General features: G+C 64.8%; 49 protein-coding genes and 1 pseudogene (1 of these 50 running past the window's edge). 18 read left to right on the top strand and 32 right to left on the bottom strand.

Annotated features, from left to right (window positions below; translation table 11 throughout):
* From VK92_RS17400 to VK92_RS17385, 4 genes are all read left to right on the top strand, one after another.
* On the top strand, positions 1-888 hold the 3' portion of the coding sequence (locus VK92_RS17400) for an MFS transporter (RefSeq protein WP_042976429.1). The gene continues 333 nt to the left of window position 1, outside the view; 888 of the gene's 1221 nt are visible here — the last part of the coding sequence; the start codon falls outside the window, past its left edge; its stop codon occupies positions 886-888.
* A 215-nt stretch (positions 889-1103) separates the two neighbouring features.
* Positions 1104-1925 carry a TetR/AcrR family transcriptional regulator gene (locus VK92_RS17395; RefSeq protein ID WP_021161544.1) on the top strand — a complete coding sequence of 274 codons (822 nt, stop codon included), beginning with the start codon at positions 1104-1106 and terminating at the stop codon, positions 1923-1925.
* Between the two features lie 156 nt (positions 1926-2081).
* Positions 2082-3836 carry a long-chain-fatty-acid--CoA ligase gene (locus VK92_RS17390; protein WP_021161543.1) on the top strand — a complete coding sequence of 585 codons (1755 nt, stop codon included), beginning with the start codon at positions 2082-2084 and terminating at the stop codon, positions 3834-3836.
* A gap of 29 nt (positions 3837-3865) precedes the next feature.
* Positions 3866-4783 (top strand): DUF1571 domain-containing protein, encoded by a 918-nt coding sequence (locus VK92_RS17385; protein WP_048020806.1) that lies wholly within the window; start codon positions 3866-3868, stop codon positions 4781-4783.
* Positions 4784-4810: 27 nt separating this feature from the next.
* On the opposite strand, the gene VK92_RS17380 is transcribed toward VK92_RS17385, so the two are convergent.
* Entirely contained in the window at positions 4811-5095 is a 285-nt protein-coding gene (locus VK92_RS17380) for a PXPV repeat protein (protein ID WP_048020708.1), read from the bottom strand.
* 295 nt (positions 5096-5390) lie between these two features.
* Between VK92_RS17380 and hfq the strand changes: the two genes are divergently transcribed.
* A complete protein-coding gene (hfq, locus tag VK92_RS17375) occupies positions 5391-5972 on the top strand; it encodes an RNA chaperone Hfq (protein WP_048020710.1) in 582 nt (193 codons plus the stop codon).
* Positions 5973-6049: 77 nt separating this feature from the next.
* On the opposite strand, the gene VK92_RS17370 is transcribed toward hfq, so the two are convergent.
* From VK92_RS17370 to VK92_RS17305, 14 genes are all read right to left on the bottom strand, one after another.
* Complete coding sequence (locus tag VK92_RS17370; RefSeq protein ID WP_048020712.1) at positions 6050-6757, bottom strand: DUF2968 domain-containing protein; 708 nt, start codon at positions 6755-6757, stop codon at positions 6050-6052.
* Positions 6758-6811: 54 nt separating this feature from the next.
* Positions 6812-8203, bottom strand: a complete 1392-nt coding sequence (locus VK92_RS17365) for a sigma 54-interacting transcriptional regulator (RefSeq protein WP_048020714.1) — start codon at positions 8201-8203, stop codon at positions 6812-6814.
* Positions 8204-8220: 17 nt separating this feature from the next.
* Positions 8221-10065 carry a TadG family pilus assembly protein gene (locus VK92_RS17360; RefSeq protein ID WP_230956643.1) on the bottom strand — a complete coding sequence of 615 codons (1845 nt, stop codon included), beginning with the start codon at positions 10063-10065 and terminating at the stop codon, positions 8221-8223.
* 41 nt (positions 10066-10106) lie between these two features.
* Positions 10107-10469 (bottom strand): DUF3613 domain-containing protein, encoded by a 363-nt coding sequence (locus VK92_RS17355; RefSeq protein ID WP_419761805.1) that lies wholly within the window; start codon positions 10467-10469, stop codon positions 10107-10109.
* Complete coding sequence (locus VK92_RS17350; RefSeq protein ID WP_048020721.1) at positions 10459-11346, bottom strand: tetratricopeptide repeat protein; 888 nt, start codon at positions 11344-11346, stop codon at positions 10459-10461. Before VK92_RS17350 ends, VK92_RS17355 begins: the two co-directional genes overlap by 11 nt.
* 23 nt (positions 11347-11369) lie before the next feature.
* Positions 11370-12380: a type II secretion system F family protein gene (locus VK92_RS17345; protein ID WP_048020723.1), complete on the bottom strand. Its 1011-nt coding sequence runs from the start codon at positions 12378-12380 to the stop codon at positions 11370-11372.
* 4 nt (positions 12381-12384) lie between these two features.
* The gene (locus tag VK92_RS17340) at positions 12385-13380 is read right to left on the bottom strand and encodes a type II secretion system F family protein (protein WP_048020724.1); all 996 of its coding nucleotides are present in this window, start codon (positions 13378-13380) and stop codon (positions 12385-12387) included.
* Entirely contained in the window at positions 13373-14737 is a 1365-nt protein-coding gene (locus VK92_RS17335) for a CpaF family protein (RefSeq protein WP_027787667.1), read from the bottom strand. Before VK92_RS17335 ends, VK92_RS17340 begins: the two co-directional genes overlap by 8 nt.
* 3 nt (positions 14738-14740) lie before the next feature.
* The gene (locus tag VK92_RS17330; protein ID WP_048020726.1) at positions 14741-16021 is read right to left on the bottom strand and encodes a fimbrial protein; all 1281 of its coding nucleotides are present in this window, start codon (positions 16019-16021) and stop codon (positions 14741-14743) included.
* A gap of 45 nt (positions 16022-16066) precedes the next feature.
* Complete coding sequence (locus tag VK92_RS17325) at positions 16067-17401, bottom strand: type II and III secretion system protein family protein (protein WP_048020728.1); 1335 nt, start codon at positions 17399-17401, stop codon at positions 16067-16069.
* A 66-nt stretch (positions 17402-17467) separates the two neighbouring features.
* A complete protein-coding gene (gene cpaB, locus VK92_RS17320) occupies positions 17468-18379 on the bottom strand; it encodes a Flp pilus assembly protein CpaB (protein WP_048020731.1) in 912 nt (303 codons plus the stop codon).
* A gap of 85 nt (positions 18380-18464) precedes the next feature.
* On the bottom strand, positions 18465-18935 hold the full coding sequence (locus VK92_RS17315) for a TadE/TadG family type IV pilus assembly protein (RefSeq protein ID WP_048020734.1): 471 nt from the start codon (positions 18933-18935) through the stop codon (positions 18465-18467).
* Positions 18932-19432: an A24 family peptidase gene (locus VK92_RS17310; protein ID WP_048020736.1), complete on the bottom strand. Its 501-nt coding sequence runs from the start codon at positions 19430-19432 to the stop codon at positions 18932-18934. Before VK92_RS17310 ends, VK92_RS17315 begins: the two co-directional genes overlap by 4 nt.
* Before the next feature lie 82 nt (positions 19433-19514).
* A complete protein-coding gene (locus VK92_RS17305) occupies positions 19515-19685 on the bottom strand; it encodes a Flp family type IVb pilin (RefSeq protein WP_027787673.1) in 171 nt (56 codons plus the stop codon).
* Between the two features lie 678 nt (positions 19686-20363).
* On the opposite strand from VK92_RS17305, the gene VK92_RS17300 reads away from it, so the two are divergent.
* The 4 genes from VK92_RS17300 to VK92_RS17285 all read left to right on the top strand — a co-directional run bounded on the left by VK92_RS17300 (position 20364) and on the right by VK92_RS17285 (position 25960).
* Entirely contained in the window at positions 20364-22037 is a 1674-nt protein-coding gene (locus VK92_RS17300) for a collagen-like triple helix repeat-containing protein (protein ID WP_048020737.1), read from the top strand.
* A 40-nt stretch (positions 22038-22077) separates the two neighbouring features.
* A complete protein-coding gene (locus VK92_RS17295) occupies positions 22078-23499 on the top strand; it encodes a collagen-like triple helix repeat-containing protein (RefSeq protein ID WP_048020739.1) in 1422 nt (473 codons plus the stop codon).
* A 144-nt stretch (positions 23500-23643) separates the two neighbouring features.
* A complete protein-coding gene (locus VK92_RS17290; protein WP_048020741.1) occupies positions 23644-25332 on the top strand; it encodes a ShlB/FhaC/HecB family hemolysin secretion/activation protein in 1689 nt (562 codons plus the stop codon).
* A 166-nt stretch (positions 25333-25498) separates the two neighbouring features.
* Positions 25499-25960 carry a DUF2147 domain-containing protein gene (locus tag VK92_RS17285; RefSeq protein ID WP_021162390.1) on the top strand — a complete coding sequence of 154 codons (462 nt, stop codon included), beginning with the start codon at positions 25499-25501 and terminating at the stop codon, positions 25958-25960.
* Between the two features lie 119 nt (positions 25961-26079).
* Here the strand turns inward: VK92_RS17285 and VK92_RS17280 are convergent, their stop codons facing one another.
* The 6 genes from VK92_RS17280 to typA all read right to left on the bottom strand — a co-directional run bounded on the left by VK92_RS17280 (position 26080) and on the right by typA (position 35762).
* Positions 26080-26490, bottom strand: coding sequence for a transposase (locus VK92_RS17280; RefSeq protein ID WP_021162392.1), 411 nt, complete (start codon positions 26488-26490; stop codon positions 26080-26082).
* A 144-nt stretch (positions 26491-26634) separates the two neighbouring features.
* Positions 26635-27732: a cell division protein ZapE gene (zapE, locus tag VK92_RS17275; RefSeq protein WP_048020745.1), complete on the bottom strand. Its 1098-nt coding sequence runs from the start codon at positions 27730-27732 to the stop codon at positions 26635-26637.
* A gap of 98 nt (positions 27733-27830) precedes the next feature.
* The gene (gene lpdA, locus VK92_RS17270) at positions 27831-29261 is read right to left on the bottom strand and encodes a dihydrolipoyl dehydrogenase (RefSeq protein WP_048020748.1); all 1431 of its coding nucleotides are present in this window, start codon (positions 29259-29261) and stop codon (positions 27831-27833) included.
* Between the two features lie 81 nt (positions 29262-29342).
* Positions 29343-30617 (bottom strand): 2-oxoglutarate dehydrogenase complex dihydrolipoyllysine-residue succinyltransferase, encoded by a 1275-nt coding sequence (odhB, locus tag VK92_RS17265; protein ID WP_042977010.1) that lies wholly within the window; start codon positions 30615-30617, stop codon positions 29343-29345.
* Positions 30618-30752: 135 nt separating this feature from the next.
* Positions 30753-33617 (bottom strand): 2-oxoglutarate dehydrogenase E1 component, encoded by a 2865-nt coding sequence (locus VK92_RS17260; RefSeq protein WP_021162396.1) that lies wholly within the window; start codon positions 33615-33617, stop codon positions 30753-30755.
* A 318-nt stretch (positions 33618-33935) separates the two neighbouring features.
* Positions 33936-35762, bottom strand: coding sequence for a translational GTPase TypA (typA, locus tag VK92_RS17255; RefSeq protein WP_021162397.1), 1827 nt, complete (start codon positions 35760-35762; stop codon positions 33936-33938).
* A 326-nt stretch (positions 35763-36088) separates the two neighbouring features.
* Between typA and VK92_RS17250 the strand changes: the two genes are divergently transcribed.
* The 4 genes from VK92_RS17250 (at position 36089) to VK92_RS17235 (ending at position 41019) form a co-directional block, all read left to right on the top strand.
* Positions 36089-36580, top strand: coding sequence for a MarR family winged helix-turn-helix transcriptional regulator (locus VK92_RS17250; RefSeq protein WP_048020750.1), 492 nt, complete (start codon positions 36089-36091; stop codon positions 36578-36580).
* An 87-nt stretch (positions 36581-36667) separates the two neighbouring features.
* Positions 36668-38164, top strand: coding sequence for an efflux transporter outer membrane subunit (locus VK92_RS17245; RefSeq protein ID WP_048020751.1), 1497 nt, complete (start codon positions 36668-36670; stop codon positions 38162-38164).
* Positions 38165-38216: 52 nt separating this feature from the next.
* Positions 38217-39431, top strand: a complete 1215-nt coding sequence (locus tag VK92_RS17240) for an HlyD family secretion protein (RefSeq protein ID WP_021162399.1) — start codon at positions 38217-38219, stop codon at positions 39429-39431.
* Between the two features lie 28 nt (positions 39432-39459).
* The gene (locus tag VK92_RS17235) at positions 39460-41019 is read left to right on the top strand and encodes a DHA2 family efflux MFS transporter permease subunit (protein ID WP_021162400.1); all 1560 of its coding nucleotides are present in this window, start codon (positions 39460-39462) and stop codon (positions 41017-41019) included.
* 85 nt (positions 41020-41104) lie between these two features.
* Here the strand turns inward: VK92_RS17235 and truB are convergent, their stop codons facing one another.
* The 9 genes from truB to VK92_RS17190 all read right to left on the bottom strand — a co-directional run bounded on the left by truB (position 41105) and on the right by VK92_RS17190 (position 53276).
* Positions 41105-42037, bottom strand: a complete 933-nt coding sequence (gene truB, locus VK92_RS17230; RefSeq protein WP_021162401.1) for a tRNA pseudouridine(55) synthase TruB — start codon at positions 42035-42037, stop codon at positions 41105-41107.
* Between the two features lie 13 nt (positions 42038-42050).
* The gene (gene rbfA, locus VK92_RS17225) at positions 42051-42449 is read right to left on the bottom strand and encodes a 30S ribosome-binding factor RbfA (protein WP_048020754.1); all 399 of its coding nucleotides are present in this window, start codon (positions 42447-42449) and stop codon (positions 42051-42053) included.
* Between the two features lie 114 nt (positions 42450-42563).
* Positions 42564-45491 carry a translation initiation factor IF-2 gene (gene infB / locus VK92_RS17220; RefSeq protein WP_021162403.1) on the bottom strand — a complete coding sequence of 976 codons (2928 nt, stop codon included), beginning with the start codon at positions 45489-45491 and terminating at the stop codon, positions 42564-42566.
* A gap of 91 nt (positions 45492-45582) precedes the next feature.
* Entirely contained in the window at positions 45583-47058 is a 1476-nt protein-coding gene (nusA, locus tag VK92_RS17215; RefSeq protein ID WP_048020756.1) for a transcription termination factor NusA, read from the bottom strand.
* Positions 47058-47516, bottom strand: a complete 459-nt coding sequence (gene rimP, locus VK92_RS17210) for a ribosome maturation factor RimP (RefSeq protein WP_014897219.1) — start codon at positions 47514-47516, stop codon at positions 47058-47060. The genes nusA and rimP overlap by 1 nt, the downstream gene beginning before the upstream one ends.
* A 458-nt stretch (positions 47517-47974) precedes the next feature.
* Positions 47975-49732 carry a 23S rRNA pseudouridine(2605) synthase RluB gene (gene rluB / locus VK92_RS17205; RefSeq protein WP_048020759.1) on the bottom strand — a complete coding sequence of 586 codons (1758 nt, stop codon included), beginning with the start codon at positions 49730-49732 and terminating at the stop codon, positions 47975-47977.
* Between the two features lie 60 nt (positions 49733-49792).
* The gene (scpB, locus tag VK92_RS17200; protein ID WP_048020761.1) at positions 49793-50824 is read right to left on the bottom strand and encodes an SMC-Scp complex subunit ScpB; all 1032 of its coding nucleotides are present in this window, start codon (positions 50822-50824) and stop codon (positions 49793-49795) included.
* A gap of 272 nt (positions 50825-51096) precedes the next feature.
* Positions 51097-52299, bottom strand: a complete 1203-nt coding sequence (locus VK92_RS17195; protein ID WP_048020762.1) for a pyridoxal phosphate-dependent aminotransferase — start codon at positions 52297-52299, stop codon at positions 51097-51099.
* A gap of 74 nt (positions 52300-52373) precedes the next feature.
* Positions 52374-53276 (bottom strand): LysR family transcriptional regulator, encoded by a 903-nt coding sequence (locus tag VK92_RS17190; protein ID WP_021162406.1) that lies wholly within the window; start codon positions 53274-53276, stop codon positions 52374-52376.
* 430 nt (positions 53277-53706) lie between these two features.
* On the opposite strand from VK92_RS17190, the pseudogene VK92_RS17185 reads away from it, so the two are divergent.
* Together VK92_RS17185 and VK92_RS42965 are read left to right on the top strand one after the other, a co-directional pair.
* Positions 53707-54102, top strand: a pseudogene (locus VK92_RS17185) (transposase); the annotation flags it as partial.
* A gap of 197 nt (positions 54103-54299) precedes the next feature.
* Positions 54300-54551 (top strand): hypothetical protein, encoded by a 252-nt coding sequence (locus VK92_RS42965; protein ID WP_060050496.1) that lies wholly within the window; start codon positions 54300-54302, stop codon positions 54549-54551.
* A gap of 190 nt (positions 54552-54741) precedes the next feature.
* Here the strand turns inward: VK92_RS42965 and VK92_RS17175 are convergent, their stop codons facing one another.
* A complete protein-coding gene (locus VK92_RS17175; protein ID WP_048020764.1) occupies positions 54742-55059 on the bottom strand; it encodes a hypothetical protein in 318 nt (105 codons plus the stop codon).
* A 157-nt stretch (positions 55060-55216) separates the two neighbouring features.
* Between VK92_RS17175 and VK92_RS17170 the strand changes: the two genes are divergently transcribed.
* From VK92_RS17170 to VK92_RS17160, 3 genes are all read left to right on the top strand, one after another.
* Positions 55217-55933 carry a YdcF family protein gene (locus VK92_RS17170; RefSeq protein WP_021162408.1) on the top strand — a complete coding sequence of 239 codons (717 nt, stop codon included), beginning with the start codon at positions 55217-55219 and terminating at the stop codon, positions 55931-55933.
* Positions 55934-56157: 224 nt separating this feature from the next.
* On the top strand, positions 56158-56436 hold the full coding sequence (locus VK92_RS17165; protein ID WP_011351789.1) for a hypothetical protein: 279 nt from the start codon (positions 56158-56160) through the stop codon (positions 56434-56436).
* Between the two features lie 135 nt (positions 56437-56571).
* Entirely contained in the window at positions 56572-56829 is a 258-nt protein-coding gene (locus VK92_RS17160) for a hypothetical protein (RefSeq protein ID WP_021162409.1), read from the top strand.
* 40 nt (positions 56830-56869) lie between these two features.
* Here the strand turns inward: VK92_RS17160 and VK92_RS17155 are convergent, their stop codons facing one another.
* Complete coding sequence (locus tag VK92_RS17155) at positions 56870-57160, bottom strand: putative quinol monooxygenase (RefSeq protein ID WP_048020766.1); 291 nt, start codon at positions 57158-57160, stop codon at positions 56870-56872.
* Between the last annotated feature and the right edge of the window lie 511 nt (positions 57161-57671).

Here is a 57671-nt window from a genome sequence, read left to right as displayed (position 1 = left end):
GGCGGCGAATGGGGCGTCGGCTCCGCGCTGACGATGGAAACCGTGCCGACCCATGCACGCGGCTTCGTGTCGGGGCTGCTGCAGGCCGGCTATCCGAGCGGCTATCTGCTCGCGTCCGTCGTGTTCGGCCTGTTCTACCAGTACATCGGCTGGCGCGGGATGTTCATGGTCGGCGTGCTGCCCGCGCTGCTCGTGCTGTACGTGCGCGCCCACGTGCCCGAATCGCCGGCGTGGAAGCAGATGGAGAAGCGCCCGCGCCCGAGCCTCGGGGCCACGCTGCAGCAGAACTGGAAGCTCACGATCTACGCGATCGTGCTGATGACCGCGTTCAACTTCTTCTCGCACGGCACGCAGGATCTCTATCCGACGTTCCTGCGCGAACAGCATCATTTCGATCCCCATACCGTGTCGTGGATCACGATCGTGCTGAACATCGGTGCCATCGTCGGCGGCCTGTCGTTCGGCTCGATCTCGGAGCGGATCGGCCGGCGTCGCGCCATCTTCATCGCTGCGTTGATCGCCCTGCCCGTGCTGCCACTGTGGGCATTCTCGAGCGGCCCGGTTGCCCTCGCCGCGGGGGCGTTCCTGATGCAGATCTCGGTGCAGGGTGCGTGGGGCGTGATCCCGGTTCACCTGAACGAGATCTCGCCCGACGAGATCCGCGCGACCTTCCCCGGCGTCGTCTACCAGCTCGGCAACCTGCTCGCGTCGGGCAACGCGACGATGCAGGCCTCGCTCGCCGTTTCGCACAACAACAACTACGGCTTCGCGCTCGCGCTCGTGGCCGGCATCGTCGCCGTCGTGATCGCCGTGCTGATCCTGTTCAGCCGCGAGCGTCGCGGTATCGACATGACGCAATCGGTCAATACGCGTAGCACGGTCGCCTGATCCCGCGCATTGCCGCATTGCACCATCGCGCGTGCCCCGCCCTGTCGAAGGCGCGCGCGATACTTTCCGCATTCGCACATCGAACTAGAGGAATTTGTCCAGATTCCCCGCTTGCCCGCTCCGCTCGCCCTTTTTTATCTTAATAAAAACGACTGTTTGAATCAGATAATCAAATCACCAGTTCGCGGCCGGGCGACCGGCATGGGAGGCGGGACATGGCAGTAAGTCAGGAGGGGCGGCCATCCGCGGGACGGCCGTCCGGGGCACGGTCATCCGGCACTCGGCAGACCGGCGGGACGAAGGCGCGCATCCTCGATGCGGCCGAGGACCTGTTCATCGAGCATGGCTTCGAGGCGATGTCGATGCGCCAGATCACCTCGCGCGCGGCGGTCAACCTCGCCGCGGTCAACTACCACTTCGGCAGCAAGGAAGCGTTGATCCACGCGATGCTGTCGCGCCGGCTCGACCAGCTCAACCAGGAACGCCTCGGTATCCTCGACCGCTTCGACGCGCAACTCGGCACGCACATCACCTGCGAGCACGTGCTCGGCGCGATGTTCATTCCCGCGCTGAAGGCATCGCGCAATCCCGAACGCGGCGGGCCCGGGTTCCTGCGGCTGATCGGCCGCGCGTACACCGATCCGTCGCCGTTCGTGCGCAACTTCCTGACCGCGCACTACGCAAGCGTCGCGGGCCGCTTCTTCGACGCGTTCCAGCGCGCGTTGCCGCACCTGCCGCGCACGGAGCTCGGCTGGCGGCTGCACTTCGCGATCGGCGCACTGTCCGGCGCGCTCGCAGGCGCCGAAACGGAAAGCCTGATCGACGAGTTCTCGCAAGGCCGCACGATGAACGACGTGCAGATGATCGCGCGGCTGTCGTCGCTGATCGTCGCCGCGCTGAAAGCGCCGATGCCCGACAGCGCGCAACTGTCGATCTTCGCGGCCGTGCTCGACGATGCAGGCGCAAGCGAAGCGTTCGGGCTGCCGTCGTCGGGCGCGGCCGCCGCCGATACGGCGACGCTGCATTCCACGAACTGAGCGCGCGAGGCCACGCGCGGCTTCCTGTTCACGATTTGATTGATACGCGCGGTCATGCGGAGCGCCGAGGCGCCCCGTCGATCGACCGTGCGGCACGGGGCACGGGCCGGCGCTGAAGCGCCGGCCTTCGCCGAGAGCAAAGACCGGAGACATGTCATGTCATCTTCCGCAGCAACCGCAGCGGCCCAGGTTCCGCCGAACACCGACGGCATCTGGTACGCGTCATATCCGCCCGGCGTCCCGCACGACATCGACGTCACGCAATACGCATCGCTCGTACAGTTCTTCGACGAATGCACGAGCCGCTTCGCCGAGCGCGTCGCCTATGTGAGCGCGGGCGCATCGATGACCTATCGCACGCTCGCGCAGAAAGTCGACGCGTTCGCGTCGTATCTGCAAAGCCTCGGCGTCAAACCCGGCGACCGCGTCGCGATCATGCTGCCGAACACGTTCCAGTACCCGGTCGCGCTGTTCGGCACGCTGAAAGCCGGTGCGATCGTCGTCAACGTCAATCCGCTCTATACCGTGCGCGAACTCGCGCATCAGCTGAAGGACAGCGGCGCGCAGACGATCGTCGTGTTCGAGAATTTCGCGCGCACGCTGCAGGATGCGCTGCCGGAAACGCAGGTGAAGAACATCGTCGTCACCGCGCTCGGCGACCTCCTCGCCGACGGCTTCAATGCGAAAGGACGCCTGATCAATTTCGTGCTGAAGCACGTGAAGAAACTCGTGCCGGCCTACCACCTGCCGCAGGCCATCCGGTTGCGCTCCGCCCTCGCGCTCGGTGCGCGAAGCAAGCCGCAGCCCGTGCAGACGACACGCGACGACCTCGCATTCCTGCAATACACGGGCGGCACGACGGGCGTCGCGAAAGGCGCGATGCTCACGCACGGCAACCTGATCGCGAACCTGCTGCAGGCGAAGGCCTGGATCGCCGACCAGGTATCGGGCGACGTCGAAACCGTGCTCACACCGCTGCCGCTGTATCACATCTATTCGCTGACGGTGAACGCATTCATCTTCATGGGGCTCGGCGGGCGCAACATCCTGATCGCGAACCCGCGCGACATGACGATGGTGATGAAGATCATCCGCAACGAGACGTTCACCGGGATCACCGGCATCAACACGCTGTACAACGCGTTCCTCGACAACGAGGAATTCCGCAAGCGCGATTTCTCGAAGCTGAAGCTCGCGATGGCCGGCGGGATGGCGATGCAGCGGGCGGTCGCCGAGCGCTTCCAGCAGGTGACGGGCCGGCCGGTGGTCGAAGGCTACGGCCTGACCGAATGCTCGCCGATCGTCACGATGAACCCCGTCGACCTGAACGACATGGCCGCGTTCAGCGGTTCGATCGGCCTGCCCGCGCCGTCCACCGTCGTGCGCTTTCGCCGTGAGGACGGCACCTGGGCGCCCGTCGGCGAGCCGGGCGAGCTGTGCGTGCACGGCCCGCAGGTGATGCGCGGCTACTGGCAGCGCCCCGACGAGACGGCCAAGGTGATCGACGCCGACGGATGGCTCAGCACCGGCGACATCGGCGTGATGGACGAACGCGGCTTCATCCGCCTGATCGACCGCAAGAAGGACATGATCCTCGTGTCGGGCTTCAACGTGTATCCGAACGAGATCGAGGAAGTGCTGGTGATGCATCCGGGCATCAGCGAAGCCGCGGCGATCGGCATTCCGGACGAGGTACAGGGCGAACGGATCAAGGTGTTCGTCGTGCGCCGCGACCCGTCGCTGACGACCGACGATGTGCTCGCGCACTGCCGCAAGAACCTCACCGGCTACAAGATGCCGAAATTCGTCGAGTTCCGCGACGCGCTGCCGCAGACGAACGTCGGCAAGATCCTGCGCCGCGCGCTGCGCGACGAGGAACTCGCCAAAATCAAGGCCGCGAAGCAAGGTTGAACGATCCGTCGCTCAGGGAGACGCCGTCGATGAACGAAGGAAAGAAGCACCACGCGCGGCATGCCGCCGCCGTGGCAGTCGCCTGCCTGCTGTCGCTCGGACAGGCGGGCCTGCGTGCACAGGAAACGGCCGACGCCGCAAGCGCGGCCGCGGGCGTCGCGCTGCCGGCGGACCTCGCGAAGGTCGCGCGCGAGCCGGTCGCGCAGCAGGCGCGCTGGCTGCGCACGGCCGCGCAGCGCGGCACGCTCGCGCAACTCGACGACGCGACGCTCACGGCACTCTTCAAGGCACTCGATCCGCTCGCCGTGCCGCTCTATATCCGTAACGGCCCCAACGGCTATCCGTCGTACCAGTTCACGATGGTGCGCCAGGAGCGCATCAGCGGAAAGTGGTCCGATACGCCCGACCGCATGCTCGTGAAGACCACCCGCGAGCCGCTGCGCGTCTATGCGAAATGGCTGCCGGGCGGTGCACATGCCGGACAGGAGACCATCTACGACACGACGCAGCGCAAGGACGAGATGTACGGGCACCTCGGCGGCCTGCTCGGCAAGATTCCGCTGTGGACGGCACTCGACGGCGCACTCGCACGCGCGCAGTCGAATCACCAGGTGAAGGATCTCGGTACCGAGTTCATCACGAACCTGTACCTGACCGAAGGGAAGAAATACGTGGAAGCCGGCGTGCAGCGGCCGACCGATGTGGAAGCCAGGACGATCGGCGGCGTGCGCGTGGTCGCGCTCACCTACGAAACACCGACCGGCCGGCCGCAGTTCTACGCGAAGAAGGAAGTCCTCGGGCTCGATCTGCACGCGCCCTATTTCCGGACCGTCGAGTCCTATGACAACGACGGCAAGATCTTCGAGCGGATCGTCATCGAGAAAATCGCGCCGGCGACGCTCGACGACACCGCATTCGACCCGAAAAACCCCGACTACGCGTTCTGATGCGCGCCGGCGGGGCTGGCCTCGGGCTCAATCGTCATCGTCGTCGCCATGGTGCCGGTGCCAATGCTTGTAATAGTGCTTGCGCCACTTGCGATAGCGATCGTCGTCCTCGTCGCCGTAGTAGCCGTATCCATAGCCCGGATAGGCGACCACGGCCGGCTGCGGCGCCACATAGACCGGCGCCGGCTCGACATAGACCGGCGCGACCGGTACGCCGATGCCGACCGACAGGTCGACATGCCCCGCCATCGCACTGCCGGAAGCCAGCAACGCCACGCCCCCGACCCACCCTGCCCATCGTCCCTTGCTCATGTTCTGAATCCCTGATATGCCGGCCTGCCCGGCTCGCGCAGCCAATGTACGCGTCGCGCGGAGACCAAGGTGCTACGGCGCTGCGAGAGTCGTAACGCGGCGTAACGAAATGGCATTGGCCGTTCGGCCGAATCGCGAAAATGCGCTGGAACGTCTATAGTGGGTTACGGTTCGACACAATCACGACTGCGCGTTTCCCGATTGAACAGGGTAGAATCCCGCCAAACACCTTGTGGACGAACACGCCACACACACGCACAACATATTCTCTGACGCAGGCTCCTGCCGCACCTCAATGGCCAATCCCGCAGAATCCCATCCGCAAAACGACTTCATCAATTCGGCGCGCAAGGAACGTAAGCGCGTTGAAATCTATCTCGTCAACGGCATTCGTCTGACGGGGTGTATCGAGTCGTTCGACCAGTACCTGGTGATGCTGCGCACCCCCGTGGGTCTGCAAGGCATCTACAAGCGCGCGATTTCCACGATCCAGCTCGACACGGGCGGCTCGCGCCCGGGCGGCAGCGGCGGCCCCCGCGGGCCGCGCACCGGCGGGCGCCCGGGCGGCCGTGAAGGCGGCGGTCACAGCCCGTACGGCTCGCACGGCGGCCCGCGTGAATCGCGCGGCGACGGCGGCTACGGCTCCCGCGAACCGCGTGAAGGTTATGGCTCGCGCGAACCGCGCGAGGGTTACGGCTCGCGTGAGCCGCGTGAAGGCTACGGCGCTCCGCGCGAACCCCGTGAACCGCGCGAAAGCTACGGCGCACCGCGCGATGCCGGCGATGCATCCGGCAACGCTTCGCCGTCGGATTCCCGCGGCGGCAACGGGCCGGTGATCGTGACGCGCCGCCGGCGAATCGTGCCGGACGGCCAGTAAAACAAAAGGGCAAGCCAACCGGCTTGCCCTTTTTACTTGTGCGGCCGGCGCGGCATGTCGCCGCACCGCTGCCGCGTTCAGCGCGCCGTCGTCGGCAAACCGGCGTCGGCCTCCCGCTGCAACGAACGCACCTGCTGCTGCAACGCCCGCAGTTGCGACTGAAGCTCGGCCTGCTGCGCCTGCAATGCGGCCGTCTCGTTACGTACGCTCTTCTGACGATCCGCGACTGCCGCCTGCTGCTGGCGTGCGATCGAGATATCCGCCTGCAGACGCCGCGCGCGATCCTGCGTGACTTCGATCTGCTTGTCCATCTGCGCCTTCTGCGATTCCAGCTTCGCTGCCCGCAGTTCGTTTACTGCCAGCCGCTCCGCCTGGCGCGAGAAATCGCGGTAGATCGCTTCCGCACGCGATTCGTCGTAAGTCTTGATCACGCGCCAGAACGCCTTCTGCTGGAACAGCGCGACGAAATACGCGCCGTCCTTTACGTTGAACAGCAGGCTCGCACCGTAGCTGCCGTTGTAGCTCGTGCGCATTTCCGTCAGCGAGTGCGCCTGAATCTGGCGCTGCAGGTCGTCGACCGTGCTCGGCCCCGTCGACTCACCTGCCTGCGGCTGCACCGACGTCTGGACCTGCGGATCGACCACCGGAATCGCAGCCACCGGCGCCGACGCCTGCTGTACTGCCGGCGACCCGCTGTCCGCCAGGCTCTGCGCATAAGCGCCCTGCATGCCTCCCACCACGGCGAGCAACACGCACGCCTTTCCCAACCCCGTCATATGGCTCATGAAGTTCTATTCCCGCCCGTGTCGTTGTAATTCAGCGCGATTTTATCTCATTAATTACTCACTTTCGCGGGTCTCGGGCTCCTCGTCAAAGATCTGATATTTGCGCATTTTTTCCCACAATACCTTGCGGCTGATACCGAGCTGCTGCGCCGTATCCTGACGCCGCCAGCCGTTGGCGTCGAGCGCCGCAATCACGCGGTTGCGCTCGTTCATGTCCCACTTGCTGCGATCGACGAAGACCTCGGCCGCGCTCTCCGCCGGTACCGGCTGCGCCGAACTGCGCGCATGCGCGATCAACCGCTGCAACCGCGCGGCATCCCACCCGCCCGTCTGCCGCACCGTCACGCCGACGCGCTCGGCGAGGTTGCGCAGTTCGCGCACGTTGCCGGGGAAATAGCTGTCCGCGACAGAATCCGTCAGCCAGTACGGCAGATCGGACAACTGGGCGAGCCGTGCCTCGCCGACCACCTGTGCGACGAACGACTTGAACAGCGCGATCTTGTCGACGGCACCGCGCTCTTCCAGCGACGGAATGCTCAGCTCGATCACCGCGAGCCGGTAGTAGAGATCGGCGCGGAACAGGCCATCCTTCACGAGTTGCGGCAGCTTCTTGTTGCTCGCCGCGACCAGGCGGAAATCGACCTTGACCGGCGACGTTGCGCCGACACGCAGCACCGCGCCGTCCTCGAGCACGCGCAGCAGCTTGACCTGCTGGTACAGCGGCAGATCGCCGACTTCGTCGAGGAACAGCGTGCCGCCGCCTGCCTGCTCGAAATAACCTTTATGCGCAACAACCGCGCCCGTGAACGATCCTTTCGCATGACCGAAGAACAGCGATTCGAACAGGCCGTCGGGAATCGCACCGCAGTTCACCGGCACGAATTCGCCGTGCCGGTAACGCGAATGCTTTTCGTGCAGCAGTTGCGCGATGCGCTCCTTGCCGACGCCGGTTTCTCCGTGCAGCAGCACGTTGGTGTCGCAGTCGGCGAATGTATCGACTTCGTGCAGCAGTGCCTGCATCGATTCCGAGTGCGCGACGAGTTCGGTCGGATGCGACGTTTCGGCCGTATGCGCCCGCAACTGCGTGACGAGCTTGCCGATCATGCCGCGCAGCTCGGCGCACGTGAAATCGAGCGGCAGGATGTGCGAATACTCGGGCGGATACTGCGAAGCGTCGTGATCGCGCGCCGCGCCGACCCAGACGACCGGCATGCCGATGTTGGCCTGCCAGTCGCGCAGGAACGCTGCGCCGATTTCGATCATCGTCACACTGATGATCGCCAGTGACGGCCGCAATGCGGCGCGCTCGGGCGAGATCTCCGCGTTGTCGGCGCGGATCACTTCGACGTCGAAGCTCGCCATGCACCGGGCGACGCGGTCGACAATGTCCGCCTTGCCTTCCCAGACGTACAGGTCGAGCTCTTCGATTGCGGGCGTGGTTCTCATCGGATGGTCTTGCTTCTCTAATTGCTGACTGTTTGCGCGACGCCGCAGGTCAGCGACATCTGATGCACCGTGGCGGCGCCAAGCTGGACGCCAAGCAGGTCCAGCAGCGGATCGATGATACCGTCGAGCGCGGTCAACAGCGGGCTCAGAACGGTGGTCAGCACCGACAACAGCGACGAAATGAAATCCGGCGTGATCGTGACCGAGATGAGCCCGAACAACAGACTCACGGTCGGCGTGATCTGTGCGTTTTTCAGGCCCGCCAGCGCATTGTTCACCGCCGAACCCAGCGCATTCGTGTTGGTCGTCCAGTAGTACGACGGATCACTGCCACCGCGCCCGTAGAACGTATTGGTTGCCGGATTACCGGCCAGATCCACCGACACGTTGGAAACGGTCGCGGACACCTCGACTGCACCAGCCAAAACCAGGACGTCAAGCACCTTGGCTGGCGACGTGCAGCTATAGTTTGCCGGCAGGTTCAGCAGATTGCCGGACGTGAGTGGCGGCTGGCCGATGCAGAGATTGGCAACGCTCGGTTGCGCGGAAATCGTCGCGGAATTCGGGGACGTCAGGCAGTTGGTCGACAACAACGTTGCACTTCCGGCGCCCAGCTGCACGTAGAGCGGCAGATAGACGTTCGCGGAAACCACGACCGGCAGCGGGTTCACGCCCAGGTTGACGACGAGATACAGGCCGACCTGCGCATTCGTCGCGACCGTCCGCCACGCGCCGTTTTTATCCTTCCCGCCTTCGCCGACCGCGATGGTCGGTGGGCTGATGACCTGCGCCTGCAGTTGGACGATCGATACCGAGCTGCCGTTCGGCAACGTCAGCGGCACATTGGCGCCGATCACCACGCCGGGCTTGCCGGCCTGCGAGATCTGGGCCATCGCCATCACGAGATCGAGCACGTTAACGGTCGCGTCTGCCGCCGCCTGCGTGTTCGCGAGCCCCAGCGTCAACAGCGACGTGGCGCCCTGTCCGGTCAGGCTCGCGACCTTGATCGCCGTGTTGCTGAGCAGGTTCAGGCCGAGCAGGTTGGTCAGCGCACCGGTTGCGTTTGTCTGCAGCGTCGTACCCAGCGTGGTCGACTTGTTGACGGCCGCCACCATCGCGTTGAGCAAGGTGCCGACCGACGCGTTGGCATTGACGAGCCCGCCGATCGTCCCGTTGCCGACCGACAGCGACTGCAGCGCGACGGCGATGTCGCCGAGCTTGACGTTCGCACAGGCGAGCCCCTGGTACGACACGAGATTGAGGTTCAGCGGCGTGCCGCTCTGCCCCTGCAGCAACGAGCCCAGCAACGCGTTCACCAGGCCGGGGTTCCCGCTTGGCACGCCCGAGCAGCCGACGCCGCCCACCGCGGCCAGCGTCGCGCCGATAGAAAAGGTATCGATGTTGGTCGCCTTCGCGGTCGACGTTGCAGTCACCGTACGTGTCGGCCCGAAGAAGAAATACGGCAGCGTCTTGGAGACCGTCACGCGCACCGCGTTCAACTGCGTCGCGAGCGGCACCGTCGATTTCGATGAATAGAAGGAACTCGCCGTTCCGGTCGCCGACGGTGCCCAGTAACCGCATTCGGCCGACAGCGACGTGGTGCCGCTGCCGTCAATCGTGAAGCCGTTTGTCGACGCGTTGCTCGTGGCCGCGGAGGTCACGTTCGCACATGTATCGTCGAGCTTCTGAACCGCAGCGAGTGCAGCAAGATCGGCCACGCGCTGCATGTCACGGCGCGTGAAAAAGACGTTGCCGATGTCGATCGAACCGAGAATCACCATCGACAGCAGTATCCACACGGCCGCCGTGACGACGACCGACCCCCGCTGCCGCCGCGGCGACGCGCGACCTGGTCCCGCCATCCGACTCGATGCATGTCGAGCAGTGCTCATCGCTGCTCCGCTCAATACGATTGCGATGAACTCTGTCCGCCGGACGATCCGTTGCCGTTCGTATTGACCGGCGACCCCATCGATTCCGGAATCTTGTGCTTGAACGATTCGAGATAGCGTTGATAGGAAAGCGATGCGGCATCGCCCAGTACCGGCAAGGCCGGGCCGGCCGCGCGCCCGTCACGCTGGAATGCAAGCAGCGCGTTGGTTGCATGACCGATTTCCGACGCGTCGGGCGCCGGCTGATCGCTATACGCCGCGGTTGCGGCCCCCATGAGCACGAGAAGCGCGACACCTTGGCACACGCGTACCACGCGACCTGGATTCTTGTTGTTCGTCATATCAGTTCCCCCTATGCCTTTTTCATTGTGCAAACCGCTGCAGCAAAGGCGCAGTCGGATCGAATCCCTGGATGTTCGCAACGGGCGACGGACGCTTCGCGACATTCGAGCCCGACACGTCGACCACGCTTCCTGAACCGATCGGCGTCAAAACGGAAGCCGAAGCCGGTGCCTGGGACGCACGACGCCAGGTACGTGCCGCCGTGGCAATCTTCGTCGCGTCGTTGCGGATATCGTTGCGAACGTCCATCGACAGCTTCTGCTGCGCCATCAGCTTCTGCGCATCGTGGGTTCGGCCCGAGGCGAGCAGGTACAGCACCAGGTTGCTGATGATCTTCGGATTGCTCTGGTCGAGTTCGGCCGCCTTCATCAGCGGAATGCGCGCGCCCTCGATATCGCCGCAACGCAGCTTCGCGTAAGCGAGATCCGAAAGCGTCGATGCATCGGTCGGCGCCAGCACGGTTGCCTGCGACAACGCCTGCGCGGCGCGCGGAAAATCGCCCGCGCCGCCGGCAATCAGCCCGAGCCCGCGATAGCCGCGCGCGGCGAGCGTTGTGTTGAGCAACTGCGTATAGACCGCAGTGCTCGCGGCAGGCTGGTCCGTCATGCGCAATGCGTCGGCGCGCAGCAGGATCGTTTGCGGCGACGCACCGTACTGTTTCTCGTATGCGTCGATATGAGCCAGCGACGCGTAATACAGCCCTTGCGACTGCATCCGCTCGATCAGGCCGAGATACATGCCCGGCGTATCCGGCGCCGCCTGCTTCTGCGCCGCCGCGTCCATCAGCGCCGCGCGTTCGGCCTGCGGGCCGACGCCGTACCCGCTTTCCTTGAATGCCGAGCACGCGCCAAGCAAGCCCACCATTGCCAACATGCCCACCACTTTCACAGTTTCATCGATGCGTCTCATCTTGCTTCCTTTGCATCCCGGCATCAGGGCTGCGCCTGGCTCAGCGCGCGCAACACGGAGATCATTCCCGGTCCGGCCGTCACGATCAGCAGTGCCGGCAGCAACGTCAGGATCATCACGCCCGTCATCTTTACCGTCAGCTTGCCGATCCGTTCGCGCAGCATCGCACGGCGCGCCTCGCGCAACCGGTCGCCGAACTGCTTGAGCGGCTCCTGTACCGCGCCACCGTGCTTGTCGACCTGGATCAGCAGCCGCACGATCGCACGCAGATCCTCGTTCTCGAAACCGGACGACAGCCGCTGCAGCGATTGCTCGCGCGTCCGACCGGCAGCGAACTGCCGCTGGGCGATTTCCAATTCCAGCGACAGCACGGGCATCATCCCCTTGAAGTCGTTCGTCAGGACCTGGATGCTCTGATCAAGCGACAATCCGACGCCTTGCAGCAAGCGAAGCATGTCCACCAGCAGCGGCAGTTCGTCGATCACCGCCTGCCGGCGCTGTGCAGCCCGACGTCGCAGGTAGAGCTTCGGCAACATGAAGCCGGTGACGAGCGCAATGCCCCCACCCGCTCGCCATTGCGCACCGGTCAGTTGAGAGCCCATCAGCATGAGGAAAAGCAACGGCACGACGATCGCACAGGCGAGTCGCGCGCTCAGGAACAGCCCACGGGTGCGCGTGTCGGCATAGCCGCACTGCTCCAGCAGCAGCCGATCTTCGTCGGCGACAAGATACCGGCCCAAGCGGGTATCGAGCAGGCGCGCCCCGACCATCGACAGACGGTCCAGCCATTGCACAAGATACGATCGCCGGTCAGCCGCATCCCGTCTTAACGGATCCTGCCGGGATTCATCGGACTCCTGTGCAGCGCGCGTACCTGCTGCCTCCAACGTCGCTGAGCGCCGCTCGAGCGCGCTGGCCAGCGTGCGATCGCTGCGCGTCTGCGCACTTGCGCGGCGTACCGCAAGCAGTGCCAGCAGCACGACGCCGAATGCGCCGAGCGCCAGTGCGAGCGAACCGAGTTGATTGGCTGTCATGCCGTCACCTGAGCTTGGCCATGTGGTACAACCAGATCCCGCCCGCGAACTGCAGCATGAAGGCGATGAACAACAGCTGACGTCCCGTGTAATCGTTCCACATCGACTGGAGATAGAGCGGATTCGTCGCGATCACAAAGCTGCCGATCGCGATCGGCAACATGACCAGCACCCATGCGGACAGTCGCGTTTCCGACGACATAGCAGCCAGTTCCCGTTCGGCCTGCTCGAGGTCGCGCATGAACGTCGACATCCGATCGAGCATGACGTCGGCGCGGCCGCCGTACCGGACCGAGAGCCGCAGCACCGAACCGACCAGTTCGAATTCCTTGGTTTGATAGACGCTCGCGATGTGTCCCATCGCGCGATCGATCTCGACACCCGTACGCAACATCCGCGATACGTGGTCCAGACAACCGCGCAACGGCGCCTCCGTCGTCAGCAGCGCCGCCTGGAACGCCGCCGGCACGCTGTTGCCGAGCGTGACGAGACGCACGATGCCGTCGAGAAATGACGGCAACTGGCGAACGATCGTCAGGCGACGCCGCTGAATGCGGGACACGAGCCAGAACACGAGCAGCGACGCGCCGCACACGAGCGCGGCGACGCAAGCAAGCCAGCCGCCCCGATTACCGGCGACGAGCCCGAGCGCGACCAACCCCAGCAGCGCGAGAAGCGCCTTGCCGCGCGCATCCTCGATACCTGCACGGCTCGCCACGTTGACGAGGTATTCCGTAGCGATCTCACGCCAGTGCGCCCAGCGCGACGCCGGCGCAGCGGATTGCGCGCGGGCCGCACCGGGCACGGATGCGACGTTCTGGACCGGTCTCGCGTCAGGCTGAAGCGCACCCGCCGCTCGCGCGGCCGGCTCGATGCGGCTGTCGATGAAGCGCTGCACGTCGGCGCGGCCGCGTTTCACTTCGCCATGCCGCCACAGTATCAAAGCGGCGGCAACGCAAAGGAGTGCCATTGCAAGCGCGCCAGCCATCAGGCTATACATTGAAACCCCCGCCCCCGCGGCCGAATCCGCCACCGAATCCGCCGCCACCGCTACCGCCAAAGCCCGCGGCCTGCAACGACTGACGGAAACGCGCGAGCTTCGGCGAATGCGGATGAATGCCAAGCGACTCCCAGTTGTCGACCTCTTCGCCCTCGGGTGTCACGCGCGCTTCGTAGCGATAGAGTTCCTGCGTCGCGATGATGTTGTCCGACAGGCCAGTCACTTCGGTAATCGAAAGAATCCGGCGTCGGCCGTTCGACAGACGGCCGATCTGCACGATGAAGTCGATGGCATTCGCGATCTGCCGACGCAGGCTCGATTCCGTTCCCTGGAAACCCGCGAAACCGGCCAGCATCTCAAGACGATACAGACACTCGCGCGGCGAACTCGCGTGGACGGTACCCATCGATCCGTCGTGCCCCGTATTCATCGCCTGCAGCATCTCGAGCACCTCTCCGCCGCGTACTTCGCCGACGATGATGCGATCCGGCCGCATCCGCAGCGTATTGCGCAGCAGGTCGCGGATCGTCACGACGCCGTTACCGTCGAAACCGCCCGGGCGGCTTTCGAGACGCACGACGTGAGGGTGATTCAGCGACAGCTCTGCCGTGTCCTCGATCGTCACGACCCGCTCGTGCTCGGGAATGTAGAACGCCAGCGCGTTGAGCAGCGACGTCTTGCCGGAACTCGTGCCACCCGACACGAGGATGTTGCAGCGCGCCTCGACCGCCGCTTCCAGCAACGTACCGATCTCCGTATTGAACGTACCGTTGGCGAGCAGGTCGGCCGGTTTCAGCGGGTCCTTGCGGAATTTCCGGATCGATACGACCGGCCCGTCGATCGACAGCGGCTCGATCACGACGTTGACACGTCCGCCGTCCGGCAGCCGCGCGTCGACCATCGGGTTCGATTCGTCGAGACGTCGACCGATCGGCGCGAGGATGCGGCGCACGATCCGCAGCAGGTGCGCGTTGTCGGTGAAACGGATCGGCAGCTTCGCCAGGATGCCGTGGCGCGACACGTAGATGTCGTTGTAGCCATTGATCAGGATGTCCTCGACGTGTGGATCGGCGAGCAGATCCTCGATCGGACCGAACCCGGCCAGCTCTTTCGTCAGCGCCTCCGCGATCGCCCTCACCTCGGTTTCGTTCAGCGGAATGCGCCGTAGACGCACGAAGCTGTCGATTTCCAGATCGACGAACTGGTTGATCGCCTGGCGCGACCAGCGGCCGAATTCGGCACCGAGTTCCTCGATGCGCGTCAACAGATGCTCGTGCGCGGCATTCTTGATGTCGTGAAACTGCTGCGACTGGGAGAACGGCGCTGCGCCGTCGGCAAATTGGATGTCGTGTGCCATCGCTTACGATCGCCTGGACGAAGGTTGAATGAAACGCTTGAGGGCGGACAGGCCCAATGCACCTCGCTGGCCGGCAGAGATCGGGCCGGCCAGTCGATCTGCGAGCGGCTCGAGGGCACGCACATACGGATCGCGTTCGGCCGTTTCGACGATCAGCCGCCCCTGATTGGCCGCCTGGCCGATGGCCACGCGACGCGCCGGCAGCGTTGCCAGCAGCGAAATGCCGAGCCGCTCTGCGATCTGGGCCGGTGTCAGGCTCAGCGTCGCGTCGTACTGGTTGACGACGAGACGAATCTTGCCGATGTCGACGCCCGCATCGCGCAGCCCTTCCAGCAGGTCCACCGCAGAGACGATCGATGCGACACCCTGGTCGCACACGAGCCACGCTTCGTCGGCCACGGCAGTGATCTGCGCAACGAATTCATGATTCGTGAATCCGCCGAGATCAACGATCTGCTGGTCGAAGAACGCGCGCAACCGGTTCAACAGGCCGACGCAAGCCGCATACGACACGTCACGCAGGTCGGCGAGATTGGGCGGCAAGGTGGTCAGCGCGACGCCGCTCGCGTGACGCGTCAGCGCCGTGTTGACGAAGGTCCGGTCGATGCGCCGCAGGTTGCGCACGGCTTCGACGAAATGAAATTCGCAGCGCGTGTTGAGGAACAGCGCACTGTCTCCCGCGGGAAGCCCGAGATCGACCAGCGCCGTCTGCCGCGCGTGAGGCGCGGCGACTCCGAACGCAGGCGTGCCCCCTTCCGGGGCGCCCGAACCCGAACGCTTGTGCAGCCACACCGACAGATTCGCGGCGAGCGTGCTGACGCCCATCCCCGCGCGTGCACCGAGCAACGCGACGAGTTTGCCGTGCCGGTTGGCCGGTTCGGTGCCGGTATGCTCCAGCAACCCGCGGGTGATCCGCAAAGCGTCGTCGGCGCTACCGGACACGTCGATGAAATCGCGTACGCCGGCCCGCAGTGCCGCAAGCGCGCTTTCCGGCTCCGAAAGCGTGCCGAGCGCGACGACTGGCAAGCCCGGATGGGCAAGCCGCACGGCGGCCGCAGCAGCGCTCGCCGCGCCCTGCGCGCGAGAAAAATCGATGAAGACGATCGCAGGATTGAGCCCCGTGATGCGCTGGCTCAGCGCACCCGGGTCAAGCGACAACGCTTCCACCGTGCCGGCCGACACCAGTGTCTCGCCCAGCCAGCGGGCATGTTCATCCTGCTGCGATGCGCACACGAAATAATCGGTCACGGCAGGCTCAGCCAACGATAGGGTTCTCGCGTTCATGTTGAACACCCCCGGTTACATATCGCGCGACATCTCGTCCCGCATTCATTTCGAAAATCCGGGCGCTGCATCGGGTGATGCGATGCCGCCAAGATACGACCGCCACACCGGCCCATCACGCTGTTCGGACAGTTCGCCCGGCGTGGTCGGCAACGGCGCGCCTTTCGCGATCGGCGCAACGAGATGCGGCGTCACGATGATCACCAATTCCTTGTCGTTCTGCTGATAATTCAGCGACTTGAAGAAAGCGCCGATGATCGGCAGATCGCCCAGGACCGGCACCTTGTTGATGTTCGACATCGTTTCGCGGTCGATCAGGCCGCCAATCACGAAGCTTTCCCCGTCACCCAGCTCGACCGTCGTATCGGCGCGACGGGTCGTGATCGCCGGCACCGATACGCTGTTGATCGTGACGCCATGCTGGAAGTCGAGCTGGCTCGATTCCGGCGCCACCTTGAGCGCGATGCGGCGCTGGCTCAGCACGGTCGGTGTCAGGGTCAGGCCAACGCCGTACTGCTTCCAGTCGATTGCCGTGGAGCCAAGCGCCTGCGGCACCGGCACGGGGATCTCGCCGCCGGCGAGGAAACTCGCGCTTTGCCCGGACAACGCCACCAGGGTCGGCTGCGCAAGTACGCGGGCAAGGTTGTTCGCCTCGAGAATCGAAATATTGCCGAAGATGCCGCGGCCCGCCGAATTTACTACCAGGTTGAACGCGGACGCGATCGGAATGCCGGCAGTCGCCTGGAACGCCGCCGTTCCCCCACCGGTCACCGACTGGAGACCGCCCGGCGCAAATGCGCCGAATGCGAATCCGTTGCTTTGCTTGAAGAAATTCAGCCCGGCCTCCTTCAGCACCGAGCGGCTGAATTCGACGACCCGCACGTCGACTTGCACGACGCTCCGGTTACCGACTGTCGACGTATCGATCACGGACGCATCTTTGCCGCCCATCCGCTTGCCGACCGCAACTGCCCGCTCATGCGCGTCAAGCGAAGCCGCCGAGCCCGACACGACAGCGGCACCGCCATACGCCTTCACGGACGGCCCCGCGCCGTCCAGCACGGCCTGCGCGGCCGCATCGACGACATTGACGTTCCACACCGTCGGCTCGTCGCGCCCCCGCTCCCACAGCATCACGTTCGTCGAACCGGGAGCCTTCGCAACCAGCAGCACGCTGCCGGCGCGGCTGCCCTTCATGACCAGCACGTCGACGACCGAAGGATCGCCCACCGCGATCCGCTGCAACGTACGGCCGGTAGCGACCTGCCGCTGCGAGCCGACCGCAAGATCAATCGACCCGTTTGCGCCGGCAGCCTCGGCCAACACGGCGAAGGTCATGGCCCAGATGGCAATCGCGTATGCAATCAGTTTTTTTGTCATTGTTTCGGAGACCGTCGTACGGCCTTCTCCCTTCCGTTACTGCTGTCGATGACCGTGCTTGGATTGTCAATAAGCGACCGTTTCGGGCCGCCCACCCCGGATCACTTCAATGCTGTTTCCGCCTTCGCGCGCGACGATCGGCGCACGCGGGGCACGCGCCGGCGCCTGCACGCGGGGTGCGGTGCGCGCACGCCCACCCGACAGTTCATCGAGCCATACGCCTGCGGCCGCCTGCCCGGAAGGCGTCAGATCGCCGGCCGTGCGGATCGCAACCGTCTGTGTCGCGACCTCGTCGTCGCGCGGATTACGGAGCGCGAGCGTCAGGCGGCCGCTTGCTTCCGCGAGCGTCAGTGCATCGACCTGTGCCGTCGGCACCGCGAGCACGGCGGTCCGTACCGCACCACCCGGGCCACCGCTACCGTCGCGGTCGGGCGTCGCGTCGCCGAACGACAGGATCCGCAGCTTCGACATCAGCAGTCGCGCCTGTGAATTGGGAATTTCCGACCCGGCTTGCGCCATCCCCGAGTTGTCGCGTCGCAAATTCAGGAACACGTCGACAAAGTTGCCGGGACGCAACCGGTTTCCGACCGCATTCGTCTCGTCGACCTTGATGGCCACGGCCCGCTCGCCGGGCGCCACCTGGTTCGCCAGCCCTGACGTCAAGCCGCCCTCGACGACCGGCGCGGCGGCAAGGATGTCGTTCGCCGGGATGCGACCGACCAGCAGCGACGGATCGCTGAATCCGCCAGTCGGCATCATCGGTGCCGACGCCAACTTCAGCGCATCGACCGGAATCGGTTGACCGGCCGGCAACAGACGCGTCGCCACGACCACCGGCACCGTCTGGACCATTGCCGCGGCAGGCACCGCGGCCGGCGGATGGGCCGGAGCGCGGCCGAGCATCCACGCATAGATCCCGAGCAGCACGGCGAGCGCAATCAGCAGCCCGGCGATGATCTTCGTCAAGTTGTTGCCCATGGTGAATGTTGAGTGCCGTAAATGTTGTTATGTCGACATGTGAACGCCGCTCGCGCCTGTTGCCGCGCACTGGCCGGCGTCCGTTTCATAAAATGGTCGCCGGATTGATCTGCACGGTTGCCGTGCCGGTCAACTGTGTCGGCGTAACGAGCCCGAGCAAGGGCAGCGACGGAATCAGCGGATTGGTCTTGTACGGATACGTCACCGTGACCGTCACGCAATACATGGTCGCGTCGTAACTGCATGCCCCCGACACGGGTGTCGGAATCTGAACGTTGGCCAGCCACGACGTCAGCCCGATCGCGGTCGACTGTGCCGCCTTCGCCCGGTCGGTCAGCGCCTGCGCCCCCGACCCGTTGGACTCGTAGACATAATTCAGCGCCGTGCGTGCACCTTCGGTCGCAGCAAGCGTCAAGCCTTGCTGAACCGCGAAGATCAGGCCGAACGTCACGATCGCGTACATGATCAGGAAGAACAGCGGAAACACCAGCGCGAACTCGACTGCCGTCGCCCCCTTCTGCCGCCGCCATGACCGTGGCTGGCACTGTCGCTTCATTGCAGCCCCCCGGTAACGACGAGATAGGCCAACCATATCGCTGCCGGAACGACAAGACAGGCTGCGTAAGGTGTTGCCCGCCGTGCGCCGAGCGCGAGCGTCGGCGAACCGCGCGACCACAGCGCGCCCAGCGACGTATGGGTCAGCGTCATCAGCGCGAGGACATGTATACCGGCCGCAAGACTGGCGACAACCCACAGCCATGGCAGCATCGACAAACCGCACCACGCGCCGAGAACCGCGAACACCTTTACGTCCGCCGCGCCCATGACGCGGAATGCAAAAAGCGGGAAAAAGCTCACGAAACCGACGAGCATGCCGATCAATGCCTGCTCGACTGAAATACGAAACGGATTTGCATTAACCAATGCGCTGCAAAGCGCCGCCAAAAGCCCGACGACGACAAGAGGATTCCGAACAAGCCGAAATCGAATATCACCGACGGCAACAAGCGTCGCCCAGGCAAAAAAAATGCTGGTGCTTAGAAGATGTGCCATATCGCGATCGACCGACCAAGTCGACGTAAGGGCGAGCGGTCCGCAAAAACGGACCGCTCGCCGCCCACCGGACTACCGGGGATCAGCCGCCCGGCAACGAACTGGCAATCGTGGAGAACAGCGTCGAGATCTTGGTGCCGATAGTGGTGACACTACCGATGATCAAGGCCGCAATCAGCCCCGCAATCAGACCATACTCGATCGCGGTAACCCCGTCTTCTTCCTTAAGGAAGCGCTTGATGAGTGCTTTCATTTTATTCCTCGTGCCTGTATTTACGTTCGTTGGCCTTTTATACGTATACATCCCCGCATATCTGGCCGGTTGCCCCGCGCTGTTCGCCACATCTGCTGTAACGACAACCAGGTGCACTTTCTTTATAGATTGCCCCGAGGGGCATGGCTCACCATTTGATGCAAGTTAACATTCGCGATAGCAACCCTCCTCGAACGTTGTGTACCGAACCGTACATTTCCTTACATCTGCTTCGGATTCTATATCCGATCCTATTTAAGTTCCAACCTCTTTTAACGACTTGGATCGAAAAAAATGACCAGGAGCACAACGTATTTGTACGGCGTTTCGGTACGACTTACACATAGGATTTACGATAGGTTAGATGTGCACACCTAATCCATCTGTAAAACAGTTGCCTCGTCCACCAAGCCTGCTCGGCCTCCCACGTTACGTTGCACGCGTAACGCCAATGTTGTGACGTTACGTTACGAAACGATCGAAATCGTTCTCATTCGTCTGCACTTAAACAGATTCAACAATCTTTCAATTCCCATAACTTCCTTTTCCGACAAGGAATTGCCTCGTTTAAAACCTGTTGCCGAACCGTCGGGCATCGAAATGGCACGACAGTTGCAGAGTAGTCCTCGCACCACTCAACACAACGCAGTTCACAACACATGTTAATGCGAGGACAAAATGGACATTAAGGTTATCCCTCATGGCGTGTTCCGGACGACTCTGATCGCGGCCACCGTTGCAGCCATGCTTTCCCTCTCCGCGTGCGGCGGCTCGGGTTCCATCAGCCAGGGTCTTGGCGGCGGCTCGAGCTCGGGCGGCGGCGATACGATCTCCACGTCCGGCACGAGCGGAACTTCGGGCTCGTCGGGCACGAGCGGAACTTCGGGTACGAGCGGCACCAGCGGCACCTCGGGTACCAGCGGTACGTCCGGCACAAGCGGGACCTCCGGTACCAGCGGTACGTCGGGCACGAGCGGCACGTCCGGTACTTCCGGCACGTCGGGTGTGTCGTCGAACCCAGTGGGAACTGTCCTCGCAAGCAGCAGCAACATCTTGACGGGTGTCGGCGGAACCGTCTCGGGCCTCGGTTCCGTCATCGGCAGCCAGACGCTGCCGGGCGTCAACCCGGCCACCACACAAGCCGCGGGCGGCATCGTGCAAAGCGTCGGCGGCGCAGTGACCGCACTCGGCAATGGCCTCGGCAACGGTCTCGGCCAGCTCGGCGCGACGAAGGACCCGGTCGGCACCACGCTCGCCAGCACGGGTGGCGTGGTCAACCAGCTCGGCAGCGCAGTCACGCAAACGGGGACCCTGGTCTCGAGCCTCGGCAGCGGCCCGCTCTCGCCGCTCGCACCGGTCACGGGCGCCGTCGGCGGCCTCGTGTCGACGCTCGGCGGTGCCGTCTCGAACGGCGGCAATACCCTCACCAACGCACTGTCGACCGGCCCGATCCAGCAGGTCACGCAGACGGTCAGCTCCGCCATCACGCCGATCACGACGATGGTCGGCCAGACGACCCAGACGATCGGCACGGCAACCGGCCTCGGCGCGCCCGTCAACACGCTGCTCGGCACGGTCGGCAACGGCCTGAACCAGGCCGGCGCCCTGCTCGCGTCGACGGGCGGCAACCCCGTCACGACCGGTCTTGGCAACACGGTCTCGTCGACGGGCAACACCGTGAAGGCCGTCGGCGGCCTGCTCACGGGCGGCACCGGCGGCGTAACCAACCCGCTCGCGCCGCTCACCGGCCTCGTCTCGACGGTCACCGGCGCACTCGGCGGCGCAACGGGTGGAGGCAGCGGCCCGCTCGCACCGGTCACCGGTCTCGTCTCGACGGTCACGGGCGCGCTCGGCGGCGCAGCAGGCGGCGGCAGCGGCCCGCTCGCACCGGTCACGGGTCTCGTCTCGACGGTCACGGGCGCGCTCGGCGGCGCAGCAGGCGGCAGCGGCGGCCCGCTGGCACCGGTCACGGGTCTCGTCTCGACGGTCACGGGCGCGCTCGGCGGCGCAGCAGGCGGCAGCGGCGGCCCGCTCGCACCGGTCACCGGCCTCGTCTCGACGGTCACGGGTGCACTCGGTGGCGCAGCAGGTGGCAGCGGCGGCCCGCTCGCACCGGTCACGGGTCTGCTCGGTACCGTGACGGGCGCCCTCGGCGGCGCAACAGGCAGCGCAGGCGGCAGCAGCCCGCTCGCCCCGGTGACGAACGTCGTGTCCACGGTAACGAGCGCGGTCGGCGCCCCGGCATTGACCGGCGGCACGGGCGCCGTCACGAACTCGGGCTCGGCGTCGAATCCGCTCGCACCGGTCACGTCGCTGATCGGCGGCCTGCTCGGTGGCACGCACGGCAAGTAAACCAACATCCATCGATCGAAAAGACAGCGAGGAGTCAATCATGTCCCAGCAACGTTCTCTCACGATAGCCGCCCTGCACCAGTGGCGCGTGCCCCTTACGGCCTTCGCCGCAGCCTGCCTGCTGGCCGCCTGCGGCGGCGGCGGCGTGAGTTCGCCGCCGACCAGCAGCAACAACAACCCCAGCAGCACGAGCGGTACACCGAGCACGAGCGGCACCAGCGGCACGTCCACCGGAACCAAGGGCGTCGTCAGCACGGTTGGCCAGACGGCCACCGACCTTGGCAGCACGGTCGGCAACATCACCGTGCCCGGCCTCGGCGACGGTGTGACGAAGGGCGTCGGCAGCACGCTCTCCAGCACGGGCACGATCGTCGGCGCAGCTGCCGATGCCGTGAGCAACGGGCTGGGACAGATCGGTACGACCAAGGATCCGGTCGGCACGACCGTCGCGGGCCTCGGCAACGTGGTCGGCGCGACGAGCAACACGGTGTCCGGCCTGAGCTCCACGGTCAAAGCGCTCGGCACGGGGCAACTCGCGCCGCTCGCGCCCGTCACGACGCCGGTCGGCACCGTGCTCGACACGGTGGCCAATGGCTTGACGGCTGCCGGCACGACGATCGGCTCGACGCTGTCGTCGGGCGCCGTGCAGCAAGTGACGCAGCCGCTCAGCTCGGCGATCACGCCGCTCGTGATTACCGCAGGCCAGGTCACGCAACAGGTCGGCACGACGACCGGCCTCGGCCAACCCGTCTCGGGTCTGCTCGGCCAGGTCGGCGGCGCGATCAGCTCGGCCGGCAAGCAGGTTGGCGGCACGTCGAGCCAGCCGCTCGTCGGCGACGTCGGTCAGCTCGTGACAGCGGTCGGCAACACCGTGACCAACGCGGGCGGCCTCGTCAACCCGAACGGCCCGAACGGCGCGGCGCCGATCCCCGGCCTGATCACGAGCCTCGTCGGCGGCTCGACGGCGACCGTGCAGAACGGCACGTCGTCGGGTTCCGGCTCGACGAATCCGCTCGGCGGCCTGCTGTCGGGTCTCGGCTCGACGCCGCTCGGCTCGCTCACGGGTGCACTCGGCGGCGCGACCGGCGGTTCGGGCAGCAGCCCGCTCGCGCCCGTCACGGGCCTCGTCTCCACCGTTACCGGCGCACTGAGCGGTGCGGCGGGCGGTAGCGGCGGCCCGCTCGCCCCCGTCACGAATCTCGTGTCGACGGTCACGGGCACGCTCGGCGGCGCAACGGGTGGCGCAGGCAGTGCAAACCCTCTCGCGCCTGTCACCGGTTTGCTGAATACTGTCACCGGAGCAGTTGGCGGCGCAGCGGGATCCGGGGGAGCGAGCCCGCTCGCGCCGGTCACGTCGCTGGTCGGCAGCGTCACGGGAACGGCAACATCGGGCGGCGGCTCGACGGGCCTGCTGGCACCGGTAACGGGGTTGCTGGGTACGCTGGGTAGCGTTGGCAAGTAAGGAGGACGGTCGCACCTTCGCAGCCGGAGCGGAGGGTGCGACCGTACAAACACAACCGGCATTGCGGCACGCGGCGCGCGGCACCCTGGTGTCGCGCGCCGGCATTACAAAGAAGACGAAAAGCAAGGCCTACGAGGAAGAACAATGAAATCCAGACTCGACAGATGGATGATGCTGCTCGCCGCCATCGCGGCAGCCAGCACGGCACAGGCACAAACGCGCGTCGGCGGTAACCCGCTCGACTCCCTGCCCCAGATCAACGCGCCGAAAACCGGCCCGAACGTAACCGTGCAGGTCGCGCCCCAGGCGCCGCAACTGCAGGAGTTGCTGTCGCGCCACCTGACACCGACGACATTCCAGGTCGAAGGCGTAAAGTCGGTACCGTTCGAGGAAATCTCGCGTCGCTTCACCCCCCTCGTCGGCAAGGACATCACGATCGGCGATCTGATCGAAACCGCCAACGGCGTGACGAAGCTTTACCAGGAACGCGGTTACGCGCTGTCGTTCGCGTTTGTTCCCGCGCAGACGTTCGAGAACGGCGTCGTGCGCATCACGGTTGTCGAAGGCTATGTGTCGGACGTCAAGGTCACCGGCAAGCCCGGGGCAATGGAATCGAAGATTCGCGCGATCGCAGCGCATATCACCGACGATCGCCCGCTGCGCCGCGCAACGTTCGAGCGCTACGTGAACACGTTCGGCCTCTTGCCCGGCCTCACGGTGAAGGCGAACGTACCACCGCCGCAAACCACCGACGGCGCCACGACGCTCGAACTTGCCGTCGACCGCAAGGCATTCAACGTCAGCACCGGTATCGATTTCAACCACCCGGGCGTACAGGGCCTCATCACCGCGACCGAAAACGGCCTCACGAAGTTCGGCGAGCAGCTGAGCATCTCCGCACTGGCGCCACCGGGGCGTGACAAGCAGACCTACTTCGCGTTCAGCGGCGCGGTGCCCGTCGGCAGCAGCGGGCTGATCACGCGCCTCGATGCAAGCACCTATCGCGGCAAGCCTACTGACAATCCGGGCCTGCCGTCGTCCGTCCAACGCACCGTCAAGAACGAGAAGCTTGGTCTTTCGGCATCCTATCCGATACTGCTGAACAACCAGCGCAGCTTGCTCGGCACTGTGTCGGGTTATGCCGCACACAATGAAGACCGCTACCAAAGCCAGACCAACGGCAATACCCTCGAAAACCGGTCACAGGTCCGCGTGATGCAATTGCAGCTCGACTACACGAGCGTCGAACCGAAGCAGGTGCGAAAACTGAGCATCAACGTCGCCAAGGCATTCGACATCCTCGGTGCATCGAAATCGCAGACTGGCGTGGTCAACGGTGTGGGGGTTACATACGCCGACCCGACGTCGCTGACCTTCGTCCGTACCGGCGCGACCTTCACGCAAACCAACGAATGGCCGTTCCGGATCGGCACGTCAGTCTCGCTGACCGGGCAATACAGCCCTGACTCGCTGCCGACGTCCGAGCAGATCTCGTTCGGCTCGACGCGCTACGCGCTCGGCTATCAGCCGGGCGAAGCGTCGGGCGACTCGGGATGGGGGATGTCGCTGGAGGTCAACCGTGGCTTCACGCCGGGCTGGACGTATATGAAGTCCGTGACGCCGTACATCGCCTACGACATGGCGCGTGTGTACCTGCATTCAGGCACGCCGTCGCCCAACCGCATGTCGTCGGTCGGCATCGGTGTGCGTTTCACGGACAGCCGCTTCTACAGCCTCGACCTGAACGTCGCGAAGCCGGTGGGCGACGCGCCAGTCGAAAGCGCATCACGCAGCCCGCGCATCAACGCCGCATTCTCGTATCAGCTCAACTGATCGGTCACCAAACAGCCCGCGCCATGCGGGCTGTTTCGATTAGAGCCCCCTCTATCAAACGTGGCGCGCGGTTTCACGTATTCTGGCGAAGCTCGCAACATGCCCGCCCCATGCAGACGGTCGTGCGGGCAAATCGAACACGACATGCAAAACAAGGAGGACGACAATGATTCAACTGACCCGCCCGTTGCGTGCAATCGCCTTCGCCGGCGCACTGCTCGCTTGCGCCGCCCCCACGTTCGCACAGGCAGACAGCCCCATCGGCATGTGGCAGACGATCGACGACAACACCCATCAGCCGAAGGCACTCGTGCAGATCGCCGAGGACGGCGACGGTGCGCTGACCGGCAAGGTCGTCAAGGGCCTCGGCGCGAACGATACGCCCGATCGCCGCTGCACCGCCTGCACGGACGAGCGCAAGGATCAGCTCATCAAGGGCATGACGATCATCAAGGCGATGAAGAAGGAAGGCGACCACTGGGACGGCGGCAACATTCTCGACCCGGAAAACGGCAAGGTCTACAAGTGCAAGATGACGCTCGAAGACGGCGGCCAGAAACTCGTCGTGCGCGGTTATATCGGCGTATCGCTGCTCGGCCGTTCGCAGACCTGGGTTCGCCAACAATGACGCGCGGCGCGTGCTGAAACGCGCGGCTTAATGGAAAAAACCGGCCTGACGATGAATTCGTCAGGCCGGTTTTCTTTTGGTGCGCGCGTCGGCGCAAACAACGCAGTAAACAGCGGACATCAGGCTGCGTGCTTCATCGTACCCGGCGCATAACTGCCCGGTGTGCGACCCACGGGTACCACGCCGCTGCGCGCCTCCGCCGCCTTCGATTGCGTATGCTTGCGCATCCGCACCGACAATTCATTGCACAGGTTCACGCCCGAGTCGCCGTAGAGTTCACGCATCACGCTCATCAGCGTGCCCGTCTCGTGCCAGACCTTGAAGCGGCGATGGCATGTCTGATACGAAGGGTAACGGCGCGGCATCGCCGACCACGTTGCGCCGCTGTAGATGACCCAGAGCACGCCGTTCATCACGGCACGGGTATTGGCTAGCGGCCGGCCGCGCAACTCGGTGCGCGGCTGCATTTCGGGCAGAAGCGGCGCGACGCGGCGCCACTCGTGGTCGGTCAGATCGCGATACGGTGTCATGGACATCTCCAGCCTTGGTAACCATGACACAACGATATCGGCTCACCTCAACGATGAATATAAGACAAGTCCGAAAATACCCCGAGATCGCCTGAATTTGACCGGAATTGACGTTTGAATACCGTCAATTGCCGGAAATCGCCCTCAGGTCAACGACGTATCGACGATGCGGCGCGGCGTTTCGAGGTACTCCTTCGACTGCATCTCGACAATTCGAGACACCGTGCGCGCGAATTCGTTGGCCATCGGGCCCTCGACGTACAGCTGCTCCGCCGGCACCGCCGCGGACATCAGCAGCTTGACCTTGTGGTCGTACAACACGTCGATCAGCCAGGTGAAGCGGCGCGCCTCGGACGCCATCCGCGGCGACATCTGCGGCACCTCGGACAGCACGATCGCGTGGAACCGGCTCGCGAGTTCGAGATAGTCGTTCTGCGAACGCGGGCCGCCGCACAGCGTCGCGAAATCGAACCATACGACGCCGTCCGCCTTGCGCAGCGCCTTCAGCTCACGCTTCTCGATATGCAGGAGCGGGCTTTCATCGGGTACCGCCGCAAGCTTGCCGAACGCATGGCGCAGTTCGCGATCGGCATCCGCGCCGAGCGGCGTGTGATACATCTTCACCTGCGCGAGCGTGCGCTGGCGATAATCGACGCCCGCGTCGACGTTCAGCACGTCGAGCTTGTCCTTGATCAGCGCAATCGCCGGCAGCATGCGGTCGCGATGCAGACCGTCCGGATACAGGTCGTCGGGATCGTAGTTGGACGTCATCACGAACTGCACGCCGTTGTTGAACAGGCGGTCGAGCAGACGGTACAGGATCATCGCATCGGCAATGTCCGACACGTGGAACTCGTCGAAGCAGATCAGACGGTAGCGCTTCGCGATACGCCGCGCGAGTTCGTCGAGCGGATCGGCCTGCCCTTTCAGTTCCTCGAGCTCGCGGTGGACTTCGCGCATGAATTCGTGGAAATGCAGGCGCGTCTTGCGCTGCACGGGCACGACCGCGTAGAAGCTGTCCATCAGGAAGCTCTTGCCGCGTCCGACGCCGCCCCACATGTAGACGCCGCGCGGGAGGTCGGGATGATTGATGAGCTTCTTGAATGCGTTCGAGCGGCGCGCCTTGTACTCGACCCACTCGTCGAAACATTGCTGCAGGCGATCGACGGCCGCGCGCTGCGCGGGATCGGACTGATAGCCGCGCGTGCTCAGTTCGCGCGTGTAGTATTCGGTGACGTTCATCGGGCAAACCGGAAAAAACGAAGGCGGACGGGAAACCCCGCCCGCCCTCGTCATGAGACGGCTGCGCCGGCCGATGGCCGGCCGGCGCTATACCGCGCTCAGCTGTTCAGCGAGCGCTTGTCGACGGCGAGCGCCGCTTCGCGCATCACTTCCGACATCGACGGGTGCGGATGGCAGATGCGGGCGATGTCTTCCGACGCCGCCTTGAATTCCATCGCCACCACGGCTTCCGCGATCAGGTCCGACGCGTTCGCGCCGATCACGTGCACGCCGAGCAGTTCGTCGGTCTTCGCATCCGCGATCATCTTCACGAAGCCGTCCGGCGCGTTCATGCCGAGCGCGCGGCCGTTGATCGAGAACGGGAACTTGCCCGACTTGATCTCGCGACCTTCCGCCTTCAGCTGCTGCTCCGTCTTGCCGACCCATGCGATTTCCGGGTACGTGTAGATCACCCACGGAATGCAGTTGTAGTCGATGTGCGGCTTCTGGCCGTCGATCACTTCCGCGACCAGCACGCCTTCGTCTTCCGCCTTGTGCGCGAGCATCGGGCCGCGCACCACGTCGCCGATCGCGTAGACGTTCGGCACCGCCGTGCGGCAGTGGTCGTCCACGTCGATGAAGCCGCGCTCGTTCGCCTTCAGGCCGATTGCCTCGAGGCCGAGGTTGTCGGTGTTCGGCACGCGGCCGACCGACACGATCAGGCGGTCGGCGTCGAGCGTCTGCGCGTTGCCGTCCTTGTCCGTGTAAGCGATCGACACGCCGTCGGCAGTCGTCTTCACTTCGCCGATCTTCACGCCGAGATGGATGTCGAGCCCCTGCTTCTTGAACAGCTTGGCCGCTTCCTTCGCGAGCGCTTCGTCGGCTGCGCCGAGGAATGCCGGCAGCGCCTCGAGCACCGTCACTTCGGCACCCAGGCGACGCCACACCGAGCCGAGCTCGAGGCCGATCACGCCTGCGCCGATCACGGCGAGCTTCTTCGGCACCGAGTCGAACGTCAGCGCACCTTCGTTGTCCGACACGATCTTGTTGTCGACCGGGATGCCCGGCAGGTGACGCGCCTTCGAGCCCGTCGCGATGATCACGTTCTTCGCGGTGACGACTTCGGTTTCACCCTCGCCGCTCACTTCGATCTGCACGCCGGCGTCGGTCTTGCCGGTGAACTTGCCATGGCCCTTCAGCCAGGTGATCTTGTTCTTCTTGAACAGGAACTCGATCCCGCTCGTCATCTTCTCGACGATCGCGTCCTTGCGGCCGAGCATCTTCGCGACGTCGATCTTCACGCCGTCGACCGTGATGCCGTGGTCGGTCAGGTGATGCGACGCGTTCTCGAACTCTTCCGACGACGCGAGCAGCGCCTTCGACGGAATGCAGCCGACGTTCAGGCAGGTGCCGCCGAGCTTCAGCGCGCCGGCCGGGTTCTTCCACTTCTCGATACAGGCAACGGTCTTGCCGAGCTGCGCGGCGCGAATCGCGGCGATGTAGCCGCCGGGGCCGGCGCCGATCACGACGACGTCAAATTCCTTGGACATGACAATCCTTTCTACTTGTACGCCTGCACGTTCGCGCGCGGGCGCGAACGTGCAGAACGGGTCGATGCAGTGAGACTCGGCTTACAGGTCGAGCAGCAGGCGTGCCGGATCTTCCAGCGCATCCTTCATCGCGACGAGCGACAGCACGGCTTCGCGGCCGTCGATGATGCGGTGGTCGTACGACAGCGCGAGGTAGTTGATCGGGCGGATCACGATCTGGCCGTTTTCAACGACCGGACGCTCCTTCGTCGCGTGCACGCCGAGGATGGCCGATTGCGGCGGGTTGATGATCGGGGTCGACAGCATCGAGCCGAACACGCCGCCGTTCGAGATCGAGAACGTACCGCCCGTCATTTCCTCGATCGACAGCTTGCCGTCCTTCGCCTTCTGGCCGAATTCGGCGATCTTCTTCTCGATCTCGGCGAGGCTCAGCTGATCCGCGTTGCGCAGGATCGGCACGACGAGGCCGCGCGGCGAGCCGACAGCGATACCGATGTCGAAGTAGCCGTGGTAGACGATGTCGTTACCGTCGATCGACGCGTTCACGAGCGGGAACTTCTTCAGTGCGTGGACAGCGGCCTTCACGAAGAACGACATGAAGCCGAGCTTCACGCCATGTTCCTTCTCGAACTTGTCCTTGTACTTGTTGCGCAGCTCCATGACCGGAGCCATGTTGACTTCGTTGAACGTCGTCAGGATCGCGTTGGTCTGCTGCGATTCGAGCAGACGCTCGGCGATACGCGCACGCAGACGCGACATCGGCACGCGCTGTTCCGGACGGTCGTTGAGCCACGTCGTCGCCGACGCCGGCACCTTCACTTCCGGCAGCGACGGCTTCGCCGCGGCCTTTGCCGGTGCGGCAGCCGGAGCGGCCTTCGGTGCGCTGCCCGCGGCCAGCGCGTCGCCCTTCGTGACACGGCCGTCGCGGCCCGAACCTGCGACGTCGCCTGCCGACAGGCCCTTCTCGGCCAGCAGCTTCGACGCGGCCGGCGATGCCGTAGCCGAGCTCGATGCCGTTGCGGTAGCCGGCTGTGCTGCCGGTGCGGCTGCAGCAGGCGCTGCGGCCGGCTTGACTTCGGCCGCGCCCGCAGCAGCTTCGGCTGCACCTGCCTTCGCTTCCGTATCGATCGTAGCGATCAGTTGATCGGCAACGACGGTGTCACCGTCGTTCTGCAGCACTTGCGCGAGCACGCCCGCGGCCGGTGCCGGCACTTCGAGCACGACCTTGTCGGTCTCGAGTTCGATCAGGATTTCGTCCTGCGCGACTGCTTCGCCCGGCTTCTTCTTCCACTGCAGCATGGTGGCCTCCGAAACCGACTCCGAAAGCTGGGGGACTTTGACTTCTACGATAGCCATGTGATTTTCCTGGATGCTTAATCTGGGGTGTGACGAGGTTCGTGCGATTCCTTCGGCCGGTGCGGCGCGCAGCGCGCCCGGCGGGCCAAAGGAGACGGGAAAGCGCGCTGCGCCTTCCCGTTTCGCTTCCGTCGGTTATTTCGCGATCGATGCGCTCTTCAGGCGGCCGAATGCACCTTCGATGAGGGCCTTCTGCTGCTCGTAGTGCTTCGCGTAGTAGCCAACCGCCGGCGAGGCCGAAGCCGGACGGCCGCTGTATGCCAGCTTCTGCCCTTCCTTCATGCCTTCCTTCAGGTGGTGCTCGACGTAGAACCAGGGGCCCTGGTTCTGCGGCTCGTCCTGCACCCAGACCACTTCAGTCGCGTTCTCGTACTTCTTGATTTCGGCTTCGAACTGCTTGTGCGCGAACGGATACAGCTGCTCGATACGGATGATCGCGACGTCGTTCGCCTTCGCTTCGCGGCGATGTGCGACGAGGTCGTAATACACGCGGCCCGAGCACACCAGCACGCGCTTGACCTTCTTCGCGTCGATGCCGCCGTCGGTTTCGCCCAGCACCGGCTGGAACGAACCCTTCGCGAGCTCCGACAGGTCCGACACGGCTTCCTTGTGGCGCAGCAGCGACTTCGGCGTTGCGACGATCAGCGGCTTGCGGAACAGGCGGATCATCTGGCGACGCAGCAGGTGGAAAATCTGCGCCGGCGTCGTCGGTTGAACGACCTGCATGTTGTGATCGGCACACAGCTGCAGGAAACGCTCGATACGCGTCGACGAGTGTTCCGGACCCTGGCCTTCGTAGCCGTGCGGCAGCAGCATCGTCAGACCCGACACGCGACCCCACTTCACTTCGCCCGACGAGATGAACTGGTCGATCACGACCTGCGCACCGTTGACGAAGTCGCCGAACTGGGCTTCCCACAGCACGAGCGTGTTCGGCTCGGCGGTCGAGTAACCGTATTCGAAGCCCAGCACCGCTTCTTCCGACAGCACCGAGTCGATCACCGTGAACTTCGCCTGACCGTCGGCGATGTTCTGCAGCGGCACGTACGTGCCGTCGTTCCAGCGCTCGCGGTTCTGGTCGTGCAGCACCGCGTGACGGTGCGTGAACGTGCCGCGGCCCGAGTCCTGGCCCGTCAGGCGCACCGAGTAGCCCGATGCGACGAGCGACGCGAACGCGAGGTGTTCACCCATGCCCCAGTCGAGCGGCTGGTCGCCACGCGCCATGTTGCGGCGGTCGTTGATCACGCGCTCGACGAGCGGGTGAACCTTGAAGTTTTCCGGGACCGTCGTGATGCGTTCGCCCAGGCGCTTCAGTTCGGCGAGCGGCACGGCCGTGTCGGCTGCATCCGTCCACTTGCGGTTCAGGAACGGAACCCAGTCGACCGCGTACTTGCTCTTGTAGTTCGACAGGACCGGATCGACCGTGTGGTGACCGTCGTCCATCGCCTTGCGGTACGCCTTCACGTAGTTGTCGGCGTCTTCCGCGGTGATCACGCCCTGCTGCACGAGCTTCTCGGCGTACAGCGCACGGGTACCCGGGTGCTGTGCGATCTTCTTGTACATCAGCGGCTGCGTGACCGCCGGCGTGTCCTGCTCGTTGTGACCCAGCTTGCGGAAGCAGACAATGTCGATCACGACATCCTTGTGGAACTGCATCCGGTAGTCGATCGCGATCTGCGTCGCGAGGATCACGGCTTCCGGATCGTCGCCGTTTACGTGCAGTACCGGCGCCTCGATCATCTTGACGACGTCGGTACAGTACAGCGTCGAGCGCGCGTCGCGCGGGTCGGACGTCGTGAAGCCAATCTGGTTGTTGATGACGATGTGCAGCGTGCCGTGCGTGCCGTAACCGCGCGTCTGCGCGAGGTTCAGCGTTTCCATCACGACGCCCTGGCCAGCGAAGGCCGCGTCGCCGTGGATCTGCACCGGCAGCACTTGCAGGCCGTCTTCGTCGCCGCGACGGTCCATCCGCGCCTTCGCGGAACCTTCGACCACCGGGTTCACGATTTCGAGGTGCGACGGGTTGAACGCGAGCGACAGGTGGACCGGGCCGCCTTCCGTCGACACGTCCGACGAGAAGCCCTTGTGGTACTTCACGTCACCTGCCGGCAGGTCGTCAACGTGCTTGCCTTCGAATTCGGCGAACAGGTCGGCCGGCATCTTGCCCAGCGTGTTGACCAGCACGTTCAGACGGCCGCGGTGCGCCATGCCGATGATGATTTCCTGCACGCCGCGCTTGCCCGCGTGCTGGACGACTTCGTCCATCGCCGCGATGAAGCTTTCGCCGCCTTCGAGCGAGAAGCGCTTCTGGCCGACGTACTTGGTATGCAGGTAACGCTCGAGGCCTTCGGCGGCCGTCAGGCGATTCAGGATGTGCTTCTTCTCGTCAGCCGAGAAGTTCGGCGTCGCGCGGGTCGATTCCAGACGCTCCTGCCACCAGCGTTTCTGTTCCGGGTCGCTGATGTACATGTACTCGGCGCCGATCGTGCCGCAGTACGTGTCACGCAGGCCCTTGACGATGTCGCGCAGCGAAGCCTGGTCGAAACCGAAATACAGGTTGCTTGCGCTGTACGTCTGGTCGAGGTCGCCTTCGGAGAAATCGTAGAACGCGGGTTCGAGTTCGGGAATGGCGGGACGTTCGCGACGCTTCAGGGGATCGAGATTGGCCCATTGCGAGCCGAGGAAGCGATAAGCGCTGATGAGGGACTGCACGTGCACTTGCTTGCGCGCTGCAGCAAGGTTGGTGCTGCTTTCGCGCGGGATGAAGGCATTGGCCTTCGCACGCTCGGCGAACGATTCGACGATCGGGAAATGAGCGACGTCATTGGCATTCGAGCCGTCCGTTGCAGGCACGTTCTGCAGCGCGTCGAAATACTCTCGCCAGTTCTCCGGCACCGATGCCGGATTGTTGAGGTATGCATCGTACAGTTCTTCAACGTACGAAGCATTGCCGCCGAACAGATAGGAGTTCAGCTGAAACTGCTTCATTACATCTGACATTTTACGCTCACCTTTCTTCGAGCTTCTCGAGAAATAGCGGGTTACTCAACCTTCCGCGACACGGCCTGACCGTTTAGCGGATTGCGAATCAAGTCTTGCTTGGAAGGACCTAAAACTTGCGTGCGCGCAGCATATCACAGAACCGATACCGGAGTTCACGGCGAAATGTGCCTGAAAGCACCGCGCGACGGGGTTTTGCCGGATTGCCACGACCCGCGGGAACAGTGTTTTGCAGCGCACCCGGTTGCACATCGTTCAGATGCAAAAAAGGCCACCCCGAAGGCGGCCTTTTTCGTTCTGCACGGGAACGATCGATGCTTAGTCGACCGCGCCTTCGCGGCTCGCGCGGCGACGCTCGTGCTCCTTCAGGAAGCGCTTGCGCAGGCGGATCGACTGCGGCGTCACTTCGACGAGTTCGTCGTCGTCGATGAATTCGACCGCGTACTCGAGCGACATCTGGACCGGCGGCACCAGGCGCACGGCTTCGTCGGTGCCCGACGCACGCACGTTGGTCAGCTGCTTGCCCTTGATCGGGTTCACGACGAGGTCGTTGTCGCGGCTGTGGATGCCGATGATCATACCCTCATAGAGCGCATCGCCCGGCTTCACGAACATGCGGCCGCGATCCTGCAGCTTCCACAGTGCGTAGGCGACCGCTGCGCCGTCGTCCTGCGAGATCAGCACGCCGTTGCGGCGCTCGAACACCGAGCCGTCCTTGACCGGTGCGTACGAGTCGAAGATGTGGCTCATCAGGCCCGTGCCGCGCGTGAGCGTCAGGAATTCGCTCTGGAAGCCGATCAGGCCACGCGCCGAGATCTTGTACTCCAGACGCGTGCGACCACGGCCGTCCGATGCCATGTCGAGCATCTCGCCCTTGCGGCGGCCGAGCTCTTCCATCACGCCACCCTGGTGCTCGTCCTCGACGTCGACGGTCAGCAGCTCGTACGGCTCGTGACGCACGCCGTCGATTTCCTGCATCACGACGCGCGGACGCGACACGGCCAGCTCATAGCCTTCACGGCGCATGTTCTCGACGAGAATCGTCAGGTGCAGTTCGCCGCGGCCCGACACTTCGAACACCGTTTCGTCGCCGGTGTCCTTCACGCGCAGCGCGACGTTGTGGTTCAGTTCCTTCATCAGGCGGTCGCGGATCTGGCGGCTCGTCACGAACTTGCCTTCGCGGCCGGCGAGCGGCGACGAATTGACGAGGAAGTTCATCGTCAGCGTCGGCTCGTCGACGGTGATCATCGGCAGCGCTTCCGGCGTATCGACCGCGCAGATCGTTGCGCCGATACCGACGTCTTCAATACCGTTGATCAGCACGATGTCGCCCGCTTCGGCCGATTCGACCTGCACGCGCTCGAGGCCCGTAAACGACAGCACCTGGTTGATCTTGCGGTTCAGCACTTCGCCTTCCGGGCCGAAGCGCATCGCGACCGGCTGACCCGGCTTGATGCGACCGCGCGTGATGCGGCCGACGCCGATCCGGCCGACGTACGTCGAATAGTCGAGCGACGTGATCTGCAGTTGCAGCGGCGCGTCCGGATCCGCCGGACGGACCGGCACGTGCTCGAGGACTGCCTCGAACAGCGGGCGCATGTCGCCTTCGCGCGCAGCCGGGTCGAGCGACGCATAGCCGTTCAGGCCCGATGCGTAGACGATCGGAAAATCGAGCTGCTCTTCGGTTGCGCCAAGCTTGTCGAACAGGTCGAAGGTCTGGTTGATGACCCAGTCGATCCGCGCACCCGGACGGTCGATCTTGTTGACGATGACGATCGGCTTCAGGCCGAGCGCCAGCGCCTTCTTCGTGACGAAGCGCGTCTGCGGCATCGGGCCCTCGACCGCGTCGACGAGCAGCAGCACCGAGTCGACCATCGACAGCACGCGCTCCACCTCGCCGCCGAAGTCCGCGTGCCCCGGCGTGTCGACGATGTTGATGTGCGTGCCTTCGTACTCGACCGCGCAGTTCTTCGCGAGAATCGTGATCCCGCGCTCCTTTTCGATGTCGTTCGAGTCCATCACCCGCTCCGCAATCTGCTGGTTCTCGCGGAAGGTGCCGGACTGGCGGAGCAGTTGGTCGACGAGCGTGGTCTTGCCGTGGTCGACGTGGGCGATGATGGCGATATTGCGAAGGGCGCGGGTCATAGAAACCTGGAAATCGTTTGAACGCGCAAAAGCGCCCGCTCGTTTTTCACGGGCGCGCGCATTGCAGCTTGGAAAGCCACAAATTATAGCACGTGAGAATGTCGGCAACCGACCGGCACGTTGCAACGCAGCAGGCTGGCCAACACACCCTCCCCTCGAACGCGCCAATCTGTCGAAGCCCATGTCGCCGTCGGGCACAAAAACCTTATTGATATGAGGGATTTTTGCGACGCAAAGCGCGCCCGTTGCCGTTCGATTAACATTTGCCGCGGCAAACAACTGTGCCTATACTGCTGCCTAGTCAACTATTGCAGCTTCAGGGTTTTATGTCGGATTCTTCTACCTCATCCCCCGTTTCGCCGCTGTCCACGTATCAGATGAACGACAGCGTCGGTTATCTGATGTCGCGCGTGAAGTCGGTGATGACCAACCTCGTCACGCAACGCACGCAGGAAGAGCTCGGCATCACGGGCACGCAGGCGAGCATGCTGTTCATGATCGCGGTCGGCAAGTGCTCGACGGCCGCCGAGCTTGCCCGCGAGTACGGGATCGACGCGAGCGCAGTCACGCGCCTGCTCGACCGGGTCGAAAAACGCGGCCTGCTGTCCCGTGTCCGCAGCATCGAGGATCGACGTGTCGTGCGCCTCGAGCTGACCGACGAAGGCCGTGCGCTCGCCGAACGGCTGCCGCCGATTTTCCGCAGCGTGCTCGACCAGGTGCTGGACGGGTTCACGCCGGAAGAAGTCGGGTTCCTGAAGAGCATGCTGCGCCGCATTCTCAGCAACTATTGCGAGACCGCCGGCGGCAGCATCACGTAATAGTTGCCATAACAATTACTTTTGACAGATTAATGTAAGGAAATCCTTGCAGTGTCCATCATTCATTCCGAGTCAGGGATCAGCGCGATGAAATCCTCCCCGTTGTCCGTGCGCGCCGGGTCGTGCCGCACCGCCGTCGCCGTCGCGGTCGCCGCACTGGCGCTGGCGGGCTGCGCGAACTACATCGGCATCAAGAGCGACAAGCAGATCGCCCCCGCGTCGCAATTCGAATCCGCCCAGAGCCTGCCGGCCCAGGGCGGCCAGTGGCCGGCGCTCGACTGGGCCAGCCAGTTCGGCGATCCGCAACTGCCGAAGCTGATCGACGAAGCCCTGCAGGGCAATCCGTCGATCGCGCAGGCACAGGCGCGCATCGCAAAGGCGTCGTCGTACATCGAATCGTCGCGCTCGAACCTGATGCCCAAGGCGGAAGCCAGCTATTCGTGGACGCGTGAGCTGTATTCGTCGAACGCGCTGTTCCCGCCGCCGTACGGCGGCCAGTGGTACAGCGAGAACAACGCGCTCGCGAGCGCGTCGTGGGAACTCGACCTGTGGGGCAAGAACCGCGAGCGCCTGCACACTGCCGTGTCGCAGGAAAAGGCGGCCGAAGCCGACATGCAGCAGGCACGCATCACGCTCGCGTCGTCGGTCGCACGCACCTACAACTCGCTCGCGCAGCTCTATGCGCTGCGCGATATCGCCCAACGCGAGATCACCAACCGCGAGACGGTCGGCAAGATCACCGACGGCCGCGTATCGGCCGGCCTCGACACCAACGTCGAACGCCAGACGGCCCGCGGCAATATCGCGACGACCCAGGCTTCGCTGTCCGATCTCGATGGGCAGATCACGACGGTGCGCTACCAGCTCGCGGCACTGCTCGGCAAGGGCCCGGATCGCGGGCTGCAGATCGCGGCGCCCGTGATGAACCCGAGCGGCGAAGTCGCACTGCCCGGCAACCTGCCGGCCGATCTCGTCTCGCGCCGCCCCGACATCGTCGCCGCGCGCTGGCAGGTCGAAGCCGCGATGCACGACGTGAAGGAAGCGAAGGCCGAGTTCTACCCCGACGTAAACCTTGCGGCCGGTTTCGGCTTCGATGCGTTCGGCTGGGGCAAATTCCTGAACTTCGCGAGCCGCCAGGCGCAGTTCGGCCCGGCGATCCACCTGCCGATTTTCGACGCCGGCGCGCTGCGCGCGCAGCTCAAGGGCCGCTACGCGGACTTCGACCTGTCGGTGGCGAACTACAACCAGACGCTGATCAGCGCGCTGAACGACGTCGCGACGCAGGTCGCGTCGATCCGCGCAGTCGATCGCCAGATGGGCGATGCGCAACGTGCCCTCGACGCATCGACGCGCGCATACGACCTCGCGGTCATCCGCTACAAGGCCGGCCTGTCGCCGCAGCTGCAGGTGCTGACCGCGGACAGCAACCGCCTCGCATCGGAGCAGACGGTGACCAACCTGAAGATGCGCCGGCGCGACATGCAGCTTGCCCTGATCAAGGCGCTGGGCGGCGGGTTCGACGCGACCGGCACGCCGCTTGCCGCGCCCGACGCCGACAAGCCGACAAAACAGGCCGCCAACTGATCCGGCGCCACCACTACGCAGACACTCGAAATAACGGACGGAGAAAATCGCCATGAGCGACCAACAAAACGCCGCCAGCGCGCAGCCGCAGAACAACGGCAAGCGCAAACGGATGATGACGCTGCTCGTCGCGGTCATCGTGATCGCGGCCATCGCGTATGGCCTGTACTACTTCCTCGTCGCCCGCTTCCATGAAGGGACCGACGACGCGTACGTGAACGGCAACGTCGTGCAGATCACGCCGCAGGTCACCGGCACCGTGATCGCGGTGAAGGCCGACGACACGCAGACGGTGAAGGCCGGCGATCCGCTCGTCGTGCTCGACCCGGCCGACTCGCAGGTCGCGCTGCAGCAGGCCGAAGCCAACCTCGCGCAGACGGTGCGCCAGGTGCGCGGCCTGTTCGTCAACGACGACCAGTATCGCGCGCAAGTCGCGCTGCGCCAGTCCGACCTGTCGAAGGCCGAGGACGACCTCCGTCGCCGCATGGCCGTCGCGCAGACGGGCGCCGTGTCGCAGGAAGAAATCTCGCACGCACGCGACGCCGTGCGCGCCGCCCAGGCATCGCTCGACGCCTCGCAGCAGCAACTCGCGTCGAACCGCGCGCTGACCGCAAACACGACGATCGCATCGCATCCGAACGTGATGGCCGCAGCCGCGAAGGTTCGCGACGCGTACCTGGCGAACGCGCGTAACGTGCTGCCCGCACCGGTCACCGGCTATGTCGCGAAGCGCTCCGTGCAGGTCGGCCAGCGCGTGTCGCCGGGCACGCCGCTGATGTCGGTGGTGCCGCTGAACGCGGTGTGGGTCGATGCGAACTTCAAGGAAGTCCAGCTCAAGCACATGCGCATCGGCCAGCCGGTCGAACTGACGGCCGACATCTATGGCTCGTCGGCGGTCTACCACGGCAAGGTGGTCGGCTTCTCGGCAGGTACGGGCTCGGCGTTTTCGCTGCTGCCGGCGCAGAACGCGACGGGTAACTGGATCAAGGTCGTGCAGCGCCTGCCGGTGCGGATCGAACTCGATCCGAAGGATCTCGACAAGCACCCGCTGCGCATCGGCCTGTCGATGCAGGTCGACGTGGACATCAAGGACGAACGCGGCGACCAGCTCGTGAACGCACCGAACACCGTCTACGAGACCAACGTGTTCGCGAAGTACGGCGATGAAGCCGACGCAGAAATCGCCCGCATCGTCGCCGAGAATGCCGGCGGCAACGCACCGGCGCCGGCTGCGGCGAAGTCGAACGCCGTCGCGAAGATGATGTAACCGTTCCGACTCCGGAAAGACAACCGACATGGCACAGGCACCTGTCTCTCACCCGCCCTTGCAGGGCGGGCAGCTCGTGATCGGGACGATCGCGGTATCGCTCGCGGTGTTCATGAACGTGCTCGACACGTCCATCGCGAACGTCGCGATCCCGACCATCTCGGGCGACCTCGGCGTGTCGTCCGACCAGGGCACGTGGGTCATCACGTCGTTCGCAGTCGCGAACGCGATCTCCGTGCCGCTCACCGGCTGGCTGACCGACCGCTTCGGGCAGGTTCGCCTGTTCCTCGCGTCGATCATCCTGTTCGTGATTTCGTCGTGGATGTGCGGGCTTTCACCCAACCTGCCGTTCCTGCTTGCATCGCGCGTGCTGCAAGGCGCGGTGGCAGGCCCGATGATTCCGCTGTCGCAAGCGCTCCTGCTGTCGAGTTATCCGCGCGCCAAGGCGCCGATGGCGCTCGCGCTATGGGCGATGACGACGCTGATCGCGCCCGTTGCCGGCCCGATCCTCGGCGGCTGGATCTCGGACAACTACTCGTGGCCGTGGATCTTCTACGTCAACATCCCGGTCGGCATCGCCGCCGCCGCCGCGACGTGGGCGATCTACCGCAATCGGGAATCGGCCGTGCGCCGCGCCCCGATCGACGGTGTGGGCCTCGCGCTGCTGGTCGTCTGGGTCGGCTCGCTGCAGATCATGCTCGACAAGGGCAAGGATCTCGACTGGTTCGCGTCGACGACCATCATCGTGCTCGCGCTGACCGCGGTCATCGCGTTCGCGTTCTTCGTCATCTGGGAACTGACTGCCGAGCACCCGGTCGTCGACCTGTCGCTGTTCCGCATGCGGAACTTCACCGGCGGCACCGTCGCGCTGTCGATCGGGTACGGCCTGTACTTCGGCAACCTCGTGCTGTTGCCGCTGTGGCTGCAGACGCAGATCGGCTACACGGCGACCGACGCCGGTCTCGTGATGGCGCCGGTCGGGCTGTTCGCGATCCTGCTGTCGCCCCTCACCGGGAAGTACCTGCCGCGCACCGATCCGCGCTTTATCTCGACGGCGTCGTTCCTGACGTTTGCGCTGTGCTTCTGGATGCGGTCGCGCTACACGACCGGGGTCGACGAATGGTCGCTGACGCTGCCGACGCTCGTACAGGGCATCGCGATGGCCGGCTTCTTCATCCCGCTGGTATCGATCACGCTGTCGGGCCTGCCCGGCCACCGCATTCCCGCGGCATCGGGCCTGTCGAACTTCGTGCGGATCATGTGCGGCGGCATCGGCACGTCGATCTTCCAGACGGCCTGGGACCATCGCAACAACTTCCATCACGCGCAACTGGTCGAGCAGGCGAACGTCTACAACCCGACGTTCAACCAGGCCGTCACGCAGATGGGCAACCTCGGGCTGACGCGGGACCAGGCACACGGGCTGATCAACAACCTGGCCACGCAGCAGGCCGCGCAGCTCGGCGTGAACGACCTGTTCTACATCTCGGCGGCGATCTTCGTGTTGCTGATCGGGCTGATCTGGATCACGAAGCCCGAGCGCTCGGGCGGTGGCGATGCAGGTGCCGCGGCATCGGCTGCACACTGAACACGCTGCCTGGACGCAAACAAAAAGCCCCGCTTCGTGAAGCGGGGCTTTTTCATTCCGACGGGTGCGCGTTCGCGCGGCTGCGTCAGGCTGCCGTGACGACGAGCCGCTCCGGCGCCAGTACGCCGTTTGCCTTGCGGGCCACGCCGAGCAGGCGAGTCGCGTCGTAGACGCGCACGCGCCCGCCTTCGGCCGCATCGATCGGGTCGAGCGACGACAGCGGCAAACGCTGGCCGTGCAGGAACCGCTTCGCACTGGTTTCATCGAGACGAACCAGCGGAAACGTCGACAGCAACGCATCGACCGGCTGGAGCCACGCATCACGCGCCGCTTCGTCGGCATCGGACAGCGCATCGAGCGTTACCGCATGCTCGAGCGTCAGCGCACCGACGCCCGTGCGCCGCAGCATCGTCAGATGCGCGCCGCAACCGAGCGCCTCGCCGATATCCTCTGCCAGCGTGCGCACGTAAGTGCCCTTGGTGCAGGTCACGCGAAACGTCACGTCAGGCAGGTCGCACGCGAGCAGGTCGAGGGCGAGGATCGTCACGTTGCGGCCCTCGCGCTCGACGGTTTGCCCCGCGCGCGCATATTCGTACAGCGGCTTGCCATCGCGCTTGAGCGCCGAATACATCGGCGGCACCTGCACGATCTCGCCGGTGAAGCGCACCAGCGCGGCTTCCACCGCCGCACGGTCGCATTCGACGGGGCGCGTGTCGATCACCTCGCCTTCCGCGTCGCCGGTAGCCGTACGCTGGCCGAGACGCATCGTCGCTTCGTAGGTCTTGTCCGCTTCGAGCAGATCCTGCGAGAACTTCGTCGCCTCGCCGAAACACAGCGGCAGCAAACCCGAAGCCAGGGGATCGAGCGTACCGGTGTGACCGGCTTTCTTCGCGAGCAGCAGGCGCTTCGCGCGAATCAGTGCATCGTTGCTCGAAAGGCCGACCGGCTTGTCGAGCAGGAGGACGCCGTCCAGCACGCGCCGGGGCACGCGCGGACGTTGGGATGCTGCAGTCGTCATAGGCCGGTCGAGCTCAGTCGTCCTTGGTAGCCGCGTCGGCCTCGTCGTCATCCTTCGCGCGCGTCGAATTCGCTTCCTTGATCAGGCGTGACATTTCCACGGCCTTCTCGATCGTCTGGTCGTAGTGGAAATGCAGCGTCGGCACCGTATGGATGTGCAGGCGCTTGAACAACAGGTTGTGCAAGTGACCCGACGCGTGGTTCAGCGCTTCCTGCGTCTTGGCCGGATCGCCGGTCAACGCGGTGAAGTAGACCTTCGCGTGCGCATAATCCGGCGTGAGTTCGACGCTCTGGATGGTCACGATGCCGACGCGCGGGTCTTTGACCTCGCGCATGATGAGTTCGGACAGATCGCGCTGAATCTGGTCAGCGATCTGCACGTTGCGATTGGGGGAAGTACGTTTCCTGGACATGATCGATCCGTGATCCGTTTATCAGGATGAAGCGGCGGCCAGTGTTGGCGCGCCACCATGAAAATGGGCGGGACAGGCCCAAGCCTGCCCCGCCCATGAGCCGATGCGCGAGGATTACAGCGTACGCGCGACTTCGGTCACTTCGAAGACTTCGAACTGGTCGCCTTCGATGACGTCGTTGAAGTTCTTCACCGACATACCGCACTCGAAGCCTTGCTTCACTTCCTTCACGTCGTCCTTGAAGCGCTTCAGCGATTCGAGTTCGCCCGTGAAGATCACGACGTTGTTGCGCAGCACGCGAACCGACGACGAGCGCTTGACGATACCGTCCGTGACCATACAGCCGGCGACCGTGCCGACCTTCGGCACCTTGAACACCTGGCGCACCTCGACCATGCCGGTGACGACTTCGCGCTTCTCCGGCGCCAGCATGCCCGACATTGCCGCCTTCACCTCATCCACTGCGTCGTAGATGATGTTGTAGTAGCGGATGTCGATGCCGTTCGCTTCGGCCAGCTTGCGCGCCTGTGCATCCGCACGCGTGTTGAAGCCGATGATGACAGCCTTCGATGCCGTTGCGAGGTTGACGTCGTTTTCGCTGATGCCACCCACCGCGCTGTGCACGATCTGCACGCGCACTTCGTCGGTCGACAGCTTGAGCAGCGACTGCACGAGCGCTTCCTGCGAGCCCTGCACGTCCGCCTTGATGATGAGCGGCAGGTTCTGCACTTCGCCTTCGCCCATCTGCTCGAGCATGCTTTCCAGCTTCGCGGCCTGCTGCTTCGCCAGCTTCACGTCGCGGAACTTGCCCTGACGGAACAATGCGATTTCACGCGCCTTGCGCTCGTCCGGCAGCACGATCACTTCCTCGCCTGCGCCCGGCACTTCCGACAGACCCTGGATTTCGACCGGGATCGACGGGCCGGCTTCCTTCGTCGGCTTGCCGTTCTCGTCGAGCATCGCGCGCACACGGCCGTAGGCCGTACCCGCCAGCACGATGTCGCCGCGGTTCAGCGTACCGGACTGCACGAGGATCGTCGCGACCGGGCCCTTGCCCTTGTCGAGCTTCGCCTCGATCACGATACCCTTGGCCGGCGCTTCGACCGGTGCCTTCAGCTCCAGCACTTCGGCTTGCAGCAGCACGTTCTCGAGCAGATCGTCGATGCCCGCGCCCGTCTTTGCCGACACCGGCACGAACGGCGAATCGCCACCGTATTCTTCCGGCACGACGCCTTCCGCGACCAGTTCCTGCTTGACGCGATCGGGGTTCGCTTCCGGCTTGTCGATCTTGTTGATCGCGACGACGATCGGCACGCCACCCGCCTTCGCGTGGGCAATGGCTTCCTTCGTCTGCGGCATCACGCCGTCGTCGGCTGCCACCACCAGCACCACGATGTCGGTCGCCTTCGCGCCGCGTGCACGCATTGCCGTGAACGCTTCGTGACCCGGCGTATCGAGGAACGTGATGACGCCACGCGGCGTATCGACGTGATACGCGCCGATGTGCTGCGTAATGCCGCCCGCTTCGCCTGCGGCAACCTTCGCGCGGCGGATGTGGTCGAGCAGCGAGGTCTTGCCGTGGTCGACGTGACCCATCACCGTGACGACCGGCGGACGCGGCAGTTGCTCTGCGTCGGTACCGGTTTCGCCTTCGACGAGCAGCGCTTCCGGATCGTCCAGCTTCGCGGCAACCGCGCGGTGGCCCAGTTCCTCGACGACGATCATCGCCGTTTCCTGGTCCAGCACCTGGTTGATCGTGACCATCTGGCCCATCTTCATCATCACCTTGATGACTTCGGAGGCCTTGATCGACATCTTGTGCGCGAGATCGGCAACCGACACGGTTTCCGGCACGTGCACTTCACGGACGATCGGCTCGGTCGGCGCCTGGAAGGACGATGCACTGTCCTGGTGACGGCCACGGCCCTTCGGGCCGCCGCGCCAGCCGCGGTCGACGCCGCCGCTCGAATCGCCGCGCGTCTTGATGCCACGACGCTTCGACGCGTCGTCCTGCCAGCCGCCCTTGCCTGCGCCCGGCTTCTTGTTGCGGTCGCCCGCGCCTGCCGGCGCCTGCGTCGTTGCCGGTGCCGCACCGGCCGGCTTCTTCACGGCCGGACGCGCCTGCGCGCCTTCCGGCTTTGCCGGCTTGTGCAGCGTGCCCTTCGCTTCGGCCGGCTTCGGCGGCTCGACCGGCTTCGGCGGCTCGACTGCCTTGACGACGGCCTTGCGCGGCGTGTTCATCATCTCGCGAATCGCACGCGCTTCGGCTTCTGCCGCCGCACGGCGCTTGCTGATCTCTTCCTGCTCGGCGCGCGCCTTGTCCGCTGCCTCGCGGGCAGCGTCTTCAGCCTTCTTCGCCGCTTCGCGCTGCGCCGCACGTTCGGCGGCTGCGCGCGCTTCGTCCTGCGCGGACTGCGTCGATTGCGGAGTCTCCGCTTCCTGTTCGGCTGCAGCAGCCTGCTGCGCGGCTGCCTGCTGCTGTGCCGCCGCAGCTTCGGCCGCGGCACGCTTCGCCGCCGCTTCTTCCTCGGCGCGACGGCGCTCGGCTTCGGCCGCTTCCTCGCGGGCACGACGTTCCGCTTCCTCGCGCTCGAGGCGCTCCTGACGCTCGCGCAGTTCCTGCGCCTGCTTCTCGAGCAGCTCGGCCTCGCGGCGCGCTTCTTCCTCGCGACGCTTCAGTTCTGCATCGTCGTCCGCTTCGGCGACCTGCGCCTGACCCTGTTCCGCACCTTCGGCCACGTCGTCGCGCTTGACGAACGTACGCTTCTTGCGGACCTCGACCTGAATGGTGCGAGCCTTGCCCGTCGCGTCAGATTGCTTGATCTCCGACGTATGCTTGCGGGTCAGCGTGATCTTGCGCTTGTCGCCGTCGGTTGCGCCGTGCGACTTGCGCAAATGATCGAGCAGACGCGCCTTGTCCGTTTCGGACAGCGCATCGTCTTCACTCGCTTTCTGGACGCCCGCTGCCTGCAGCTGTTCGAGCAGCACACCAGCAGGCATTTTCAGTTCCGCGGCAAATTGGGCTACGTTGTTACTCGCCATTCATTCCTCTTAGTGCAAGGACCGATTCCTTGCGGTTAGCATCGGGTCAGGCCATACGGCCGCCATCAAATCAGTGCGCCATGGTCATTTCTCACTGGAACCAATGTTCACGTGCTTTCATGATCAACGCCTTAGCGGCATCCTCTTCCATTCCGGTCAGGTCGACCAGTTCATCTACAGCCAGCTCGGCGAGATCGTCGCGCGTCTGCACGCCGTGTTCGGCCAGCTTCGCGAGCAACTCCGGCGTGATGCCGTCGAGGCTCTTGAGATCCAGCGCTGCGTTCTCGACCTTTTCTTCGTTCGCGATGGCCATCGTCAGCAGCGCGTCGCGTGCGCGGTTGCGCAGTTCGTGCACGGTGTCCTCGTCGAACGCTTCGATTTCGAGCATTTCGTTGAGCGGCACGTAGGCGATCTCTTCGAGGCTCGTGAAGCCTTCGTCGATCAGGATGTCGGCAACTTCTTCGTCGACGTCGAGACGCGCCATGAACAGCGCACGCAGCCGGTCGCGTTCTTCACCCTGCTTCAGGGCGGATTCGTCCGGCGTCATGATGTTGATCTGCCAGCCGGTCAGTTCGCCAGCAAGACGAACGTTCTGACCGCTGCGGCCGATCGCGACAGCCAGCTCGTTCTCGTCGACGACGACGTCCATCGAGTGCTTTTCTTCATCGACGACAATCGACTGGACAGCTGCCGGCGCGAGCGCGCCGATCACGAACTGGGCGGGATCCTCCGACCATAGCACGATGTCGATGTTTTCGCCACCGAGCTCGTTGCGCACGGCCTGCACACGGGACCCGCGGATACCGACGCAAGTGCCGATCGGATCGATCCGCTTGTCGTACGCGATGACGCCGATCTTCGCGCGCACGCCCGGGTCGCGGGCAGCCGCCTTGATCTCGAGCAGGCCCTGCTCGATTTCCGGCACTTCCATCTCGAACAGCTTCATCAGGAACTCGGGCGCCGTACGCGACAGTTCGATCTGCGGGCCGCGCGCGGTGCGGTCGACCTTCGCGATGTACGCACGCACGCGGTCGCCCACGCGCAGGTTTTCCTTCGGGATCAGCTGATCGCGGCGCAGCAGCGCCTCGACACGGCCCGATTCGACGATGAAGTTGCCCTTGTCGAGGCGCTTCACCGTACCCGTCATGATCTTTTCGCCACGCTCGAGGTAATCGTTCAGGATCTGCTCGCGTTCGGCGTCGCGCACCTTCTGCAGGATCACCTGCTTCGCGGCCTGCGCGCCGATACGACCGAACTCGATCGACGGAACGGGTTCCTCGACATACTCGCCGACTTCGACGTCGGGCTTCTGCTCACGTGCTTCGAACAGCAGGATCTCGCGATCCGGCTCCTGCAAGCCTGCCTCGTCGGGCACGACGAGCCAGCGACGGAAGGTTTCGTGCTCGCCGCTTTCGCGATCGATATGGACGCGGATTTCGGCGCCTTCGTCGAACAGCTTCTTGGAAGCGGACGCGAGCGCAGCCTCGAGGGCGCCCAGCACCACATCCTTGTCGACGTTTTTCTCGCGCGCCAGCGCATCCACCAGCATCAACACTTCGCGACTCATTATTTGCGGCTCCTAAAGTCAACTTGCGGAATCAGGCGGGCTTTGTCGATATCGGCCAGCGTGAAATCCAGCATGGCCGCCTCGCCCTTCTTCCTCTCAAATTCCAAACCGATCGTTTCGCCATTCGGCGCGTGCAGAATGCCCCGGTACGTCTTGCGCCCGTCCAGCGGCTTTTTCAAGGTCACGGAAACTTCGCTGCCGGCGAAGCGCTCGAAGTCGGCCAGCTTCTTCAACGGGCGGTCGAGCCCCGGGGACGAGACTTCGAGCCGTTCGTAATCGATGTTTTCGACCGTCAAGACGTGCTGGAGCTGACGCGTGACCTTTTCGCAATCTTCGAGCGAGATGCCGGCAGGCTGATCGATATAGATGCAAAGCATGCCGCGCCCAGTGCGCTCGAGATCCACCAGCTCGTAGCCGAGCCCGGTGACCGTGGTTTCTATCAGTTCCGTCAGTTGCACAGTGTCCTCTCAGGTGTTCGCGCCCGCCGCTCGCGATTCACCCGCGGGCGCGCGCCTTAGCCGGCGCAGGAAGCGCTACCCGAGATGCCTAACCGTTTCAGCAAAAAAAAATGGGCGGAACGCCCATCTTCTTACTGGTGGTCGCACCTGAGCCGCACATTGAATCCGTACGCCCAGCGACTCCGCGATTATAGCGATTTTTGGCGCAAACGCCAAGCCAGCCGGTAAATGCAGCGTGTCGCCTGCCTTTACCGACCCAAAAATGCGAAATCGGGTTATCCGATCAGCCGGCACCATCCTGCCAGGCCGGAGATCGGTCATGCCGGCTGCGACGCAGCGGCACGCGACTATATATAGTCGAAAGCCATCAGCGCAATACGCCGTGCCGGCAAAAATCGGCGGGATGCCGATCGGGCCGGCACGCCGGCGGCCTTGTGCCGCCGTGCGCCAATATATGTTTAGCGGCTGCGCGTACGACTGCGCTGCTGACGCTGGCCGCCGCCGCGCGGACCGCCGCCGTTGCCGGCGCCGTCAGCCCGATTGCCGTTCGGATTGCGATTGCCGCCGCCCTTGCTGCCGCCACGCTTGGCGCCCGCGCCTTCGCGCTTGGGGCCTGCGCCGTACGACGCGCGGTTGCCGTCGACATCACGGCCGCCACCCGTGCGATTGCCGTCGCGACCACCGCCCGCGCGGTTGCCATCGCGGCCGCCGCCGGCACGATTGCCATAACCCGACGGCGCAACCGGCAGGCTGCCGTAGCCGCTCAGGCCCGGCAGACCCGGCCCGCCGCGCCGACCGCCGCCGCGACGCGGCTGATCCAGCTGCCCGTGCGCCGTCAGCACCGGCTCGCGGCTGATGAAGCCCATCGATGTCTGCATCGGATCGGGCTGGCGACGCTCGACCTGGCCGGCACCGCCGCGCTTGCCCTTCTCCTCGGACGGCGCCTTCAGGCCGACGGTCGCCATCAGCTTGCGCACCTGCGTGTCGTCGAGCTCCTCCCAGCGGCCGCGCTTCAGGCCGCGCGGCAGCGGAATCGGGCCGTGACGGGTGCGGATCAGGCGACTCACCATCAGGCCGACCGCCTCGAACATCCGGCGCACTTCGCGGTTGCGGCCTTCGGCCAGCGCGACGTGATACCAGTGGTTCGTACCCTCGCCGCCGCCGTCGCGGATGCGCAGGAAGTTTGCCGGGCCGTCATCGAGCTCGACACCATGCAGCAGCTTCTGACGCATGCCTTCTGCCAGCTCGCCGACGACGCGCACCGCGTATTCGCGCTCGACGCTGTAGCGCGGATGCATGAAGCGGTTTGCAAGGTCACCCGAAGTCGTCAGCATCAGCAGACCTTCGGTATTGAAGTCGAGGCGGCCGACCGCGAGCCACTTCGCCGTCTTCATCGGCGGCAGGCGGTCGAACACCGACGGACGGCCTTCCGGATCCGCGTGACTGACGATCTCGCCCGTCGGCTTGTGGTACAGCAGCACCCGCGGCGGCTTGTTCGGCAGCTTGCGCTTGACCGGTTTGCCGTTGATCCGCACCTGGTCGGTCGGCATGATGCGCTGGCCGATGTGTGCGGGCTCGCCGTTCACCGACACGCGGCCGGCGACGATCAGTTCTTCCATCTCACGGCGCGAGCCCATGCCCGCTTCCGCCAGCACCTTGTGAAGCTTCGGCGCGTCGTCGTCCGGCGACAGCACGCGCTTGTTCGCCGGCTGATTGCGGCCGCGACGCAGCATCGGCGCACGCACGCCGCTACCACCCGCGGAATTGTCGGCGTCGAATGCCGGCGACGTCACGTAGGCGAACAGTTCGTCCTGGGACGCATCGCCTTCCGTCTTCGCCGCACCACCTTCAGCCTTCGATGCGCCGCCGCGACGGCCCTGACCGCCCTGGGCCTTGGTCGCACTTTCGCGCTTGCCGGCCGGCTTGCGACCGCCCTTGGCCGCGCCTTCCTTGCGCGGCGCACGTGCCGGCTGCTGCGCTTCGACGGCTTCGGCCGGCTGCGCGTCAGCGTCTTCGCCACCCTGCGGCTCGCCTTCGGCGCCCTTCGACTTGGCCGCCGCGCGACGTCGCGCGATCAGGCTGCGCGGGCCTCGCCGCAGACCGCGGCGGGGACGCTCGTCGCCACCCTCGGCCGGAGCGCCCTGCTCCGGTGCATCGTCGGCACGCGCTGCCTGCACGGCAGGCGCGGACGATTCAATATCGTGGATATCTGTCAAAACAACCTCAAAATGTCAGGTCTCGCGCCCGGCGCGGGCGCGGCAAGAAGTTGGCCGCGTTCAGGCGCGACGCTGTTCGGGTTCTGCTTCGTCGTCCGGCAGCGCGTCGACACCGATGGGTGCACTGGCGCTTCGTACGGCATCGGCGAGACTGTCGGACGTGTCGTCCAGCATCTCGCCGTCCGCGGGACGGGAACGGGAGGCGTCGGCCTGGCCAGCCTCGCCGGGCATGTCGCCGGCCGCTTCCGTTCCGTCTCCGGCAACCGCTTCGGCGGCCGGCTTGCGATCTTCCTCGCTCCAATCCGCGCGCAGCGGCTCGGGCTGCACACCGGCCGGCACTACTTCGGCGCCAGCCTGTTCCAATTGTTCCGCTTGCCCGCGATCAGCCTCGAGCGTATCGCGGCTCGCGATTTCCTGCGTCGGCACGACGTCCGCCGCGGAATCGCCCGGCACTCCTGCCGGCTGGCCGGCCGATGCCTCGTCTGCCTGCGGGGCGTCGCCCGCTGCGTCGTCGGCAATCGACATGTCTCCGTCGAAATCCATCGCCTGCTGCGCCAGCAGCGCAGCCTCGATGTTCGCGGCCGGCTCTTCGAGCGCCGGCAGATCATCGAGCGCCTTCAGGCCGAGGTCGTCGAGAAACTGCTTGGTCGTCGCATACAGCGCCGGGCGCCCCGGCACGTCACGATGACCGATCACTTCGATCCAGCCGCGATCCTCGAGTTGCTTGACCACCTGCGTATTGACCGTGACACCGCGAATCTCTTCGATGTCGCCGCGCGTGACGGGTTGCCGGTACGCGATGATCGCGAGCGTCTCGAGCACCGCACGCGAATATTTCGGCGGCTTCTCGGGATGCAGGCGATCCAGATAGTGACGCATCGCCGGCTTGCTCTGGAAGCGCCATCCGGTCGCCAGCGCCACCAGTTCGACGCCGCGGCCGGACCAATCCTGTTTCAGATCTTCGAGCAACGTGCGGACCGTGTCAGCCGACACGCCGTCGGCAAAGAGCTTGCGCAAATCGCCGAGCTTCAGCGGTTCCTGCGCGCAGATCAAAGCAGTCTCGAGGACGATCTTCGCCTCTTGGGTATTCATGCAGCTAGGCCAGACCCTGTGGTCAAACGAACCGGATCAACAAACAGACGAAAGGAACGGAAGACGCGCTCGCCCGATTCTGATCGGTCATATTGATGGGAGCACGAACCGGGGGCGGCGAACCAACTTCAGGCCAGGCCCAAACCGGACGGAACAGCACGGCTCAACGACGGAACCGCGTGACTGAGCGCCATATTACGCAAAATTGCCCGGTGCGTAAAGATGAGCCGAACCGGCTGCCGCCAGCGCGCCGAATCCGCTCCGGCCCCGCTTCAACGGGTGGCCGCTCCGCGCGCGAGAAAGCTGCGCAGCCGCTCGACGCCCGCGTCGAGTCGTGCCGGATCGCATACGTAGCACCAGCGCACGAACCCTTCGCCTTCCGGACCGAATGCGCGCCCGGGCGCAAGGCCGAGCCCCGCTTCACGCACCAGCGTCTTGCAGAACGCCAGACTGTCGGCCGCGCCCGGCAGGCGCAGGAACAGGTACATCGCGCCCGGCGGCGGCGGCACCTCGACGCCCGGCAGCGTGCGCAGCGCGGCAACCAGGTGATCGCGCGCATCACGCAGCGCCGCGACGAACGACCGCACGAACGGCTCGCCATCGCGCAGCGCGACCTCACCCGCGGCCTGCACGAAACCCGGCGCGCACGACGTGTTGTATTCGACGAGCTTCGACAGGTCGCCCATCACCGCTGCCGGCGCGATGAGCCATCCCAGGCGCCAGCCCGTCATCGCCCACGCTTTCGAAAACGAATTCACGACAACGACCCGCTCGTCGCGCGACGCGATGTCGAGGAACGACGGCGCGCCGTCCGCACCGAACGCGAGCCGCTCGTACACCTCGTCGGCAACCAGCCAGATGCCGTGGCGGCGGCAATGGGCGAGCACGGCCTGCTGGTCGTCACGCGACATCGTCCAGCCGGTCGGATTGTTCGGCGAGTTGATCAGCAGCATCCGCGTATCGGGCGTCAGCGCCGCAAGCAGCCGCCCGATCTCGAGCTGCCAGCCTGTCTCGCCATAGCCGAGCGGTACGCATTCGACCCGCGCCCCAAGAATCTTCGGAATCTCGACGAGATTCGGCCACAGCGGCGTAACCGCGACGACGCGCTCGCCCGAACCGACCAGCAACTGCGCGGCCAGCATCAGCGCGCTCACGCCCGAACTCGTCACGGCCACGGTGTCGGCCGCCGTCGCACCGTGACGGGCGCTGACGTAGGCCGCGATCGCGTCGCGCAACGGCGCGGTACCGAGGTTGTGCGTGTAGAAGGTTTCGCCGTCGCGCAGCGCCGCCGTCGCGGCGTCGCGGATGAAGTCCGGCGTCACGCGATCGGATTCACCGAACCAGAACGGCAGCATGTCCGGCACGCCGAAGCCTGCGTTTGCCACTTCCCGGATCAGCGACGGACGCAGCGCGTGCACCACATCGCGCGCCGCCAGCGCGCCAGACACCGAAAGAGAATCTGCAGAATGCGCCATCGAGCACCACCATCGAGGAACACGATCCGCGTAGTGTACCGGCCCCAACCCGGACCGGCGCACGTCGGTGCGCGTCAGTCGAGGTCCTCCGCCCTCGCCGGCATCTGCCGCACAAGCTCCCAGATCGCCTGAGCGGCAGGCGACAACGACCTGTCGCGGCGGCGCACCAGCTCGACCGTGCGTTCGGTGCGCGGCGTGAGCGGCCGCGCGACGAGCGTCGAGCCGGCCGGCAGCGGCAGCGACAACCACGGCTGCACACTCACACCGACGCCGGCCTCGACGAGGCCGAACACGGTCGCCGAATGCCCGAGCTCCTGCATGACCGTCGCGTTGACACGGTGGGCGGCCAGTGCGGCATCGATCAGCGGCCGGCTTCCCGACGCATGATCGAGGAGCACGAGGCGCTCGCCGTCCAGCGCCGTCCAGGGCACCTCGGCACGCGCCGCGAGCGGATGGTCGGCACGCGCGACAAGGCAGAACGAATCGGTCATCAGCGGTTCGCAGACGAGATCGCCAACCGCGAGCGGCCCGATCACGACGCCGAAATCGACCTCGCTCGACTTCACCTTGCGCAACACGTCGCTCTGCACGTCGTCGCGCAAGCCCAGCGTCACGAACGGGAACTGGCGCTCGCACGACGCAACCACGCGCGGCATCAGCCGGCATGCGATCGTCGGGCTGGCCGCGACAATCACGCGACCCCGGCGCTGCTCGCCGATTTCGCGAATCTCGCGCAGCGTGTCGTCGAGATCGTCGAGCAGACGAGACACACTCGCGATCAGGTTCGCGCCGACATCGGTCAGCTGCACGTCGCGCGTCGTGCGGTCGATCAGCTTCAACCCGAGCTCGGCCTCGAGCTCGCGCACGCAGCGGCTGACCGCGGACTGCGTGAGCCCGATTTCGTCGCCCGCGCGACTGAAGCTCCTGAGCCGCGCGACCTCGATGAAGACGCGAAGCTGGCGCAGCGTGACGTTCATTTCCCGACCTCATCAATCGTCGATATCGATGCGCGATTTTAATGCGCGATTCCGGCGTCGATGTGCGAATCAGGCACCTGCCCCCATGTTTCGCTGCGGTGCAATACCGATGCGAACGCACGCGGTGCGGGCGAACTGCACAAGATTGGTGATTGTCCCGATTTGCTGGCGGGTTATTTTGGCGTCTTATACGCCCCTAGCTGACTTAGCCGTTAGCTCGCTGCCAAGCGGCTCTCGAGGGAATTACCTCCGACATGGCACGCTTCGTGCATCACCTGGCGCACAGGGCGCAGGTTTCGTCGGACGGAAGAGCAGAAACGCCGCTGCCGGCCAACCGGACGCCCCCACCCGGCACTCGACGATCGAGTGCTTGAAGAGTGCGCGGCGCAGGGCAGCGCACCGGAGTTAGCTTCGCTGAGGTGAGGACATGATGCTGTTCGACGATTTGAGAGATAACGAGTGGGCGCTGGTCGAAGGTCTGTTTTGCTCGGAACCCGCACGGAGTGAGCGGCGCGGCCGCCCCCGCGTGGAAGCCCGCTCGGTGGTGAACGCCGTGCTGTGGGTGCTGTCGACGGGCGAAGGCTGGTCGAAGCTGCCGGGCCGCTATCCGTCACCGCCGACTTGCCGCCGTCGCTTCGACGAATGGCAGGCGGACGGCACGCTCGCCGAAATCGTGAAGCGACTCGGCACGAGCGGCCGGCAGATCTCCCTGCGCGGGCGCATCGGCGCGAGTGCTGCGAAGCCGCCCGCCCCGCCGAGCCGCGACCGGCTGCGCGGCGCCTTCTGGACCAATCCGGAATCCTGGCGCGCGCCCGTCAAGATGGCGTAACGAATGCTCGATCGGGCGGCTTCGGCCGCCCGGTTTCTTTCCGCGACGCGATCTGTTCGCGACCCCTGCGGTGCCGTCGATTACCGTTGTCGTGGCGCGATACATCTATTTACCAATATTTACAGCAAGCCTGCACTCCCACGCTTACCTTAGCGACATATCAACAAGCCGCGTGGCTTGAAGGGAGCCCCGCCATGAAACCAATGTCACTGCTCGTTGCATGCGGCATTGTCATTTCCCTGGCGTTGTCCGCTCCAGCCCGCGCCGACGATCGCGCGAAACCGCCCCATCGCCAGCAGGATCACCGGAACACGCTCCGCCAGCCACCCTCCGCCAATCCGCCCGGCCGGCAGACCGTGCCGCGTGGCGACCTGCGCGGCGACATCGCCAGCAATGCGCGAGCGCGCATCGGCTCGCAGCCGTCGGACGTACCGCGTCATCCGTAGTCCTGCCGATGTCAGGATTCACCAAAGAAAATGCCCGCTGCCGGGAACTGCGCCGCATGCGGCGAGTCACAACGTTGCCATGAGCACAGCGTGGCAACAGCAAAAGTATCCGGTACGCCCGTATCCTCGCGATACGGGCTTTTTTTATCGCCTGCCGCGCGGACGATAGGTGCGGAGAAATGATCGGCCGCTACAGGCGGCTTTCGAGAATCGCCACGGCACTCGCTTCGCTCAATGCGTAGTCGGCCATGCGGCGATCGGTCCAGGAAAGTAATTTCTCGTCGCGCTCGAGGCGCGAGAACTCGGCTCGGCCGGTTTCGGTCAGCACGGCAATGTCGACCGGTGCGTGAAAGCCCGGCGCAGGGGCGACGGTTTTCTGCCTGACCGTGTCCATCAGCCCAAGCGAACGGAGATACTCGAACACGCCCGGGCGGCGTGCCCACGGTACCTGGCGGTACTGCACTCGTCTCAATGCGTCGAGCACCGCTTCGTTGGAATACGTGGCCATCTCGATTCTTTCTTAAAGTGCAGCGACAATGCGAAGCGGCGCGCCGGGCGGGGTCTCCGCCCGCCGATACCGCCACCGATTCTGGAGGCCGACGTTCGGCGTCGCGTCAGGGCCGGATCGTCAGCCGTCCATAAAAAGACACCATACCCCAATCAAATTGATTCTGTTCGATTCATTTGTACTTCTCTTCATCTGTTTCATGCTCTGCCGCAAGCGGCGGCAAATCATCTCGATGGCCGCCGTTGCGCTGCTCTGGCTGCTCGCGACAGGCTGGCTCACCGCCCCTCTGATCGCGTGGACCGAAGCGGGAGTCGTACCTGTCGAGCACCCGGACATGCATGGGCGGACCACACTGATTCTCATCGGCGCCGGAACACGGCGCACCGATGCCGGGCTGCAGCCCCCGCCTGACGGAGCCGCCCGCATCCACAAGGTCGCGGCGCTCTACCACGCGTGCCGGCAGCAGGCCGCACACTGCACCGTGGTGATGTCGGGCGGCGACCCGCAGCATCACGGAGAAACCGAAGCGGCCGTCTACGGGCGCCAGCTCGTCGCCGAAGGCGTCGCTCCCGCGGACCTCGTTCTGGAACCAGATAGCCGCACAACCTACGAAAACGCGAAATTCACCGCTCCTATACTACGCTCACAGCATGACGACGCGCGCATTCTCGTCACTTCGTCATATCAGATGCGTCGCGCATTGCTCGATTTCCGCCACTTCGGGATCGACCCGCAGCCCGTTTATGCGAACCGCCGGCGCGCGCAAACGGGCTGGCTGCCGCGCTGGCGCAACCTGGCCAACGCCGAACAGGCGCTGCATGAACTGGTCGGCATCGCGCAGTTCCACGTCTATCGATGGCTCGGGTGGTTCTGACTGACGGCTGCGGGAAATCCGAGCGGGAATGAGTGCGACGACGACGATGGCAGGCGCGTGACGAAGTGTGCGAAGTGTTGCGCGACTTCAACGGGGCCTTGCGTCCCGCCGCGATCCGATGCACATTGATCCGTCACTTTTGTTACACTCGACACGCACTCGATTGCAGTCGCCAGACAAAACGGCAACACTCGGGTTCATCACCACTTAGCGGAGGTAAAGCAATGAAGAAGACGTCCCTGGCTATCCTGGTAGCGATGTCGGCGCTGACTGGCGCAGCGTATGCGCAAGAGAGCACGGAAATCAAGACGATTACCGATCCGGCCAAGATCTCCGAGATCGAGCAGCGCGCGCAGGCGCTGCAGCAGCAGCAAGCGGCCGAAGCCGCACAGCCGGCGATGCAGGAAGAGCATCACCACGGCAAGAAGGCTGCTCACCACAAGGCTGCCGCGAAGAAGGCCGGCAAGAAGGCTGCCAAGGCCGCAGACGCTGCCAGCCAGTAAGTTCGGCGGTACCGCACAAGAAAAAGCCGAATCCGGGCAACCGGGTTCGGCTTTTTTGATTGCGGCGCGCGTGCGCTGTGCTAAAGTCGCGCACCGAATTTTTCCACCCGTGCGCACCCCGGTGCGGAGGACAGCATGAGCAACATTCAACTCGACATCGAGTGGACCGAAGCCGCCACTCGCCAGATCAAGCAACTGATGCCCCGCGGCTCGGCCGACGCGTTCCTCGCGCTGCCGCCGATCGAGTGCCTGCCGATGGAGGGCGATGTGCTCTTCCTCGGCCCGCAAGGCAAACAGCAACCGTTCATCGTCGCCGAGCGCCAGTATCATCACGACGGCGACGCCGACTGGACGATCATCCTGATCCTCGACGTCCCCAACACGTCGCACTGACGCACCCCGCGACCGGACACGTCCGGTCGCTCCACCCGGCTCAAACGAGCTTCGACAGCACGCGGATTTCGGAACGCTCGATCCAGTCCGCGGCCGCTTCGCGATAAGCCAGAATGTGCGCGGAACGCGCATGGGCAGCAAGCGCCTCCTCGCTTTCCCAACGCTCGATGAATACGAACCACGCGGGCTCCTTCAGATCCCGATGCAGGTCGTACTGCAGCGCGCCTGCTTCGTTGCGGGTCGGCTCGACGATCCCTTCGAGCTGGACGCGCAACTTTTCCTCGGCGCCCGGCTTCGCCACGATCAGCGCCACGACTGCAACTTCCGCCATTCCACCCCCTCATCTGGAAAAGTCCGAGAATACGCGAATCGTGTACCGGCTGCGCCGGCACGGCCCCAGACGACGGCCAAAAAAATAGCCCGCGCTTCAGAGAAGCGCGGGCGAAACCGTCGCCCTACGAGGATAGGCGACGGGGCCATCGGGATCCGCACGCTGGCGCGGATCATCATCAGTTGTGCCGACACTTGTCGCATCGGCATTCGAAGACGTCGATACCGTTGATCGGGCGCTCGCGGCGCACCCCCGGTATCTGACGCCATCCTCCCTGTTTCAACGATTCCAACATATAAAGCAGGTTGCGTGCCAGCCATCACACGCGAACCACCTCATTGATTTATAAGGACAAAATTTATCCGGACGACGATGCTGCATGTGTTCTGCCGCCGTAACACGCGGATGTTACGTAACGTCACGAGAAGGGACCGACCACCCTTCTCATGTGTGCGCGGCGAGCGGCCATGAAAAAGCCCGCCATGTGGCGGTAATGCCGTTCAGTTAAGGT

The sequence above is a fragment of the Burkholderia sp. LK4 genome (genome assembly GCF_001043615.1).
GTDB classification, from domain to species: Bacteria; Pseudomonadota; Gammaproteobacteria; order Burkholderiales; family Burkholderiaceae; genus Burkholderia; species Burkholderia cepacia.
The sequence above is the reverse complement of the archived record's forward strand: the minus strand, read 5'-3'. Positions and strand labels throughout refer to the sequence as shown.

Coding starts and splice junctions, on each gene's coding strand:
- VK92_RS17395 (WP_021161544.1), top strand. CDS start 1,104: ATGGCAGTAAGTCAGGAGGGGCGGCCATCCGCGGGACGGCCGTCCGGG.
- VK92_RS17390 (WP_021161543.1), top strand. CDS start 2,082: ATGTCATCTTCCGCAGCAACCGCAGCGGCCCAGGTTCCGCCGAACACC.
- VK92_RS17385 (WP_048020806.1), top strand. CDS start 3,866: ATGAACGAAGGAAAGAAGCACCACGCGCGGCATGCCGCCGCCGTGGCA.
- VK92_RS17380 (WP_048020708.1), bottom strand. CDS start 5,095: ATGAGCAAGGGACGATGGGCAGGGTGGGTCGGGGGCGTGGCGTTGCTG.
- hfq (WP_048020710.1), top strand. CDS start 5,391: ATGGCCAATCCCGCAGAATCCCATCCGCAAAACGACTTCATCAATTCG.
- VK92_RS17370 (WP_048020712.1), bottom strand. CDS start 6,757: ATGAGCCATATGACGGGGTTGGGAAAGGCGTGCGTGTTGCTCGCCGTG.
- VK92_RS17365 (WP_048020714.1), bottom strand. CDS start 8,203: ATGAGAACCACGCCCGCAATCGAAGAGCTCGACCTGTACGTCTGGGAA.
- VK92_RS17360 (WP_230956643.1), bottom strand. CDS start 10,065: ATGGCGGGACCAGGTCGCGCGTCGCCGCGGCGGCAGCGGGGGTCGGTC.
- VK92_RS17350 (WP_048020721.1), bottom strand. CDS start 11,346: ATGAGACGCATCGATGAAACTGTGAAAGTGGTGGGCATGTTGGCAATG.
- VK92_RS17345 (WP_048020723.1), bottom strand. CDS start 12,380: ATGACAGCCAATCAACTCGGTTCGCTCGCACTGGCGCTCGGCGCATTC.
- VK92_RS17340 (WP_048020724.1), bottom strand. CDS start 13,380: ATGTATAGCCTGATGGCTGGCGCGCTTGCAATGGCACTCCTTTGCGTT.
- VK92_RS17335 (WP_027787667.1), bottom strand. CDS start 14,737: ATGGCACACGACATCCAATTTGCCGACGGCGCAGCGCCGTTCTCCCAG.
- VK92_RS17330 (WP_048020726.1), bottom strand. CDS start 16,021: ATGAACGCGAGAACCCTATCGTTGGCTGAGCCTGCCGTGACCGATTAT.
- VK92_RS17325 (WP_048020728.1), bottom strand. CDS start 17,401: ATGACAAAAAAACTGATTGCATACGCGATTGCCATCTGGGCCATGACC.
- cpaB (WP_048020731.1), bottom strand. CDS start 18,379: ATGGGCAACAACTTGACGAAGATCATCGCCGGGCTGCTGATTGCGCTC.
- VK92_RS17315 (WP_048020734.1), bottom strand. CDS start 18,935: ATGAAGCGACAGTGCCAGCCACGGTCATGGCGGCGGCAGAAGGGGGCG.
- VK92_RS17310 (WP_048020736.1), bottom strand. CDS start 19,432: ATGGCACATCTTCTAAGCACCAGCATTTTTTTTGCCTGGGCGACGCTT.
- VK92_RS17305 (WP_027787673.1), bottom strand. CDS start 19,685: ATGAAAGCACTCATCAAGCGCTTCCTTAAGGAAGAAGACGGGGTTACC.
- VK92_RS17300 (WP_048020737.1), top strand. CDS start 20,364: ATGGACATTAAGGTTATCCCTCATGGCGTGTTCCGGACGACTCTGATC.
- VK92_RS17295 (WP_048020739.1), top strand. CDS start 22,078: ATGTCCCAGCAACGTTCTCTCACGATAGCCGCCCTGCACCAGTGGCGC.
- VK92_RS17290 (WP_048020741.1), top strand. CDS start 23,644: ATGAAATCCAGACTCGACAGATGGATGATGCTGCTCGCCGCCATCGCG.
- VK92_RS17285 (WP_021162390.1), top strand. CDS start 25,499: ATGATTCAACTGACCCGCCCGTTGCGTGCAATCGCCTTCGCCGGCGCA.
- VK92_RS17280 (WP_021162392.1), bottom strand. CDS start 26,490: ATGACACCGTATCGCGATCTGACCGACCACGAGTGGCGCCGCGTCGCG.
- zapE (WP_048020745.1), bottom strand. CDS start 27,732: ATGAACGTCACCGAATACTACACGCGCGAACTGAGCACGCGCGGCTAT.
- lpdA (WP_048020748.1), bottom strand. CDS start 29,261: ATGTCCAAGGAATTTGACGTCGTCGTGATCGGCGCCGGCCCCGGCGGC.
- odhB (WP_042977010.1), bottom strand. CDS start 30,617: ATGGCTATCGTAGAAGTCAAAGTCCCCCAGCTTTCGGAGTCGGTTTCG.
- VK92_RS17260 (WP_021162396.1), bottom strand. CDS start 33,617: ATGTCAGATGTAATGAAGCAGTTTCAGCTGAACTCCTATCTGTTCGGC.
- typA (WP_021162397.1), bottom strand. CDS start 35,762: ATGACCCGCGCCCTTCGCAATATCGCCATCATCGCCCACGTCGACCAC.
- VK92_RS17250 (WP_048020750.1), top strand. CDS start 36,089: ATGTCGGATTCTTCTACCTCATCCCCCGTTTCGCCGCTGTCCACGTAT.
- VK92_RS17245 (WP_048020751.1), top strand. CDS start 36,668: ATGAAATCCTCCCCGTTGTCCGTGCGCGCCGGGTCGTGCCGCACCGCC.
- VK92_RS17240 (WP_021162399.1), top strand. CDS start 38,217: ATGAGCGACCAACAAAACGCCGCCAGCGCGCAGCCGCAGAACAACGGC.
- VK92_RS17235 (WP_021162400.1), top strand. CDS start 39,460: ATGGCACAGGCACCTGTCTCTCACCCGCCCTTGCAGGGCGGGCAGCTC.
- truB (WP_021162401.1), bottom strand. CDS start 42,037: ATGACGACTGCAGCATCCCAACGTCCGCGCGTGCCCCGGCGCGTGCTG.
- rbfA (WP_048020754.1), bottom strand. CDS start 42,449: ATGTCCAGGAAACGTACTTCCCCCAATCGCAACGTGCAGATCGCTGAC.
- infB (WP_021162403.1), bottom strand. CDS start 45,491: ATGGCGAGTAACAACGTAGCCCAATTTGCCGCGGAACTGAAAATGCCT.
- nusA (WP_048020756.1), bottom strand. CDS start 47,058: ATGAGTCGCGAAGTGTTGATGCTGGTGGATGCGCTGGCGCGCGAGAAA.
- scpB (WP_048020761.1), bottom strand. CDS start 50,824: ATGAATACCCAAGAGGCGAAGATCGTCCTCGAGACTGCTTTGATCTGC.
- VK92_RS17195 (WP_048020762.1), bottom strand. CDS start 52,299: ATGGCGCATTCTGCAGATTCTCTTTCGGTGTCTGGCGCGCTGGCGGCG.
- VK92_RS17190 (WP_021162406.1), bottom strand. CDS start 53,276: ATGAACGTCACGCTGCGCCAGCTTCGCGTCTTCATCGAGGTCGCGCGG.
- VK92_RS42965 (WP_060050496.1), top strand. CDS start 54,300: ATGAAACCAATGTCACTGCTCGTTGCATGCGGCATTGTCATTTCCCTG.
- VK92_RS17175 (WP_048020764.1), bottom strand. CDS start 55,059: ATGGCCACGTATTCCAACGAAGCGGTGCTCGACGCATTGAGACGAGTG.
- VK92_RS17165 (WP_011351789.1), top strand. CDS start 56,158: ATGAAGAAGACGTCCCTGGCTATCCTGGTAGCGATGTCGGCGCTGACT.
- VK92_RS17160 (WP_021162409.1), top strand. CDS start 56,572: ATGAGCAACATTCAACTCGACATCGAGTGGACCGAAGCCGCCACTCGC.
- VK92_RS17155 (WP_048020766.1), bottom strand. CDS start 57,160: ATGGCGGAAGTTGCAGTCGTGGCGCTGATCGTGGCGAAGCCGGGCGCC.